Below are 57,671 nucleotides of genomic sequence, written 5' to 3' on the forward strand. Positions count from 1 at the left end.
GACGATGATGTTTTTGATTATAAAATATACAACCATGTTTTTGATCCGCCTGTGAGCAAGGATACCTACACCAAGATTCGCACCCGTGCTTTTTACAAATTGGCGCTGGCTTTGTCCGACCGTGGGCTGATGAATATGGAACCACTGTCATGCACAAGAAAAGAACGGAAGAAGCTTGGCTGAGTATTAGGCAAAAAGTTGAAGCTTTCATATCCACGAAGGATTGGTTACAATGGTTTGGACAAAATCACTGACGGAGCATCTGAGGGGGAGTGTCCATGCCGGAAGAGGCTGGAATGCAGGAAATGGTGACGCTTAAAACCATTGCGGAAACGTTAAATACCTCCAATGACCTTAGTCTGATGCTGGATACGGTTGTTGGCAAATTACTTGAGCTAACCGGACTCACGGCGGGATGGCTTTTTCTTATCGATGAACGCGGAGAGTATGCCTGTGTATCAGACTATAACTTGCCGCCAGCTTTAATTCGAAACGATAAAGAGCCCATGCGGATGGGAACGTGCTGGTGTATCAACCGTTTTAGGGATGGAGGGCTGCAACATGCGATCAATATCATTAACTGCAAACGTCTTGAAGATGCTGTGGAGTTTAAGTGGGGAGATACGCAGGATATTACACACCACGCGACAGTTCCACTGCGTTCGGGTGATCGAATGTTGGGACTGCTCAATGTAGCAGCGCCAGGCAAAGAGGTTTTCAGCGATAGTGAACTCGCACTTTTGCAGGCGGTAGCCTATCAGATTGGCAGTGCAATGGAGCGAATGCGATTTTATCGTGCAGAGCAGCGACGGGCAGAACTCTATGCCCGGCTCGGGGACTTCGGCACAGCATTAAGTCTTGCTGTCAATGAATGCAGTGAGCCGAATGCATTGCCGGATACTGTTGCAAGGCTGCTTGGCAAGCATTTTGATTGGTCGTTCGCTGCGCTTGTACAACAAACGAATAGCACATTTCATATACAGGCAATGTATGCACATGGTGAGGTATGGACGGACTCGGCAGATCCCCTTTCCTTGGAAGGGACACGCCTCATGGATCGGATCGTGGATCACTATCGTGCAGCCATCCTATCCGCGGATGAACTTGCTGAAATATTCGGCCAATTCAGCCTTGAATTTCAATGGGGTGAATTTGCTTCGGGGGTGGGTGTACCTCTCCCATATCATGCGCCAGAGGAACCGGGAGTGTTGATCATCGGTACTGAATCACGATCCCTGGATCTGATTCGGGCAGACAGGGAAGTCCTTGAGGCTCTGGCAGAGCATATCATTGCTTCACGGGAGAGCCTGAAGCTGGCAGATCATCGGCGCGAACTGGCGAGGCTTGAAGAGCGGAATCGGCTTGCTCGGGATTTGCATGATTCGGTGAATCAAATTTTGTTCTCCCTATCGTTGACGGCGAAAGGTGCAGAGAGTATGCTCTCCGGTACGGAGCCGATGCATCCGGCAGCAGAAGTGATGAGAGATATACGAGCCTTGTCTCAGGAAGCACTCAAGGAGATGCGAGCATTGATTATGCAGCTTCGTCCATCAGGTTTGGAGGCCGGATTAGTCAGCGCGCTTCAGGAGTATGGGGCAAAACAGGGGCTTCAAGTTATCGCTGATCGTAAGGGGATGCGCTCCATACCGCGTAATATCGAAGAAGGTTTGTGGCGTATTGGTCAGGAGGCTTTGAACAATATTCGGAAGCACGCAGGGGTGTCTTCGGCATGCGTACAGCTTGAATTCAGTGAACGTGAAGCGAAACTCACCATCTCGGATCAGGGGAAGGGCGGTGCCAAGCGGCGGAAGCCATCATCGGAAAATTCACTCGGATTGTCGATTATGAGAGAGCGCGCACAATCACTCGGAGGCAAACTAAATATAAGGAGTTCTTCGCGTAAAGGGACAACCGTGACAGCAGTTATACCACTTCCGTATGAAGCGGAATAGAGTCAGGAGGCAGGCAATGATGCCGATTACAATTCTACTTGCCGACGATCATGTCATGGTCAGACGGGGACTACATGTTTTTCTGAAAACGCAGGAAGATATGAAGGTTATCGGTGAAGCATCGAACGGGCAGGAAGCCTTGGAGCAAGCACAGGAGCTGGAGCCGGATGTTATTCTGATGGATCTTCATATGCCTGTCATGGACGGCATCGAAACAGCCAGGCGTTTGCGTAGTCTGCTGCCACATACGCGGATTATCGTGCTAACTTCGTTCTCGGATCAGGATCATGTCGTTCCTGCGGTTCGTGCAGGTGTGAAGGGGTATCTGCTTAAAGATATCGAGCCTGAGGATTTAGCCGCTGCGATCCGTAATGTGCATTCCGGTCAGGTCGAATTACATCCAGCGGCTGCAAGTCAATTGATGCATGTCATGGCGTCGATGGATATGCTGTCAGATGCACCGCAAGAGGAAGGGAATACCTCAGGAAAAAAATATTTACAACGTTCGAATCAGACGGATCAACAAACGAGCGAACCAAGCCAATCGAGTAAAACGAGTCAGTTAAATGAACCAAGTCCTTCAAGTCGTTCATGGAGTTCTAGTCAATCGCGTTCTCCGTCCGATGAAGGTCTAAATATACTTACTCGCCGTGAACGCGAAGTGCTGGGGCTGATCGCTCAAGGGCTGAGCAACAAAGAGATTGCCGTACGGCTCGTGATTTCGGAGAAAACAGTCAAAACACATGTCAGTCATCTACTGGATAAACTAGGGGTTGCAGACCGTACTCAGGCAGCACTGCATGCTGTTCGAAATGGCTGGGAACTGTGATGAATTACAGGCTACCACTGGAGTCGCCAAATTCAGACAAAATTCAGACTAAAGTCGTATGAACTCAACCCAAAGGTTGAGTTTTTTTGTGCTGAAGTTAAGTCCATTAGCTGACGAATGCCGAGCTACATCAAGGTAAAATAAGGATAACCAAAGCCGAGAGACAAGAGCAGGTAAGAAGATACTAACAGCGATCAGGAGAGTGAATGTAATGAATATTGTGATATTGGCAGGCAGCAACCGGAGAAATGCAACAAGCACACGTCTGGGTGAATATGCCGCAGAGATCATTCAAAGACAAGGACACGAAGCGAGCTTATTTAATCTGTATGAAAAACCACTTCCGTTCTATGCCCCAGATGAAAAGCAAGATACCGACGAGAACCTGGTAACATTGAATACCGCGATGCTTGCAGCGGATGCCATCATTCTTTCTACACCGGAGTATCACGGTAGCATAAGCGGTGTGCTTAAAAATGCGCTTGATCATCTGAGTCAGGCCCATTTCAGTGGTAAATCGGTTTTATCGATCAGCTCTGCTGGAGGAGCAGTTGGGGTAAGCTCGCTTACCCAAATGCAAACCATGGTACGTAATCTGCATGGTATTAATGCTCCGGAATGGATTTCCATTGGTGGTGCACAGCGCAGACGATTTGAAGCGACGTTTGATGGCTACGAGGAATACGAAGGAAGTCAGGATATTGAGGAACGGGTGCAGCGTGTACTGGGCTCTTTTCTGAATCTGGCTCAGACGTTAACGGCGGCAAGGAGTGCACTGTAGAGTAATCCAAGGCTGACAAGTGGGGCATCATTTCAGTCTAATAAATTCATCATCTTAACGAAATAGAAGGAGGGGACACAGCGTGATTAAAGGTTTATATGAAACACATCTGAATGTTGCAGATCTTCAAAGATCACATCATTTTTACGAGAAGGTACTGGGCTTACCTCTTGCTAATGCACAGCCGGAACACGGATACTTATTTTACTGGATTGGCGGCGAGCGCCATGCCATGCTGGGGCTGTGGGAGAAGGAACCTGCACAGGTGCAACGTCAGCACTTTGCTTTTCACGTATCTTTGGAAGATATGAAACATGCCGTTGAATACCTGGAAAACAAGGGCATCCCCACCCGTAATTTTCAGGATGATGATATTGGGGAATTATATGTCTTTGCCTGGATGCCTGCGGTTGCGGTCTATTTTGCTGACCCGGATGGTCACTCGTTAGAATTCATCGCTGTGCTGCCAGACGAAGCGAAGCCTGAGCTTGGCTTGGTGCCGTGGAGTGAATGGGAGAGGCTGCATGGGAGAAGTATATGATCATTGAACAAGTATTGTTTCATACCGTAAAGCTGGAGGAACTGCACCATTTCTATGGAGTTAGGCTGGGCATGAAGGTATCCGAGATTAATCCTGTAGAGGAGGCCTTCACTGTGAAGGCTGGAAGCACCAAAATGATATTCAAGCAGTGGAACTCTGCAACCGAAACAGAGAAAAAGGGCATTGAACCGTTTTATCATTTTGCCTGGATGATTCCGAGGAATCAGTTTCAGCAAGCGAAGCAGTGGGCAGCGTCACGGGTAACGCTAAGCACAGATGGAGAGCGGGATCAGACTTACTCAACCAATTGGGATTCACATTCGTTATATTTTGAAGACCCGGCCGGAAATATCGTGGAGTTGATCGCTCATCATAAGGAAAATAACGAGCAAGAGGGTGCATTTTCGGTGGAAAATATTTTGAAGGTGTGTGAGATCGGGCTGGTTTCGGAGGATGTGCCAGCCACAGTGCACGAATTGGAGAAAGTGGGATTACCCCGCTGGGGCGAAGGCAGTGATACGTTTTCTCCTGTAGGTGATCGAAACGGTTTGTTTATTGTGGTGAGGAAAGAACGAGTATGGTTTTTCTCTAATCAAAAGGCTCAGATTTTCCCGCTAGAAGCAACGATACATCAAGTGGGTACGCTTCGATTCGAGGGGGATTATAGCCATTCATCAGGATATTTTGCTACTGGACTGACAGGTTGAAAGTTCTTAGATCAGATATAGGGGAAAAGGGGAATAAGTATCTGAACTCCATCATGTTATAGAAGTAAACGCTTTATTTTATGGAGATCAGGAGTAGTCCGGCTTGTAGCGAGGCTTCCGTAACTTGAAGGGGGATGACACACTTGGATCGACGTTTGTTGGAAGAGGGACTAGCGACTATTGCGTCCAGTCGGGAACGCACAGGTGACCTATGGCATGCCCATTATGGGGCAGGGGCTATTGCGGCTTACTTTTGGGTGAGGGAAAATCGCCTCACAGCCCTCGCCGCTGGCAGTGTTACCGCCGAAGCGAAAGCGATGCTTCGCCAGCATGGGACACATATCAGTCATACTGCTTCACCAAGTGAGCGCATGCCGTTAGAAGAAGCCGAAGCGCGTATTGCAGACGCGCTGGAGCACACGATTGGCGAGTTGCACTGGGTAGGACACCAAGTGATCTATGGTGCGATTAGCCTCAAAGCCCTTCGTGAACTGGAAGGATGGGGCACCGTAGAAGAGATTGAGCAGATTGCTCAATTAATCGAGTCGTTTGAACGTACGATTCCAGGGAGATCCTGGGTGAATACAACAGTAAAAGAGATTCGCCATATGCAGCTGGACGATAATGACGATTTCCCTGAGATACTGCATCCGATTCAGTTGTCTCAGTTCATTCTGGAGGAACTTGGTGCGTTTCGTACAATTTATCAAGCGGAAGCCCATCATGATCTGATTGGACATATGCTTACCTACGGTCATGCGCTGAACATGCTTTATGAGCTGGGATATCAGGCTCTATTCTATAAAGGCGTTCCGCCTTTTCTCAAAATGGTCAAGGCCTTGCGCCTGAGCCGTGATATCGATCTGACGCCGGAGGCAGCCACGCTGCAATCTCCTGTGGACGTGCTACCACTAGCACAAGCTGAGCGTTCACGCGCTCTGCCACATGAATTGGAATACTGGTTGAAGGATCGGCGCTGCCGTGACTGGTATGGCGGGCATATATTTAAATTTCCGTTCAGCTTCTATCACCATGCCAAACATGAGGAGCCTGAGCCTGGAATTTGGGAAAATTTCCGTTATATTATCGCGTGAACATGGATCAGTGTGAATATGCCATAATTGGAATCGATATATATGGATTAAACCGGAATCCTTGAATAACGAACAACTTAAAAAGATTAGCTTAGAAAAGCACTTGCCCAAGCGGCAGGTGCTTTTTCGGTAGAGCCGCACTATTTCTCATAAAACCGACGACAGATCGGCGTAATTCATCCGCAATACCGTCTACGTGAGGGAGAAAAGAAGGTAAGATGATAGTATCGGATCAGAAGCAAGGGAAGCAATGTGCCGTGCAGTTTGTAGCGTGTAGCGCACAAAGTCTAAACGATGTGCAAGAGACGGAAAAGTAGCTCACGCAGAAAAAGATCAGGCCAGCAAAATGCTGGTTTTTTTCATTTCGGTGATTGCGCCCTTGCCCTGATCGGGTATTGAAGAATATCAAAAAACAGGAGGATACATGATATGAAAACAGTATTGTATGTACCACTCGATGATCGTCCGGCGAATCTGGATGACGTCATTGTCCAAGGGAAAGCAGCCGGTCTTCACATCGTTACACCCAGCCTGAAAGATATCAAGAACCGTTTGGATACGAAGAAGACGACCGACGGCACAACGCTGCTGGGCACTTCGACGCCCGTTTACGGGAATCCGTCCAACATTTATGATTTCATTGTCAAACATGCAGCGAAGGCAGATGGTTTCATTATTTCAACGGATATGCTTGCTTATGGCGGATTAATCGGCAGTCGTCAGCTTCGCGAAAACGGCGGGGGAACGTATCCGTCATATGACGAGCAAACCACTCATTTGCTGGATGTCATTCGAATAATTAAAACGAAGTACCCTCGCAAACCGCTGTTTGTGATGGATACGATTATGCGGCTTGCAACCACTTCATTTGCAGATGGTTTGGCACTGGATGCCTATAATGAATCTCGCTCTCTGATGCAGCAACCACGCCAGACCTTCACGGAGTTTGAAGATATTATTCAAGGATATAACGTTTCTCCAGATGGAGTAGAGTATGGGGAGACCACTTATTTTGATAAACCGAAATACTATAATACAAGACAGCACAAGTTCAAAACCAATCGTTACATTCTGGATCAACTGGCTCGTACGGGTTATATTGATTTCCTTGCCGTTGGTGTGGATGATGCGAATACCCAAGGGGTTCAGATCAACGAGATCAAGTATGTCGAAGCACGGATTAACGAATGGCTTGGCGGCACGGATGGACAGAACCCGGATCGTGCGATTATTTTGCCGGATGCCGACGGTCTGGGACATGCTCTAGTCGCTCGAATGGCGAACCAGTTATTCAGGGGCGGAGCGAAAACGAAATATGGTGTGAAGTATTACGGGCCACACGGCTCGACGATCATCAATACCTACGAATATATGGATGTGCATCAAAATGTGGTGCATCACGTCGATATTGTCGGTGGTGTTATGATTGAGGATGGGGCAGATTCTACGTTGGATATGGAGATCATTGCTATTACGGCGCTTGACCAGGCACAGGCGGCAGTGGAGCGTTTGGCAACGAATGGGGAACAGGGGTTGCCTTCGATCCTGATTGATTTTGTGGGTAAAGGGCCTGCGAATGTCGATGTGGCTGAAGCGTTGCTGAATAGTCCATATACCGGACGCGTACTTGGATACAGTGCCTGGAATACACCGGGGAACAAAATTGGTCTTGCGGTTGGCATGGCACAATCGAGATTTGCACTGATCACGACTGAAAAGCATGAATATAAGCTGCGGGATGCCATGAATGCACACGGCTCGCTGTTGTTCAAACGTTTCCTGAAGGACTACAGCTACAAAGCGGTAGCCATTGCCGATGTTCGTACCTATTCGCGTGCGCATGCACTGTATACCAATGTAGCAACACTGGCGGATCAGAATATGCTGCTGTTTAACTCGGAAGAGGATTACGCTCATCTGCAAAGCTTGCTGCGTGACCTTATGCAGACACACACCGCTGAACTGGCAAGCAAACCGGCTTTCGGGCAAGGCAACCCGGCCATTCGCCGAATCTGTGACGGGCAACTGACGTATGCAACTTATCATGGTGAATTGTTGGAATACAACAATCCGGATTTCATTTGGGGACGTGCGTTTGAAATTACGCTGAGCCCGCAAGCAAGGCTGAACTAAAATCATGTTTTAGAATGACAGAAGAAATGGACTGCAATTCAAGTTGAGAACAAATAGAGCGAGCTACTCATAAACGGTAGCTCGCTTTCTGATTCTCAATGCCAAGCAGCTATAATGACGAACATCATAGCTACAACAAAAGAAAGTATGAGAAATGATTTATAACTGTGACGCTTATGTGCGATCCATACCCCATAAGAAGACATGAGAGACGAGATAAAGAAAAATAGGTAGAATAACCTTCCTTCTGGAGAAAATAGAAAAGCAATGCTTGTAAAGTTCCAAAATCCAGAAAGAACAGGGATCGAATATACGGGGACAATGGCTGCAAGTGCGAATAACAGCGTTTGTGTCCAAAGAAAGTACTTATTTATCCATTTCAATAGAAGAATGGATAAGAGAAATAATAGCAAAGTTACTGTGAAAAAAGAGGGGGCGGTCCACATGAGAAGTTGTCCCCAACCACTCATTTTTTCATCATAAAGTAGAAATAAACCCAAGGTATACGCAACTACGCCTGCCAAATAACTTGAGATGAACACCCAGATGTAAAATAGATCAGATTTTTTCATTTAATCGCCTCCACTCTAATAGAACACGATCACTTTATTAATGGTATATTTTTAACATTTAATTGTCTATCTTTAGAGAAAAAAGTCACATAAGAAGTGTCGTCTTTTTACCGCCCAACTTCCTCCCTTATTCGCGCACAAGTCAACCCAATCACCATCCGCGGTAGGGTAAAAAGGCTGTAAGATAGTATTATCGGATCCATTGCCGAGGGACACACCGAAAGCACATACGCTAATGTACAGACCAGTCAATAGGGCTGGTCTTTTTGATGCGGTGAAGTTGTCCCTGCATTTTGATCCGGTTTCTACACGGAGTGTGGGAAAAAGGGGGAATCCCGAACTGCCACATGGTTGCTGTAACATGCGGGCAGCATTCACTTTTACGGCGGAAGGGGGCGAAATGAATGTGTCTATTCGACATGAAATGAACAGTGAAACGAGCAATAAAATGAACAATGAGCAAAGCCACGAAATTAGCAATGGTGTATCAGAGATCAGGATATCAGAGATCAGACTAAGTACACGTATCAAAAAGACGTTAAAGCAGAAGCTTGCAACTCTCATACCTGCTTGGGAAGGCCGCGTGCAGGATATTCCTGCTTCGGGTGAAGTGCTGTCTGGCCCATGTGCAGTGATTGCTTTTGCTGAAGAAGTGCCCAAGTCAACCTGGGCAGGATACAGGAGAATCATCAAGATTTCACCGTATGCCCGATCGGAAGACGGGGGTGCAGAGCAGGTGGAGGCTTGGTCAGCAGAGTTAATCGCAGGCTTGCATCAGGTTCGGCTGGAAGATGAGCAAGGTGAAGCTTTTACCTGCCTCTATCTGGGTTCAACGGACAGTGACCGTGTTGATAGTGGATCGGGTATGGTTACGCGTAGTTTACGTTTTGGTGTATACGTTCCTGAACCGCAAGGCGCCGCCGGGAATAACCCTGTCACGGGTGATCCTTGGCTTGTTGCTTTGCAGCTATGGACAGCGAACAAGCTGGGATCGAATTGGTCTGTGTATGCCAATAGTTGGCCAGGTGGGTATAGGATGCCGTCTGTACTGTGGCGTTTAAGCGGGTACAGTACCGCAGTGGCCGGAACATCGGCGCTTGAAGTACGCAAACAGTGGATCGGGCATGTTCTCACCGATGATACAGGTCTGACAGATCAGGCGGCAAGCCACCTGGTCCAGCAATTGGCACTTCAATCGCGGATTCCAATGACTCCATTGGATAACGAGGAAGCTGGAGCTAACGCGATGGGCGAGAGTCATACACGGTATGTGACAGTAGATGAGGTAACAGCAGATTTGCAAGCCGATGCGTATCTGAATGGACAGATTCGTCTGACATTAACACAGCGTATCCGTCGTCCGGTTACAAGTGCACCGCTTATGCGTGAGATCCACCATAACAAAGGAATAGAGTAAAAGTAAGTCCCAGAGAAGCTATCACTAACGGGTAGTTTCAGATCGTTTTATATCGTAGCTTTTGTAGACTGATTAGTATCAGAAAGACTGCTTCAAAAGTAGATATTTCATCGATTATAGGATTAAAAATTAATAGGTGAGACGAGATCATTTGAACTTTGTTAAACCAACGAGGTGAGAAATACATGGCAAGCTTTATGAAAAAAAAGTCACCAGTTTCCCCGCAGTATACGCGGGCTGAACTGATGAATCATTCGGAAGCCCTCTTTGCCGTGAAGGCAGAGGTGCTGGCTGGTGCGCTGCACGAAGCGGCGCAACAGACGTTTTCCATTGAAGAAGCACAGGCAAGAATCAACCAATTTTTGAAAGCGAAGGTGAATGAATAATGGCAGGTGGAACTTGGGAACAAACAAATCGTCCGGTCCTTCCGGGTTTGTATATGAATTTTCAGGCGGCAGCGTCTTCAGCAATTCAGGCAGGCAGTCGTGGAACGGTCGTTGTGCCGGTCAAGGCTAACTGGGGTCCGGTGGGCACGTTTGTGGAAGTAAGCAGTGAAACGGCAATTGAACGTACATTTGCGGCCGATGCAATGGATAACGGTACGGCTTATACATCTTTGAAACTGGCTTTGCTCGGCGGACCGAAGAAACTGCTCGCTTATCGGGTGGCAAGTTCTGCAGCGAAAGCAGCCACGCTGACGTTGAAGGACGGCGGTGGTGCTGATGTGCTCCAGATTGATGCAAAATATCCGGGCGACCGTGCGAATGGCTTCTATGTAACGATTCAGCCGGGTGTGATCGACAATACGAAGTTTGAAGTGCGCCTGTTTGAAGGCAACCGCATGCTGTATGCTCTCTTGACGGCAGATGTTACAGCGGCAGCCCTTGCCAAAGAGATCAATGCCGATGAGCAAAATCTATGGATCACGGCTCAGGCGATTGGAGAAGGGACTGGGGAGGTTGCGAACGTATCGGGTGCGGCTTTCAAAGGTGGTGTAAGCGGCAATGATGCACTGACGAATGCAGAGTACATTGCTTTGCAGGGCGCGCTGGAAGGAGAGCAGTTTGATGTGCTTGCCCTGGATCATGCGGCGGATGCAGCGTTGCTTGCGAGCTTTGCGGCATGGGTCAAACGGGTACGCAGTGAAGGCAAGCCAGTCATGGCCGTATTCGGTGGCTCTACGGCAGATGATACGTCTGCTTCGGCAGCTCAGAAGGCTGCAGCACGCTCTCTTACGCTGAACCATGAAGGTGTGATTAATGTGGGCACGGGCGTGCGTTTGGGCGATGCTTTCTATAGCTCCGCACAGACCTCTGCTTATGTTGCGGGTCTTATCGCCGGACAACGTCTGAACGAATCCACGACATATGCGGCAGCACCGTTCGATGATGTTACACGCCGCTGGACACGCGCCGAACAGGAGCAGGCTGTACAGAATGGCGTATTTATTTTCTTCCACGATGGACGACGGGTTAAAGCTCTTCGTGGCGTGAATACTCTGGTTACCCCTGCTGCCGGACAAAATAATGCGTGGAAAAAAATCCGGTCGATCCGGGTCATGGATGTGATTAATACAGATTTGCAGCGCTCCGCAGAAGATACGTATATCGGCAAAGTGAACAATACCGAAGAAGGTCGTCAGGCACTGATTGGTGCGATGAAGGCCTATTTGGCGTTGCTTGCACAGAGTAATGTTATCGAAGCCGAAGGGTATGATGTTGTTCTCGACCCGGCGTATTACGGTGATGTTCCTGTGCTGAAACCGGAGGCAGATCAGGTATTCCTGCAATGGAATGTGAAGCTGACGGATGTGATGGAGCAGTTGTTTGGTACGTTTTACGTGCAATAAGGTAAAAGGCTTGATAACAGGCTAACAGGCTAGTAGATAGTTTTGTGAAAAAGTAGAAGGACATGTTGAGTGGTTGGTTTACACGAATAACGGAGAGGACAGCGAAATTCTAGGGATACAGTGATTCGGAGGATTTCTGATGGCGTCGTTATGATATGTGAACAATAACCACTCAACCATAATAAGGAGGAAATATACATGTTGGATGCATCAAGAGTGATTCTCGGTACCCACGGTCAATTGCATATGGATGGTGTGTGGCAGACCAATATTAACAAGCTGGAGGCCAGCGTAGAGATTGAGAAACGTGAGCTGAATCTGGTCGGCAACGAGTGGAAGGTTCACAAAAACGGTGCTAAAAAAGGTACAGGTACGATGACAGGTTACAAGGTTACGTCCGATATGATCAAGCGCGGCTTTACCAAATTTCAAATTATCTCCAAGCTGGATGATCCCGAGTCGTACGGACATGAAAGTGTACTGTTGAAAGGTTGCATGGTAGATAAAATTCAGCTGGCGAACTGGACGGCAGGTGAGGAAGTGCCGGAAGAAACGGGCTTTACCTTTGAAGGGTTCGAATTGCTGAATCCGATTGTAGCGAACTGATTTTTATGAAAGGTTATTGAACTTGTTCACAATAAGCAAGGACACTGAAGCAGACCGAGAACCCCTCGGTCTTTTTGTGTCTTGAGATGATTATGAAATACACACGGAAGCACATCGAATTCAGAGAATACATGAGAAAAAGGAGATTTTAACCGATGAGTATGAATGAAAATTTGTCCGAAGAGCAGATTTTAGATCAGTTGTTTGAAGCGGCAGAACGTCTGCCAGAAGAAAATGTGCGTATCCAGCGTCTGGATCTGCTGCTCACCTTGCGCGGATTGACGTCTTCCAAAGTAGACCAGATTCGCGAGCGCTGTACGATCCGCAAAACGACAAAAGGCCGCACCGAGGAAAAGGTGGATACCGAAACGTTTAACGCCCTGCTGATCTCCGAGGCCACGGTGAAAATGAGTGTCCGCGGACTGGAGCTGTCCGGCTGGGGAGACAATCGCATCACAGGACGGATGAAGCTGTCGGGTGGAGAGCAGGCGGTGCGCCGTATGTTGCTGGCTGGTGAACTGGATGCGGTTGGGGATAAAGTGCTTGAACTGTCCGGCTTCGGCGTGGAGATTGAAGACCTAAAAAACTGATTCACTCCGGCGGGATGACCACGTTCCTATATCACATGTGGGTGCGTCATCATCTCCGTCCCGGAGAGTTCTGGTCTTTGCCGCGCGGGGAGCGCTCGTTGTTGCTCGCGTTCTCGGAAGAAGAGATGGCGGCAATATCTGCTCAAATGAATCGTTAATTGAAAAGGCAGGAGGTGAAACAAATGGCAGAAATGATTATCGGGTTATCCCAGTCGAACACACAAATGAAAACGACGCTTCGTTACCTCGATCAGATTCAACGTTCTACAGATCGCTTGAACCGGGTTCGGTATCAAGGGCTGATCAAAGTGAATGATGAGCTGAGAACCACCGGACGCAGACTGGAAAGCATCTATAGTACAGCTGTCCGTTTGAGCCGCTTGCGGATCACACCGAGAATTGGATTGGACGATCAGCTAAGTCCGGCTTTGGATCGTGCGCTGATCAAACTGAATAGCTTCCGCAATCAGTTAGTAAAGGCTTCTGGAACGGTGTCGGTCGAGGTGAAGCAAAAGGTTGAAGTGGCGATGGGGAAAATGATCCCGGCTAGCGGGCCATCGTTGGCGTTGAATATTGGGAACAACAACAATACAGTGAAAAATGTGGCGAAGGAAGAAGATAAGAGTTGGTTGGAGAAAGCCAATGAATACGTAGAAATGGCTAATAATTTTAATGATCTCATTGATAACTTCGTGGATAAATTCGAAAAAATTAAAGGCTTATTTACTAAAAAGAAAGGGAGTAATACAACTGATCCAACCACAAGTCCTGCAGCTAAATGTTGCTGTTGCTCTGGCGGTGGTCGAGTAGGAAGTGTTCGAAGAACAGCAACTAAAGGTAACCGTCAAACACGCACTAATAGTAGAAATGGCGGAGACGTTTCTCGAAATGCGCCCACTCGGAGAGTGGCTGGTGGAAGAGGAAGAAGATCTGCTTCGAGAGCATCGAGCCCTGCAGCTGTGCCAAGGCCAAATGTCCCCAGAATCCTTACAGACACTTCGGATCGTGCTGTAAATGAAGCAAGAAATATGAACCGAAACCGGGGAATTGGTGGTGGTAGAAGATCAAATCTAGTTTCTGGACTCATGTCCTCTTCACCAATGGGAATGTCTGATCTCCTTTTGGGAGATGGCATGTTAGGCAAGTTGGGTGGTGGCTTTGCCAAAGGTGCAAAGAAATTGCTTGGTCCAATCAGCATGTTGGCGGATGTCGCTAATATCGCCAATGCACCTGCCGAGGAAAGAGGCCGTGCTGTGGGGAACATGATTGGCGGAACGGCGGGTACGGCGATTGGTAGCGCCATTGGTAGTTTTATTTTGCCGGGGATCGGTACTTATATTGGTGGTGCAGTTGGTGGTTGGGCTGGTGGTGAAGTGGGAGGCTGGATTGGAGATAAGGCAAAGGATATCGGTAACTTTGTTTCCAATGCATCGGAAGGGTTAGGGAACGCATTATCGGGTGCCGCTGACTTCGTCTCTGAGAAAACAAAGAGTCTTACTGAGGGATTTTCTAATTTCTTCGGTTTTGGATCGAAAAAAGAAGAACAGGGCACTCCCGCTGTAACAGTCGCTTCAACACCTTCCGTACCTCCAACACCGCAGATGCCGCCATCATACAGGCCAGAATTTCTATCGATCACCGGACCCGAAGCCTATATGAACAATCGATTTGGTTCATCAACATCGGTAGGTTTGATGGGAACAAGCGTTATGCAATCCCAAGCGATGGCGACAAATCAAACGGGGCAGCCGAGCGGTAAAGCTTCGCCGCTCACCGTGCGTATTTCCGAAGAACAGATGAGCAGTTTGGCAGGTTACCTTAAGGATTTCAAAACGGAAACGACCAACCAGATTTCGGTGAATGTTGCACCAGGCACAGTACAAGTGACCGTTCGGGAGAACGCGATTGATTACGACGCTGTGACTCAACAAGTGGGGCAACGGATCTCGAACGAGCTCCGCCGGGCGATGCAAAATCGCAAAACGATTATGGCCTAAGCAGAAAGGAGGCCGCAGATATGTCTGTACTTGAAGATAAAGTTGGTCCTAATGAAATGTCGTTCACGTTGAAGGACGGCAGTACTTCGTTTGTATTCCCGGTGAACCCGGAAGAAGTCAACATTTCCAGATCCAAGGGGTACGAAACGATTAATATGCTGGAGCATGGCGAGTTTGATTTTGCACAAGGGGAGAAGGTGAAGGAGATCACCTTCTCTTCTTTTTTTCCAAAAGTATATGATCCGTCCTATTGCATGGACGAGAAGTATTTTCTAGATCCACGCGTGGCGCTGAATGTGCTGAACAACTTTCTCATCTCCAAACAACCGATGCGTTTTATCATCTCGGGAACCGGAGTGAACGTACCTGTGTTTCTGATTTCACTCAATTCGAGTTTTCGCGGCGGGGAGCCGGGAGATATATATTTCGACGTGACCCTGCGAACGTGGCGAGATTCCAAAGTGGAGAAGATGGGTTCAGGCGCTACTGGGAGTAAGGCTAGTTCACGTACTGATCTGAAAAAAAGTAGCAAGACATACACCGTCAAAGCCGGGGATTCCCTCTCCAAAATAGCCAAGTTTGAGCTTGGAAATAGTTCCAAGTGGAACGAGATTTACAAGCTCAACACGAAAATCATCGGCAGTGATCCGAACCGGATCAAGCCGGGGCAAAAGCTGGTGATGCCATGACTTACAAGGTCATTGTCGATGACAAATATGATATCACCAAGCTTGTCGAAACGATTACGCTGAAGGACTCGCTTGATCAGATTGCCTATCAAGCGAACATCCGGCTGGCCGTGTCTGCTTCTTCAGGTCTGCCTTCGATTTCACCAGGCATGGCGGTGCGGATCAGTGGGGTTCCTTTTGGCGAAAAATCAGTGGTCTACCTGCTCCATCCAGCGGTCATCTGGGAAGCGGAAAGCTCGAACAGCGGCACCAAGCGTTTGTCCCTCACGGTCTACGACCGGATGATTTATCTTGAGAAATCGGAGGACGAATTCCTGTTTCCCAAGGATCAGACGGCAGTGCAACGGCTTAAAGCGTACGCTAAGGAATGGAAAATTCCCTTGGCTACGTTGCCAGAGATCAAGACGAAGCTGGGTAAGGCGGTGTATCGGTCACAGACGATTTTTTCGATGATATTTGCCGATCTGAAAGAAACGGCCAAGTCCGGGGGAGACATGTATCATCCGCGGATGACGCCTGGCGGGTTGCAGTTGTTCAAGGTAGGTAGCAACACGAAGGTACACGCGCTGGATCGGATAATCGATCTGACGCAGATGCGTACACTCGAAGGCGCGGTCACGAAAGTAAAGGTGATGGCAGCGTCTGAGTCCGGCGGTAGCGGTAAAGAGGTGCCTTCCAAAGTGTTAGCGATTGAGCAGAGTGATACAGAGCAACTGGGTACACTGCAAAAACTGATCGAGGACGATCAGGTAAAAACAACCGCCGCCGCAAAAAAACTGGCAAAAAGCAAACTGACAGGTATTCAAGAGACGTTTACGATCTCGGCTCCGGATATCAATACGATTCGCGCAGGAGATGCGGTCACGTTGAAAGGTCTAAAGCTGATCGTCATGTCGGTGAGCCGGGATCTGTCAGCCGGGCCGGGCACGATGACGCTGGAGCTGGGCACGGCGGAGCTGGTGAAAAGGAGGTTTTACCTTGAATAAAGAAGATCCGTACGGGCAGTTTGCCAATGTGATGCGGGGAGCGATGAGCACACATTCCCGTCAGGCCGTGAGCGGTTTGGGCGCGGTGCTTGGTACGATCACGGCGTCCGGTGTGAAGCTGGACGATTTCAAGCACGAAGTGCAGGACTATCTCGTGGCCGAGTTACCGGGCACGCTGGGGTTGCCGGAGCGCGAGATAACTGGCGCGATTTCCGGGATATCTGATGTGGCGGGCGGCGGTACGACGGGCACGGGACGGTTTCTTTTGCAAAAAGAGGAAGTGGAAGAGGCAGTCTGGTCTTTGGGCAAAGGTTTGAAAGCCGGGGATCGCGTGCTGGCGATGCGGGTGAATGGCGGGAACGATATTGTGGTGCTGTGTAAGGTGGTGAGTGCGAATGCCTAGTTTGTTTCCGGACACGGGTATTGTCTGGGGAGATGAAGAGGATCTGTCCGGGGTGGCCTCGGAAGAGGTGCGTTTTGGACGAAGCTGGCGCTATGACTATGAGGCTGGTGATTTTGTGCTGACCCCCAGCGGCAAGGTGGCCACGGCAGATACGCATGAAGCTTGGGTACAGTGGTGTATCAAGGCGGTGAAAACTCCGCGGTACAGATATGTGATCTATTCTCGGGACTACGGTTCGGAACTGGAGGATCTGGTCGGTCAGGGGGATAGCCGCGGTGTGATGGAAAGTGAGATTGCCCGGATGGTGACGGAAACGCTGCTCGCCGATCCACGTACCGATACGGTCGATCAGTTTACATTTGATTGGGACCGGGAGCAGTGCGGGTTTACGTGCCGGGTGATGAGTGTGCAGGATGAGATGTTTATTCTGGAAAGTGAGGTGATCTGACGGGATGGCTGAGATTCCGCGTTATTTGGAAGACCAGACGGAGGAACAGATTATGCAGCGTATGCTGGATCGTCTGCCCGCGGATCTGGATAAGTCGGAAGGGTCGTTTTTGTGGGATGCGGAAGCTCCGGTAGCCTTTATGCTGTCCGAGGCGGCGCTTTGGGCGCAGGAGCTGCTGCGGCGCGGATTTGCCAGTACGGCGGCGAGTAGTGATCCGAATTTTCGTTCGGAGGAGCTGGATTTGCGAGCAGGGGAACATGGCATTACGCGCCGGGCGGCGGTGGCGGCACAGGGCACCGTGAAATTTACGGGTGAGCCGGGGAAAGTCGTGCCAGCAGGTACGGTTGTAGCTACGCTCGCAGATGAGGTATCCGGTGAAGCGTCGCTGGAATATGAAACGGTGGGCCGTGTGGAGCTGGATGAGGATGGTCTGGGAAGTATAGGGGTACGTGCTCTTGTTGCCGGAAAAGAGAGCAATGTACCCGCAGGCACGTTAACCGTGCTGTCTACACCGGTAAGCGGCGTGACGTCTGTGGTGAACACGGACGTCATCAAGGGCGGTGCGGACTTAGAGGCAGATACCGCGCTATTGGAGCGATTTTATGCCAAAGTCCGCAACCAGGGAACCAGCGGCAACAAGGCACAGTATGTGCAATGGGCGAGCGAAGTGCCAGGCGTTGGGGCAACGCGAGTAATCCCGCTGTGGCAGGGGCCGGGCACAGTTGGGCTGTATCTGCTGGATACGGACAAGCGCGCTGCGGGCACCGATCTGGTGGATGCGGTGCAAAAGTACGTTGACCCCACGCAGGATGGACAAGGTGAGGGCGTTGCTCCGGCTGGCCCTGTTGTGACGGTGATGCCGGCAGAGGAAGTGCCGATGAACATTCAGGTGAAGCTGACACTGGCAAGTGATGCCACGCTGGCGGATGTCCGGGCATTAATCGAACGCGGAGTGACGGCGTATTTGAAGCAGCTTGCTTTTGCCGATCCACTCGTACGTTACACTCGCATTGCTGCGATTCTGCTGGACATCCCGCCGATTATCGACTATTCGGAGCTGACCGTGAACGGTTTAAGCGACCAGAATATCGAGATGAACGCCAGCCAGGTGGCCGTGCTGGGGACGGTGGATGTGCATGAGTAGTGTGGGACTGATGAGTGAGAAAGGCCGGGAGATGTTCTCTTATTTGCCCCAATATTATGAGACTTCGCGTGTGATGCAGGCCGATATGCAGGCCAAGGGCAGTGAGATGGATTTGCTGTACCAGGCTCTGGACGAGACGCTGGAGCAGTTTTTTGTCCGCACAGCGACGTGGGGGCTAGACTTCTGGGAGCAGGAGCTTGGCATTGAAACAGATCGTCTCAAACCTGTGGAGCAGCGGCGTGCTGTGGTGGAGTCGAAGCTGCTCGGGGCAGGTAAGTTTTCTGGAAGACAAGTTGCAAACGTTGCAGAAGCCTATGCCGGGGGCAAGGTAGACGTAACGTTCCAGCCGGAAGCGTGGAGTTTTACGGTGAGTTTTGTTGATACAATGGGTATTCCGCCTAACATCGATGATCTCAAACGAGCCATTGACGAACTAAAACCGGCCCACATGGCCGTGGAATATAAATACCGTTATCTGGTCTGGGATGACCTGGACAAGAAGCAGAAATCTTGGGATGAACTTGATGCCGCGTCCCTGACGTGGAATGAACTGGAGGTGTGGGCGTAATGCCACAGGAAACCGATCGTTTGAAATTACCTCTTCCGCTAGGAAATGAAACTGTGAGTCGGGAGAGCATTAATGCAGTTTTTGAAAAGATTGACGCAGGCGTTGCGACGCAAGCCGATTTGGATGCACTTCGTGAAGCGGTGAGCAAGATGGACATTCCTGATGCGTCTTTGACGCAAAAAGGGAAGGTGCAGCTAAGCAACGCTACGGAGAGCACAAGTCAAACTCTCGCGGCGACATCCAAGGCGGTTAATGATGCAAGGCAGGCAGCGGAGAATAACGCCAAAGGCGCAAGTCTACCGCGTTCAGGTGGGGCGTTGACGGGCAGAGTTGACTTCCAAACGTGGGGGTCATTTTCCGCTGATGCTGGAGGTAGTGTCTTGTATGGTAGCAATTGTTACTTAGACCCTAGTGGATCGCCAAGGACATTCAGGTATACGAACACTCACGCCAACTTAGGGGCGAGAGGCATATATATGCTGTACACTGGCAGTCCGACGAGTGCAGTCGAAATCTATGAGTTCGATACTGGGACAGTTGCCTCTACTGCTGGAGCAGCTTTCACTCCAGTACTTAAACGGTTAGCCAATACAGACGATTTTATGCAACCTAATGACAATCCGACTACCAACCTGATCTGGAATTCTACCGGACTGTTTGGGCTGGAAGGCTGGGCTAACGCAGGAGCGTATCCGATTTCAACAAGTTCCAGCCCTGATATAACTTCATTTTTTTACACCAACGATGCCGTCCCAAAAAACCAATACGCTGTACTGGATAGTGCTAACATCAGTGTTTACCCGAGCGCTAATTACGACTTACAAGCTATGTTTTTTAGCTTAAATTCGTATCCTGATACCATTGTCCATATCGAGGTAAAAAACGTAGCCAACAGCGAGACTTTGTTTGCCCTAGCCGCTGACCCGCAAAAGTGGTGGCATCGCAAAAAGTTGTCTTTTACAACTCCTGCTGGAGTCAACCAGATTAAATTAAGACTTGTAGTCACCAATGCACCAGCCAACCAAACAAAAGGATTTGCCCGTATTGGGCTGAATCTCCGCAATGTGGCGAACAAAGATGTCCCGTATGACTTTACGGGAGATATGGCTTACATGGCTAGTGCACTGCAATCCGTAAAGCAATCTGGCGTTAATGCTAAACAGGCAGTAGTGGATGCCATTAGCGCCAAGGGCGGCAGTGCATCCACAAATGACACTTGGGCAACGTTGGCAGCTAAGATAAATGCGATACAGCAAGGTAACTACCAGTCCACTCTTTTAACCAGCTATGGTGCTTGGGTTACTACTCCTAATGTAGGCTCAATTACTTGGTATGAGACAGCTATAAGCTTCCCAGCAGGTACTAAACTCATATCATTAGCATCAAATGAAGGCAACGACGCTCGACCTATGAAGGGTTACATTGGTACTGGTAGCGTATCTAATTCCCAAGCGGGGGTGGGTATTCGGGATTCGGCAGGACTTATTTGGAACATAACGGGGGTTACTGCTTTTACCACATATTTAACAAGTTTAACCGTTGACACAGTTACAGGGATGGCTTACGCAAGAGACACATCTGAGTCAGGAAATAGTTCTGCAACTTCATATGGCTCTATGCGGGTAACTGCTTGCCCATCTGGATTTAACCTTGCTGGCCCGTTGCAGCTTGGATGGATTTACCGCGGATGGTCATCCAATACTGATACGGGGTACGTAAATTTTAATTACCGCAATATACGTGTTGTGTCTATGTAAAAGAGATAAAAAGGGGCGTGGCGTTGTGAGCCGTGAAAGCTTTTACCGCATACTCATTTTCGTCATGCTGGCATTGACTTTCTTCGAAAGCATCATGGCGCATGTGAATGGAGGTATCCCCGACAACGCCAATAACATCAACATAAATATAGGACATCAAGCAGATAATGGCGTATTGCAGGGGGGAAATATAAACAACGGCAGTTTCGAGTCTTTAAAGTCGCTGCCGGGCATCGGGGATATCCTCACACAAAGTATCATAGATGGACGACCATACATTGACGTGTATGACCTCATGAGGGTTGAGGGTATTGGCAAAAGCACGGTAGTGTGAACGTTCTCTATTTGAACCACTCAAGGAGGTGAACCATGAGAACATACCAACTAACCCAATCCATCGCAAGCACGCTTACACAACATTTCCCTAACATTCCTATCCAACCTGCAAATGGTGGTACCGTACCTGTTACAGACTCTAAAGCTGGCCTAACCTACCGTCTACTTGCTGCCAAACTCACTCGTGAGCGCAGTGATCGATTCGTGCAATCTCACATCTACGAGATTCGGTGGCTGGATGGGAGCAACATTCCCGAAGACTTGCCAGACAAGCTCTTTGAAGCACTGGAAACAATCGAAGTGGAAGGTACGCCCTATCGGGCAACGGAGCTGCGATGGAAAGCGTGGGGAGAGACGCCCAAACTATGGGTGTATTACACGATGCGAACCACCAAAGTGTCGGAGTCCTCCGGTCCAATGAAGCAGCTGGAACAACGACCAACTGCTTTGAAATCATCATAGCAAAATGAACTTATTTTAGGGGGACTTATTATGAGAGGAATAGGAGGCGCACTTTCGATGTTTACCAAGAAAGAATCAACAAATCGAGAGAACCATGAAGAAAAAGAACAGCAGCATAACGATACCCAATACATGAAAGAACAGTTTGCCGAAGCCCGGCAGTTTAGCCGGTTGGAAAAAGATATTTTGGCAGCCGTTCTATCGGAAGAGAAAACGTACACCGTGCTAGAGGCACAGCAACAGATCCAACAATTTATGAATGAGGAGGCACAATAATGGCTGGAGGAACATGGACAACTCAAAATAAGGTACGCCCCGGCGTATATATGAACTTTGCATCAGATGGCACTTTACCGGGAACGGTTGGAGAGCGAGGAACGGTGGCTTTGGCACTTCCCATGTCATGGGGGCAAGCTAATACGATCCTGACGGTACAGGCAGGTGAAGATGTACAGGCCAAGCTCGGTTATGACTGGACAGCACCACAATTGTTGCTGATTCGTGAAGCGTTGAAACGTGCACAGACCCTACTTTTATATCGTCTTAATGCAGGAACGAAAGCCAAGGCCACATTGGACAACCTTACAGTAACTGCTCAGCATGGCGGTGTACGAGGGAATGATCTGGCGATTGTCATTTCCGCAAATATGAATGAGCCGGAACAATTTGATGTATTTACATTGCTGGCAGGCAAAGAAGTGCACAAACAGACGGTGTCCGACATCGGTCAACTGCAATCCAATGCATTTATCACCTTCACTGGCGAAGGCACACTTACGAATACGGCTGCTCTTCCGCTAACAGGAGGTAATGATGGTACATCTATCAACCAGGAGCATGCCGATTTCCTGAGCAAACTGGAAGTACTTGATTTCAATACGGTTGGCCTGATCTCGGATGATGCAACACTGAAGTCTGTTTACACTGCATATATCAAGCGTCTGCGCGATATTGAGGGCAAGAAGGTACAACTGGTGCTCTCTAACTATCCAGCAGCGGATCATGAAGGTGTCATTAGTGTGAAAAATGGAGTTGTGCTTGCGGACGGTACCGCCCTTACACCGAAACAAACGGTAGCTTGGACTGCCGGTGCAACAGCAGGGGCTAACCTGAACGAATCTCTAACCTTCCGTGCGTATGACGATGCTGTGGATGTAAACGGACGGTTGACACACACCGAGACAGAGGCGGCACTGCGGAGCGGCGAGTTTGTATTTACAGCGAGCAGCAACCGTGCGCTGGTTGAGCAGGATGTGAACACATTCCGTTCCGTAACCCCGGATAAGGCACGTCATTTTGCCAAAAACCGTGTGGTGCGTGTTCTGGATGGTATCGCTAACGACATGAAACGTATTTTCGAATCCTACTATATCGGCAAAGTAAACAACAACGAGGACGGACGCAGCCTGTTCCGCTCCCAATGTGTTACCTATCTGAAGCAGCTTCAGGATATTGGAGCGATTCAGAATTTTGACTCCAAAACGGATATTACCGTGCTACCGGGCAGTGAAACCGACAGTATTTTGATTGAAGTGCAGGTACAACCTGTGGATTCCGTTGAAAAAGTATACATGAAAGTGAAGGTGGTTTAAGATGGCATTTTTGAAAGCAAGCGACACGATTTCCGGCCAAGAGGGCCGTGCATATGCAACCATTAACGGACAGACGGAAGAAATGTTCTACGTGAAGACACTGGAAGCAACGGTGGAGAAGCAAAAAGCAGAGGTTAAAACATTGGGTCGCCGCGGCGTGCAGCACAAAGCAACAGGCTGGTCCGGTTCAGGTTCCATGACGATTTTCTATACAACTTCCCGTTTCCGCGAGCTGATGCTTCAGTACATGCAAAATGGCGTGGATACCTACTTCGACATTGAAGTGACCAACGAAGACCCATCGTCCACCATTGGTAAACAGACTGTGACCCTCAAAGGTGTTAACCTGGACAGTGTAATCATGGCATCCCTGGATACCGAAGCCGAGGCGCTGGAGGAAGAAGTGAGCTTTACGTTTGAAGATGTGGATATGCCTGTATCCTTTAATCTTCCGAAATAAGTGATACATGTGTTTAGCGCGTAAACCAAGATAAACAATAAATAGTCGAGCATCGGTTTTGTAAAAGAAACCAGTTCAACTTGCCTGTGTTACGGGCTATTTGATGTGTCCAAGTTTTTCAGGCAGTCGCTCTGAACATACCGAGCTTTGCTTGTAAATAACCCAGTATAAATGCTCTTCGCCGCTCTATGCGGCGGGGAGCCCTAACTTAAGAGGAGGAACTAAACATGAGTGGATTGAGTATGTTTTTTGCACAAAACGCGGTAGCAGATACAACGGAGGAATTTATCGTCTCATCTCGCTTCAAAGATGACAAAGGTGCACCGGTAGCATGGAAATTGCGCAGCATGACCGAGGACGAGAACCAGGAATGCCGCAAGGCAGCTACCCGCAAAATCAAGGGCAAGAATGGTGTCTACACTCCTGACATTGATGCCAATGATTACATGGCTCGTCTGATGACGGCAAGCGTGGTATACCCGGATTTGAAAAACACCGAATTGCAGCGCTCCTACGGCGTAATGGGTGCAGAGTCACTTTTGCGAAAAATGCTGTTGCCTGGGGAATTTGCTTCACTCGGTGAACAGGTACAGAAGCTGAATGGCTTTAATCAGGACATGAACGAACTGGTGGATGACGTAAAAAACTAATCAAAGAGGGCGATTCCGAAGCCAATCTGGCTTATTACGCTCTCCATGAATTAAAGATTTTGCCGCATGAGCTAATGGCCTTCTCCATGCGAGAACGGGCAGCGATCTATGCGATGATCCAGGTTAGGGTGGAGGAAGAGAAGAAAGAGCGGGCGAGAAGCCGCACGCGGAAGAAATAATGAAGGAAGGAGGGGAATGAATGTCGGGCACAAGCATAACGGTAATCAATCCTCCGACGATTAATAATCTGATCAATAATTTGAATCTGGTCCAATTGAAAACGACAGAAATTATCAATAATTTCAACCAGATGAATCAAATTAACTTGAATCAGTTTAATCAAACCAATATTGCCAATCACTTTAATCAAGTGAATCAGCAGATGAATGTTACCATTAACTTGATGGAAAAGTTGGAGGATACAGCTGATGATACAACGGATAAACTCGGAGATAACTTAAGTAAGCTCTCCAAGTGGCTGCAAATGATAAAGTCGGCTGGAACCATCGTGTTAAAAGCGGCGGCTGAAGAAGAAGACTTTAAATATCGTTATATGGTTGCTGCTCAAGATCCGGTAGTTGGTGAAGGGATTTATCATAAATTCCGAGATCAGGCTTCTAAAAAAGGCCAAGATGTGAATGATTCGCTTAAGGCTTCCCTTGGTTATTTGCCAATGGCACAGAATGCAGGACAAGTAGAGCAGTTAAATGACCTTGCCGAACGTTTAAGTATGTTGTCACCAGATGGCAAAAGTCTGTCTGATGCTTCTGGAGCAATCCTTAGTGCAATGAATGGAGAAAACAAGGACTTGTCTAGTCAGTTCGGTATCTCCGAGAGTGCATTGAGTGGTGCAGGTTTGGAAGGATTTATTCAAACGAAAGATTTGGATGGCTTTATCCAGGGCCTGCAATTGGTTCTTGAAATGCAAGGGTATACTCAAGAAGCATTTGATACGATGCTGGATTCTCCATTGCAAAAATGGACCGCTCTTGTGAACCAGTTCAATAGCATCCTGGCTGAGGTCGGTACAAAAGCGTTGGAGGTACTTTCTCCAGTACTTGATCGACTGAACGAAGCGATGAGCTCAGGACAGTTCAGCGGTTTTATTGAATGGATTAGTGGAGCATTTGCGATCATCGCTCAGGTCATCGCCTTTATTGTGGATGGATTCATAAATTTCGCCACAGCTGTGCAAGAAAACTGGGATATTATTGCGCCTATTTTGACAGCTATTGCTGTAGTTCTGCTAGGTAAACTTATTATTACACTCGGTGTTGTTATAGCTCAGTTTTTTATGTTGGCAGCAGCTAATTGGCCTATATTACTTGTAATCGGCGCTATTGCAGTACTTATCTATATTTTGCAAGCGTGTGGATTCACCGCTGGAGATATGGTCGGCACAATAATTGGTTACTTTTATATGGTCTATGAGCATATGAAATCAATTTTCGCATCTATTCTGAATTATTTTATATCTTGGGCCGAGTTCGTCATTAATGTTTTCAAAGATCCGACTTATGCTTTCAAAAAGTTGTTTGCTGACATGGGGCTTATTGTTTTACAAATCTTATACAACATAACAAAAGGGGTAGAAGATTTCGCAATAGGATTCAAGGATCAAATCAATTGGATAATTGAGGGCATTAATAAGATTATACCTTACCTGAATAAAATTTTTGGTACAGACTGGGGGGGAATTGAACTTGTATCAGATGCTAATATTCACTCGATGAGTGAGAAGATCAAAGGACTAATGAATGATCTTGAAGCGAGTGTTCCTGAGAGTAAAGAAGATGTTGTTAAATTATGGAGAATGGATGCGTCAGCAGATTTTAAGACCTCATTTGACCAAGGGTTTAAGAAAGGCCATGACTTGGTGGCTAACACTAAAAATCCATTTTCCCAAACTTCTGATGAATTGCCCGGGGGCTTTGGCAAGGACTTTAAACCAAAAATACCTCCCATGCCATCGATGCCAACGACACCTGCTCCCGCCAACATGAACAATATGAGTAATCTCAACAAGATTAACAATATCGGACAGGTGGACAAAATCGGTGATGTGGATGGCACGGTGGATGTAACGAGTGAGGATCTGAAACTGATGCGTGAGCTTGCCGAGATGCAGGCCATTCAGCGCTTCGTCAGTCTGACGCCAACGGTGCAGGTGACGACAGGCGATATCAATAGCGGACATGATGTGGACAGTATCATTAGCAAAATTACCGAAGAAATGAACAGTCAGATCGTCTCCAATGCCCAGGGGGTGTATGGATAAGTGAGCTATTCGATACAGCTTAGCTTCAACAATCGCGCGGAATATATTTATTTCCCGGTTATACCGGAGAGTATTGAGTTTTCAGATGCAGGGGACGGAAGCACGTTTAACGTTAGTCGTCTAGGGGAGATCAATGTGATTAAGTCCCCCAAACTACGCGAAGTCAGCTTCAGTGGCATTTTTCCGGCAGATTACAGTCCATACCATTACAAATATGACGCAACAGACCTGAATGCAAAGAATGAGTTTTACCGTGACCCGTATGAGTACGTGAGAGTTATTATCCGCTGGATGCAGACAGGGCGTCCCGTCAGGCTAATCTTTTCCAGTGCAAGATACACGGTCAACATGGCCGTCTCCATTGAGAGCTTCGATTGGAAGGAGACAGCGGGTACGGTGGGCGACGTGCAATATGATATCAAGCTGAAGCAGTATGTTTTTTATGCTGCCCAAAAAGTAGTACCACTGAAGAACAGTCAGAACAAGGCTGATGCTTCAAAAACGAAAACCAAAGCTTCCCGGCCGGATGAAAAAGTAAAACCCAAGACCGTCACGCTGAAAGCCGGAGACTCCTTATGGTCTGTTGCCAAAGCTCATCTGGGTGATGGAGCACGCTGGAAAGAGTTGCAGAAGCTGAATGGCATCAAAGACGCACAGCTCAAGAAGCTGCCCGTTGGACTTGTCATCAAGCTTCCGTGAAAGGAGAGACGATATGCAGCAGGAGATCCATCTGGACAACAGACAGATCATTGAGAAGGAGCAACTATTGCTGGATGACAAACAGGGGAACATCTGGGACATCAGCGACATTGCTGGCGAGATTACGTACAAAACTTCACGTATCGGCAAGCCATCCTCTCTCGAATTCACGTTGATTAAGGGCAGCTTGTTTCAGCATCGAAAGTTTAGCTATGAGAATGGTTATGTAGTGAGGTACACTCATGGAAAACAGGGAATATTTTACGGATATATCTTTTCTGTCGACAGCGGCAAGGACGAAAAAGTAAAGATCAAAGCCTATGACCAGACACGATATCTAACCGCAAATCAGACGTATCAGTTTGTTAACGCAACAGTAGCGGATGTCATCAAGCGGATTGCGACGGATTTCCAGTTGAAAACGGGGGATTTGAAGCAGCCAAGTTATGCCATTCCACGAATGCTTTTCGATAATAAAAAGCTGATTGACATGATCTGTGAAGCGTTGGATCGGACGCTGATTTATGGCGGCACAAATTATATCTTTTATGATGATTTCGGCAAACTTGTCCTTCGTGATGTCGAAGAGATGCCCTATGGCTTTGTTATCGGGGATCATAGTCTGCTGACGGACTACAGCTATACACGGTCGATCGACGACCAGACTTATAACAAGATCAAGTTATACCGGGATAACAAGGATACAGGCAAACGGGAGACGTTTGTGCATCAGAATTCAAGCAGCATCCGTCAATGGGGGCTGCTTTTTTTGTACCAAAAAGCGGACGATGGTCTGAATAAAGGTCAAATTGATAACATGCTGAAAACGCTGATGACCTTGCGTAACCGGGAGACACAGAAGTTAAAGGTGGATGCCCTTGGCGATTTCAAGGTGAGAGCCGGGAGTTTTGTCAATATTCAGATCGATGAATTGAAGATCAATCAATATTTTCTGGTGGACGAGTGCACGCACAAGATACAGGGGGGTGTGCACACCATGTCCCTGGATTTGAAGGTGGTGTAGCCATTTATGATGCTTGATGTGATTAAAAAGGCGGCAATAGCCGCCGTAGATGCCAAATCTCCCGTACAGATTATGTACGGAACTGTAACGAACACACAGCCTTTGGAGATTACCGTGGAACAGCGGCTTGCACTGAGTGATCCTTTTCTTGTACTCACAGAATCGGTGGCACAAAAAAACTGGACGATCGGTGAGTCGGCTTTATTACTTCGTGTGCAGGGCGGAGACAGTTATGTTGTACTGGATCGGCTGGTGAAGCCATGATTCCACAAGGTTCTCAAATTGGAGAAGAAAATCAGGAAGAAGTTTCGGTGCTTCCTAGCCTGACCTATGTGTTGCAAGCATCTGGACAACGGATTGGCAGGCTTCAGTTGGAGGGAAAAGAAGCGGTTAAGCAAGCGGTATACAAAGCTTTATCGACACGTCGTTATGAACATTTGATCTATTCGCCTGATTATGGAATGGAATGGTCTTGGGAAGGCATTTCCGGGAGATCCATGGTTGAATCCGAACTGGAGCGCTGGATTCAGGAAGCATTGCTTCCAGACGACCGTATTTCGGAAGTAACCCAATTTGAGTACGCCCATGAGCCGGATGGCGTTAAGGTTTCTTTTACCGTGATAACGGATTTTGGTAACTTCAGGCAAGAGACGGAGGTGAATATGAATGTATGAACAGGAGACATTTGAGGTCATTTTGAACCGGATGCTGGATAAAGTGCCCGATGGTGTCGATAAGCGGGAGGGCAGCATCATCTATGATGCCCTCGCGCCAGCAGCCGTGGAGATGGCCCAGATGTATATTGAGCTAGATACTAACGCCAATCTGAAGTTTGCTGATACCGCTTCAGGTGAATATCTGGATCAGGCAGTAGCGTGGTCAGGTATTACTCGCAAGCCGCCTACGAAGGCGCGTTGGTCTGCAAGTTTTCAAGATCAAGAGGGCAAACCTGTGGAAATTCCATCAGAGAGTCGTTTTTCGACAGGAGAACGAGTTTATAGAGCGGTGGAGCGAATTACCGCAGGGAAATATGTGCTCGAATGTGAGATTGCTGGTGCGGAAGGTAACGAGTATACCGGGACACTGTTACCCATTGATTATATTGCAGGCCTGACCACCGCGGGATTAACCAAACTGCTTGTTCCAGGTGAAGACGAGGAGACGGATCAAGCTCTGTATGATCGTTATCAGGACAAAGTTTCCCGTCCGATCACAAGTGCCAACAAGTATCAGTATGAGCTGTGGGCGCGGGAGAATTCGGGAGTTGGCAAAGCGAAGGCCTTTCCGCTCTGGAATGGCCCCGGTACAGTCAAGGTGGCATTGTTGAACAATGAGATGCATGCTCCTGCGGAGGGAGTCATCGAGGCTGTGCAGCAATATATCGATCCTTCGCAGGATGGCATGGGGGAAGGGGCAGCGCCGATTGGCCCTATTGTCACCGTCGTAGGGGCAGAAGAAGTTCCGATTCATATTGAGGTGCAGGTTACACTTGCTTCAGGATCAACATACGAGGGTGTGAAATCTTTGATTGAGACAGGGGTGACAGCGTATCTGAAAGAGTTGGCGTTTGCTGATCCGCTCGTTCGCTGGACACGGATTGCCAATGTCATTCTGGATATTCCGCCCGTAATCGATTACAGCAATTTGCTGGTCAACGGCGGCATGTCCAATCTGGAGATTACACCGGGAGCTGTTGCTGTGCTTGGGACGGTGAAGGTGACGTGAGTAAAGCAGATGTACTGATGAACCTTTTGCCCCCGCTCTACGAAAATGTGCTGGAGATGCAGTTGCTGACACAGACGGAAGGGGCTGAACTAGATCAGCTTGCAGCCGATGTGGAAGATGTATTGCAGCAGTTTTACCCGGAATCCGCAACGTGGGCATTGGAGCGATATGAACAGGATTTGCAGATTCCGACCAATCGTGCCAAACCGGATGATCAACGAAGGTCTGTCATCATCTCCAAAATGCGTGGTAGCGGTAAAGTTTCAGGCTCCATGCTCAAAAATGTAGCTCAGGCGTACGAAAACGGGGGCATTGATGTATCCGTTAATCCAGGCGAGTATCGCATCTTGATCCGTTTTATCGATACATTGGGACTGCCACCTAATCTGAACGATCTAAAAGCAGCGATCGAAGATATTAAACCGGCTCACATGACCGTCGAGTACCGTTTGCGGTATCTGACCATTGCCGAGGTTGAAAGAATGACTCTGAGTGAGATGGAACAAACCCGGCAGGATAAATTAGCAGGAGGTGGAGCGTAATGAGTGAACCAAAAACACCCAATTTAGGGTTGTATAAAATCGATCGTTCCTCGCCATCAACAACCTATTTTGATCTGGACAAGTATCTGGATCAGAACTGGGAGAAGATTGATGATTTTGCAGAGCAGATGGGGGAAAAGGCTGAAGAAACAGCAACGAAGGTAAGTAGTTTGCAAGAGAGGTTGGATACAGATAAACGAGGAGCTGCTACATTACAGCCTGGCGTAAATGTAGTAAGTGCTAATCAGGAGGCAACGTTTAATCTTTCGAGCATTAAGGGGAGAACATTGGTTAATTTGCTGGGGCGTGCTGGAGGTTGTGAACAAGCAAGCTTAGTAAACTCTTATCAATCTACAATAACGGCTGATACATCTAACAAAGTACAAGGAAATCAATCTTTGAAAATTACGACAACGGCAATGCCAGCAGGAGCATTATCGATATCCCCTATTAATTTAAAATCAGGGAAGTATTATATTGTTCTCTCCTCAGCAAAGCTGATATCTGGAGAATTGGTAGGTATGTACTTAAATGAACTTAACCCGAACAAAGGGAAAGTTACTTCAAGTAATAGCAAAAGATTCAGTACGTTATGGGGAGCATATAGCATTTCTACCGATATTAGCACTTTTTTTGTTAGTCAAGTTGTTGGAGCATCTGGAAGTTCCGGGTATATTGATGCAATTAGACTTTACGAAATTAGTGCCTCAGAGTATGTTGCACTCGAAAATATGACAACGGAGCAGATTGCATGTAATTACCCTTACGTCGATAGTGTTCAACCAGTTTTGAATCCGTATGCCATTCGATATGGACAAAACTTATTACCCCCATTTTATGAGTGGAGTGAAACAGCAATAGCAGGTCCAAGTGAGATCGAGGCACCCTACCAACTTAAAATGACAAAGGCAAGCAGTGCGATAGGTTTTAGCAATTTCATTAGTACTGTAAACGTAGCTCCCTCTACGGAATATACGTTTTCAATTACTGTAGACGTGACTAACTTTGGCGGTAATGGAGTAGCTGGAGTTTATTGGAATGGATGGTGCTACGATGAAGATAATAATGCCATAACGTCGTTTAATATGCCTCCCTATGCAAAGGCAAACGGGAAGTTCACATTAGGGAATAGCTTTAAAACCCCTGATAACGCGAAGAGTGTACGTATTGTTATCGGTTTTGATAGCGAGACAACAGGAACTGCAACTTTTAAGAATCCGTGTTTAAACTTAGGTACGTCAGCAATGATGTTTAAACCACGCGAAGACTCTTTTCTCGCACTACAAACTGAGCTACACGCCAATCCAGATACGGGAGAAAACCCTGATAGCGTTTTTGAACGTGATGGTCGGTATTATAAATTGGCGAAGTGGCGTAAGGTTGTACTAGATAGTGCAATAAATTTTGTCTTGTGGGGGAGTGGTTCTGGTTATAAGGTTGTTAATGCAATGCTTCCGGAGCCACTCGCTGTTGACGGTTCAGGTGTTTTGATAAAGTATCAGGGGAAGGTTATAAAAGAAACTGATTATGCTACCGTAAACAGCGCACCGGATAATTTAAATATTGGATCGTCTGGAGCTAACGGGGTGTTCGATAATTTCCAAATCTCCATTTCAAACGTGGATAGTGGGTGGGGAGACAGCTATACTAACCTGACCTCTGATGAAATTAAGGCTTATTTCATGGGATACAGAATGGCCGAGAATGTAACAGGCTTTCCCGCTTACAATGGATCGGGTGTAAAGTGCTGGTATGGGATTAAAAGCTTATCAACTCCAACGACTACATTACCAACAATGCCCGACGTTGGATATACTCCTTACCAACTCCTATACCAGCTCGCTACGCCAGTCGTCGAACCGATCACGTCAGAGGGGCAATTGACGTTTATTGACGGGGATAATCAAGTAGAGGCAGGCACAGGCATTGTACTGCGAGAACATGCACCTATTAACAATAATTTGCCTACGGCTGTCGCTATAGGTGATATCGGCAATCCAAATAAATATAAAATTAAAAAGATTTTGGCGGTGTACAAGGATAGTATCCGTGATCCAAGATGGTACTCGAATACTGTAAATGCAAATGGTAATGAAAAGGCTCGAATTGATGGGATTAATTACGATCCATCAGCCAGTTACAGTGTCACATACCTGATGTTGGACAAGTATCCAACGGTAGACATTACCGGAACGTATGCAGAGAACGAAAAGTCTCTGTTACTGGATGCAGTCAAAACGTTGCAGGAGAACACGACACGGATATCAGTCCTTGAAAGCAAGAAGGCCGAGAAGGACGCTCCTGCATGGATTACGCCTACATTGCTTAATGGGTGGGTGATTTACAACGATACACTGCCAGTCGGGTATTACAAAGACAGTAACGGGATTGTGCGCTTCAAAGGTATGATCAAAAGCGGAGCGCTTAACTCTATACTTCTGAAATTGCCACCGGGTTACCGACCGAAAAATATGAGTATGCAGTTTGTAGCTCACTCCACCGATGGTAGCGGTCAGGTCTTAGGACGGATTATCGTTAATGCTAATGGTGATGTGCAGCCGTATGGGGGGAGTACGACCTTATACTCACTTGATTCAATTTCGTTTCAAGCTGAACAATAAAGGAGGTATCACATGAAAGCCGTACCTAAAGTAAATACAGACGGACTCTATTTAGAGGACGAATTGGTGGACGATGCCTTTAGTGGTGTCATCCCTTTTTATGCCGAGCAGGAACCTGTGATATTTGATCCAGATCAGGCAGAGCAACCGGAAGCGCTGGAGGAAGAAATAGAGCCGGAGATTGCCGGGTATCTGGTCGGCGTGCCTGTTCCTGCTGGTCTGTTTCACCCGCGCTTTGACTTAGCAGCTTGGGAAGCATATCAGGATGCTGTGCAGGTGGAACCGCAGAAAATTTTTCCTGACCTGTGGGTGGAAGGACTAAGCCAGGAAGAGATCGACGAGTTGACTAAGCCGCAACCGGAGGAACTGTCTGAACTGGATCTTTTAAAACAGCGCCTTGCAGAATCGGAAGCGGAAAACAAACGTTTAGCTGAGGAAAGTAACGCCAATCAACTGGCTTTAATGGAATTACACATGCTTGTACTTAGTGTGGTGCCGCCAAATGAGGGATAAGTATGAAGGTTTGCGATCCACTAGCCTGTGATGTTTATAAGGAGAGGTGAGACTATGTTAGCTGTATACGTAATGATGATTAATAAAAAATTGATTGAGCTGCACCAAGTTCCAGAGAGTAGTCGAGGTCAAGTTGCTGTGTTACTGGAAGCAGCCAATATAGATAATTAAGGACAAAATAAGTGTTTTTAATGAATTCAATCAAAAGGAGGTGAAGCCATGGAACGATGGGACACCCTATGGAAATGGGGAATCGCACTGATGAGCAGCTCGGCATCCTACTTCTTTGGAGGCTGGTCAGGAGTGCTCGGCGTGTTGCTAGTCTTTGTCATTCTCGATTACCTAACAGGTATTGCGGCGGCGGGCATGACGGGCAAACTTGAAAGTAATGTTGGGCTGTTTGGCATCGCCCGAAAGGTGTTTATATTTGCAATGGTATCGGTGGCTCATCTGGTGGACGGTGTTCTGGGAGACGGACATTTGTTCAGGGATGCGGTCGCCTTTTTTTATATCGCGAATGAGTTGCTGTCCATTATTGAAAATGGGGGCAAGCTGGGAGCTCCGATCCCGCCAGTCATCCGGCAGGCGATTCAAGTGCTTAAAGGAAAGGCGGGGGAAGATGCATTATCTACTCCATTGCCACATACGCCTCCTTCATTAGATCATTCCCAAGGCGAGAATGATCATCCTCCTGGAAATGAACAATCCAAAGAAATGGCGACGGATCAAGAGAATTCCGATGTTAAGATAAGCAGTTAGAATGGATGATTTAGAACCGTCTGAATCAGAACGATTTAATATAGAGTGGGCTTGATTTGCTACTAAACGCTATGCTAAGAACAAATAAGAGACAGAATTGCTAAGTAGCAGCAAAAATAAGAAAAGCACCCGTGATGGGTGCTTTCTTTACTTCCAGTCATCACTTTATGCATCTTATAAATCCTCGTTACTCTATGATCCCATAGCATCATAAAACAAGGGACACGCACACAAGCAATCTTTAACCCGTCCGCATTAACTATATACAAACGGCAACTAGCCGAATAAAGGGTGTGAGAAATTTGCAAAATAGAACCCCAGGCAACACGCAGGGCATTGATGTCTCCAGGTACCAAGGCAATATCGACTGGGCCAAGGTGAAGGCAAGCGGCATGACGTTTGTGTTTATCAAAGCAACCGAAGGGCGAACATATGTCGATCCGAATTTTCAGAGAAATGTAAACGGTGCGTTGGCGGCGGGCATGATGGTGGGAACCTATCATTTCTTCCGCGGAACGTCTGTCGAGATTGCGAAAGCTGAAGCAGCACATTATGCCAATACGCTGAACCAGATCGGAGGAGCCAGAGCCCTACAGTTGCCACCGGTTATGGATTACGAGAATAACCCCGGCAATCTGAGCAAAGCCCAGATGAATACGGTAGCCAAAGCCTTTTTAACAGAAATCCAACGTCTCACAGGTGTAAAACCGATCATATACACAGGCAACGCATTTGCCGGCAATTTCGATACTTCACTGAGTTCCTACGATCTGTGGATTGCGCGATACAGCACGTCACGGGTGCCTGATGCTCAGCTCGCATGGAAGCGCTGGACGTTCTGGCAATATACGGATTCGGGCAAGGTAAACGGCATTAGCGGCAACGTGGATATGAATGAATTCGAGGGAACAGCGGCACAGCTTAGAGCGAGATATACAGTAGCTACGCCAAACCCAAATCCTACGAATCCAACGAACCCGACCACGCCTTCGAATCCATCCAATCCAAATCCGCCAACTGTACCACCGAAAGGGGGCGAACCGATGACAGCCGAAGAGAAAGCCGCGTTTGATGCGCTCAAAGCACAGGTTGACCGTTTGCAGGCACGTCAGTTGATGGAAGTACCTGTCTGGGCGAAAGCTGCTGTAGATGCCGCACTGGCCTATGACCCCAAAAACCCGCTTTTCAGTATTGATAATGGAGCGAGCTACGATTTTTATCGTTTTATCACCGTGATGCATCGAAGAGGTTTGTTTAAAAAGTAAATGATATGAGTGAGACTTAACCCATAAGTTTGCCTTTTGGCAAACTTATGCTTCCAATTTAACCATCTACAAACTCACATTCCTATTTCGTTTTGAAAATGTATCGTTTCCCGTTAGCGAAATAAAAGAAAGTTAACACTAATTTATTTTACAGAGATTACTTGCCCTTTTGTCATTTGCACTAATTCTTCGGGTGTTAATTGAAACACTGCTCTTGGATGTCCGGCAGCTGCCCATATCTCTTTAAATTGTAACAAGTCTTCATCAATAAGAGTGATAATTGACTCTATATGTCCTAAAGGAGGCACGCCTCCAATAACAAATCCTGTGTGTGTACGTACAAAATCAGCGTCAGCTTTTCCTATACTGTCATTCAGATAGGTGTTAATTTGTTTTTCATTAATTCGATTTACTCCACTGGCTATAACCAATAAGGGTTTATCGTTATTTTTGAGTCGAAAGATAATTGATTTAGCTATATGTGCAACCTCGCAACCTATCGTATCGGCAGCTTCCTGTGCAGTTCGTGTACTGTCAGGTAGTTCTATAACTTTATTTGCATATCCGAACTCCATTAGTTTGTTTTGAACCTGTTGTGCACTATCTTTAAGTTGACTTGTCAACGTGTATCCCTCCTTAATGATTACATGCAATTAAGGTTCCGCATAATACATAACAACCTGTATCGTTACATCTTCGTCCGATTTATTTATATAACGGTGTTCAACATTGCCTGCAAATCTTATAGCCTGTCCTTCTGGTAAGGCGTATATTTCATCCTTAATCTGTAGATTAAACACTCCTGAGATAACTGTGATGTACTCTTGAACCCCATCATTGTGTGGGAGTGAGACATAGTTACAAGTAGGACTTAGAATAATCGTAAACATTTCAATACGTGTTTGGGGGTCAAACGGAAACATTAAGTATACTCTACAATTTCCATTGTCTTCTGTTAAATCTGGAATTTCTTTTCGAGCTGCAATGGATACTACTGCCTCATCCTCTTTAAGTAGAGATGAAAACGAAATATTGAGTCCCGTAGCAATTTTCCATACGGTTGTTACTGTGGGCTGCGTTTCTCCTCGCTCAATTTGATGAAGCATACCTTTACTAACCTTTGTTAAATCAGCAAGCTTATCTAAGCTTAACTGCCTATGTTTTCTAATACGTTGCAGGTTGTTTCCTATCCTGATGTGTATAGCATTCAAGAAGTAACCCCCTCTATTTTGTTCGTTATACTATACAAATATATCATTATATAGAACGTTTCGCAAACATTGTATTGTGCTAAATTGCCCGTTATTTTAAACATTTGATGACATACTTATAAGTAAACATTTGATCCGTCTATGGTTAAGTCTCAATGAGTCAGCTGTACAAATAGAACAGATCTGAACCTGGAGGAAAGCAGGGAACATGGGCGATTAATGTCGATCTGTGTTCCTTTTTTATACATAATGTCACTAATTCTGACGCGTGTAATATTGTTAAAAACGTATGTCTGTAAAGTTCTTGTCTAATTGGTAAATGTGATGTAAAGTAAGTTACACGAAAATGTTTTTCACCACGATTTAATACACAAACCTCCTCATCATGACAAAACCATAACATGAAAAGTTATTGTAGTGTCGATCTGTTCTATTCTTTTTCTACCCGTAAATCTAGCGAGTTTTACACCTCATGAAGACAAACTCACGGAACAAAATGCCTATGGCGAATGTTTTGGATCTTTGCGTCTACCCATTTAAGGACAAATTCGCTGATTCGAATTGACCTTGGTTCAAATAGATGAACTGCACTAGCTTGCAAAGTTGAAGATGAATTCCCTAATACACTAAATAACCGACCCAAGCTCCCTAGAATAACTTGATGAAGGCTGTTACGCCATCCTGTTTATTTTTGTGGTCTATTATTGTTTGAAATTCCATGCTGTTTGCTTAAACGCCGGCAATCCGTTGATCCAGATTTTTTTCAATGGTTCTACATCTACGTACTCTCTCACACTACTAACTTACTCGTTTCCAAATTCTCAACACTCCAACACAGGTATCAGAGGCATATAAAGCCTTTAATAGATGATACAAGAATCTAAAGAATTACAACCAGGGATTATCTGATGACTAGCTAGCATCGCCACTACATCATCGCACACACGGCCAGAGGTACCGTTTTTCGGTCGCAAGCATCACACACATTATGAGATAGGGAAGGGTGTTGTATCGTATGCGAATGAGAAAAAAATGGATGTCCGGTTTTCTGACTTTGGCACTGAGTACCGTACTTGTGTTATCTGGCTGCTCCAGTAGCAAGGAAGGTGGGGAAGGTACGCCAGCACCTGCCGAAGGTAATGATCCTCCTACAGAAGCGGCCGCCCAGGATACGATGATTATGGGACGAGGCGGGGACTCGGTTGCGCTCGATCCTTCGATCGTAACGGATGGAGAATCCCTCAAGATCGGGCATCAGGTGTTTGATTCGCTCCTCGATTACAAAGAGGGTGGAACCGAAGTAGTTCCGGCGCTGGCTGAGAGCTGGGAAATTTCCGCGGACGGGCTGAAGTATGTGTTTAAGCTGAAATCCGGGGTGAAGTTCCACGATGGCACTGATTTTAACGCGGATGCCGTAGTGTTTAATTTTAATCGCTGGAGCGATCCGGCAAGTGAATATAAATTCGAAGGGGATTCCTTCGACTATTATGATTCCATGTTTGGGCCAGATGGCGCGCGTGTGATCAAGGAAGTGAAGGCACTCGATGAATCGACAGTGGAGTTTACCCTGAACCAGCCACAAGCTCCTTTCCTGCAAAATATTGCGATGACTCCGTTTGGCATTGGCAGTCCAGCCGCCATTCAGGAGAAGAAAGAAAACTTCAAGAGCGAGCCTGTCGGCACCGGCCCGTTTGTCTTCAAAGAGTGGAAGCGGAATGACTCGATCACGCTGGAGAAAAATACAAACTACTGGAAGGAAGGTTTTCCGAAGCTGAACAAGGTGATCGTGCGCTCCATCCCAGATAACACGGCTCGGTTCAATGCACTGCAAAATGGCGAGATCGATATTATGGAAGACCTGAATCCGGATGATCTGAGTATTCTGGAGGGCAATAGCGAGCTGCAGAAGATTGAACGTCCACCGTTCAACGTGGCATATATCGGATTTAATTTTAAGAAAAAACCGTTTGATAACGTCAAAGTCAGACAAGCGCTTAACCATGCTGTGAACAAACAAGCCATCATCGATGCGTTCTTTGCTGGACAGGCAGAGCCCGCGGTGAACCCGATGCCACCTACGCTGTGGGGGTATAACGATGAGATCGAAGATTACGCGTATGATCTGGAAAAAGCAAAAGCTTTGCTGGCCGAAGCCGGCTTCCCTGACGGATTGCCTGATCCGGTCACATTTTATGCCATGCCGGTATCCCGTCCGTACATGCCTGACGGCAAGAAGGTAGCCGAAGCGATTCAGGCTGATTTTGAGAAAATTGGTGTGAAAACAACCATCGAATCTCCGGAGTGGGCGACCTATCTGGAAGATTCCAAAGCCGGGGAGAAGGACGATCTCTACATGCTCGGCTGGACAGGGGACAACGGTGACCCGGACAACTTCCTGTATACCCTTTTGGACAAAGACGCCATTCCAGGCAACAACCGCAGCTACTATGTAAATGAAGAGTTGCATACGTTGCTCACGAAAGCACAAATAGAGACGGATCAGGATAAACGTGCCGAACTGTACAAACAGGCTCAGGTCATCATCAAAGAAGACGCGCCTTGGATTCCACTTGTGCATACCACACCGATTCTCGCCGGGAAAGCAAGCCTGAAGGGTTTTGTAACCTCTCCGCTGGGAACAGAATCGTATGTGGGGGCTTATTTTGAATAAGTGTGTTTACTGAAACTTGAGAGTGTTGTAGTGAAGTTCCAAAAGTAATAAAAAAACGCAAATGTGGCCTGCAGACGACCACGTAAATGTAAAACTAAACGCAAGTGTTAAACCAAGTTATGCGCTGGCGGACATGCAATGCTTATTAGATTTTACATCCGGGTAGTGACGAGCCAAAGCATACGTGTTCGTCAGCGTTATTTCTATTATTTTGCCAAAGTTGAAATCATGCAGATGAACCCTTTAGGGCAGGTGATCTGGAAGTGAACAGCTATATTGTCAAACGTGTGCTGGTACTGCTGCCCGTTTTGCTGGGCATGACATTGATCGTTTTTTCTATCATTCATGCCATACCTGGTGATCCGGCCGAGACAATTCTGGGGCAAAAGGCAACGGAACAATCCAAACAGGCTCTAAGGGATCAGCTCGGACTGGACAAACCCTGGTTCCAGCAATATTTCGCCTATCTAGGCGACTTGCTGAAAGGGGATCTGGGCACATCCATTCGCACCAAGGTGCCTATTGCCCAGGAAATCGTGCCTTATCTGACAGCGACACTCGAACTTACGATGGCAAGTATGTTGTTTGCTGTCATTATTGGTGTGAATGCAGGGATTGTTAGCGCATGGAAGCACAACTCCTGGTTTGATTACTGCTGCATGGTGATTGCGCTTGTAGGTGTATCGATGCCGATTTTTTGGCTCGGGTTAATGGAGCAATGGCTGTTTGCCAACAAACTGCAATGGCTGCCGTCTATTGGACGAATGAACGCACGTGATCCGGTAGAGGCGATTACGGGTTTGTATGTGCTGGATACGATGTTTGCCGGACGCTGGGATCAGCTGTGGACGGTGACCAAACATCTGATTCTGCCAAGTGTAGCACTGGGCACCATCCCGATGGCTGTGATCGCGCGCATGACACGTTCCAGCATGCTGGAAGTGATGAGTTCCGATTATATTCGTACCGCCAAGGCGAAAGGATTGGGGCCGTTTTTTGTCGTATACGGGCATGCGCTGAAAAATGCATTTATCCCTGTGTTGACTGTCATCGGCATTCAAACTGGCTCCCTGCTGGGTGGCGCGGTGCTGACGGAAACGATTTTTGCCTGGCCGGGTGTAGGGCGTTATATATATGAAGCGATTAGTTCACGGGATTATCCTGTGATTCAGAGTGGAATCTTGATCGTAGCTTTCTTTTTTGTGTTGATCAATCTGATTGTCGATTTGCTCTATGCAGTGTTTGATCCGAGAATCAGCTACAAATAGGAAACCGGATTCACAGGCATACCCATGCAAGGAAGCAAGCAACCTTGTACCTTGTGAAAGAAGTTGCTTCGGAAGCTTAGGCTGTGCATGTGTCACCGAATTTTCCCGTTCAACATATCTAAGTTCAGCAAAGGAGAACCTGTATGGCCAAATTGTCGACCAATACCGGACAAACCGTTGACGCAGCCAGTGCGAGTAGATCGGGTCCTTGGCGTGAGGCGTGGAGGACGTTTCGGCGAAATCAACTTGCGTTGGCAGGCTTGATCATTATTGTTTTTTTCATCGTATTAGCCTTCCTTGCTCCCTATATTGCGCCTTATGATTACAAAGAGCAGGTGTTACAGGACAGGCTTCAAGCTCCGTCGGCAGAGCACTGGTTCGGGACAGATGACCTGGGACGGGATGTGTTTTCGCGTGTGATTCACGGCGCACGAATATCGTTGTGGGTTGGATTTTTTTCCGTCATTGGTTCGATTATTGCTGGAGCATTGCTCGGACTGGTTGCGGGGTTCTATGGGAAATGGGCGGATATGCTGATCTCACGTCTGTTTGATATTTTACTGGCGTTTCCAGGCATCTTGCTGGCGATCGCGATTGTCGCAATTCTGGGCCCTTCTTTGCAGAATGCATTGCTCGCCATTGCCATCGTGAATATTCCAACGTATGGACGGTTGGTGCGGTCGCGTGTACTTAGCTTGCGGCAGGAGGAGTTTATTACATCAGCACGAACATTGGGAGCGGGCAACGGACGAATCTTGTTTCGGCACATTTTACCAAACAGTCTTACTCCACTTATTGTGCAGGGTACACTCGGAATCGGTACAGCGATTATCGAGGCAGCGGCGCTTGGATTTCTAGGTATGGGCGCACAACCGCCAGATCCGGAATGGGGCAAGATGCTTTCGGATTCACGCCAGTATATCCAAAAGGCACCATGGACGCTCATTTTTCCCGGTCTCTCCATTATGTTGACGGTACTTGGTTTCAATCTCATGGGTGATGGCCTGCGTGACACTCTTGATCCAAAGATGGCGAAGAAATAGCCGATTTCACCCAACCGTCCCGAATATCCATTCGTGGCGGTTTTTGTATTGCTGGAGCAAGTGCGTTACACTTTGAAGGGTGGTTGTCCGTATAGAAGTTTAATCGTTTTTTACAGAGTGAAATCAATCATTTTGTTAAAATAAGCCTTTCTGTATTGACACCCAATTTTCCCATATGTTATATAAAAAGAAGGGTTTAGCACTCTTTCTATATGAGTGCTAACAGAGTGACGAATACACACCACTACATATGGAATGGTTTTATCGAAAATATGGCTCAGTACGCCCATACTTTCAACTGGATCATTCAATACCCAAATTCGAAAGGAGCACTTCATTCATGGCGATTAAAAAAGAATTTCAGGCAGAATCCAAACGTTTGCTGGATATGATGATCAACTCCATTTACACTCAGAAAGAAATTTTTCTCAGAGAGTTGATCTCGAACTCCAGTGATGCCATCGACAAAATTTATTACAAAGCACTGACAGACGACACACTCGTCTTCAACAAAGAGGATTACTTCATTAAGCTGACAGTAGATAAAGATAACCGTACGCTTACGATCACGGATACCGGGATTGGTATGACACAGGAAGAGCTGGAGAATAACCTGGGTGTCATTGCGAAGAGTGGTTCCCTGGCCTTCAAAAAAGAGAACGAAGCTAAAGACGGCCATAACATTATCGGTCAATTCGGGGTAGGTTTCTACTCGGCGTTCATGGTGGCGGACAAGCTGACGGTAACGAGTAAAACGCTGGGCAGCAACGAAGCGTGGAAATGGGAATCCGAAGGTGCCGACGGCTACACGATTACACCTGCGGAGAAAGACACCGTGGGTACAGAAATCGTTCTAACAATTAAACAAAACACCGAAGAAGACTCGTATGATGAGTTTTTGGAAGAGTATCGCTTGAGATCCATCATCAAGAAATACTCTGACTTCATTCGTTATCCGATCAAAATGGATGTGACCAATCACCGTCCGAAGGAAGGTACGGAGAACGAGTTCGAGGATTACAAGGAAGAACAAACGGTCAATAGCATGGTGCCGATCTGGCGTAAAAATAAAAGCGAACTGACTGAAGAAGACTATACCAACTTCTATATGGAGAAACGGTACGGTTTTGACAAACCGCTGAAACATCTGCACATTAGCGCAGACGGCGCTGTAGTGTACAATGCGATTCTGTTTATCCCGGAGAATACACCGTTTGACTACTATACCAAAGAGTATGAAAAAGGGCTCGAACTTTACTCCAACGGTGTATTGATCATGGATAAGTGCGGCGACTTGTTGCCAGATTACTTTGGTTTTGTCAAAGGTATGGTGGATTCCGAGGATCTGTCTCTGAACATCTCCCGTGAGATGCTTCAGCATGACCGTCAGCTGAGCCTGATTGCGAAGAACATCAAAAACAAAATTAAAGGCCAATTGCAAAGCCTGCTCAAAGACGAGCGCGAGAACTACGAGAAGTTCTATCAAGCGTTTGGTCGTCAGCTGAAATACGGCGTATACAGCGATTATGGCGCAAACAAAGACACATTGCAGGATCTATTGCTGTTCACGTCTTCTAAAGAGAACAAGCTGGTGAGCTTGGATGAATATGTTTCCAGAATGCCGGAAGATCAGAAGTATATCTATTATGCTGCGGGTGAGTCCATCAGCCGGATCGAAAAACTGCCACAGATCGAAGGGGTGTTGGAAAAAGGGTACGAAGTGCTCTACTTCACCGACGATATCGATGAATTCGCGATCAAGATGATCATGAACTACAAGGAAAAAGAGTTCAAATCGATCTCCAGCGGTGATCTGGGTATCGAAGACAGTGCAGAGAAGGAAGAGAACGAAGCACAGGACAATGACAACAAGGAATTGTTCGAAGCCATGCAGGCTCAATTGGCAGGTAAAGTCAAAGCGGTGAAAGCGTCCAAACGCCTTCGCAGCCATCCCGTATGTTTGTCCACAGAGGGCGAACTGACGATCGAGATGGAAAAGGTGCTCAAAGCTATGCCGAACAGCGGCGATGTTCAAGCGGACAAAGTGTTGGAGATCAACGTGAACCATGATGTATTCAAATCGTTGAAAGACGCTTTTGCGCAGGATAAAGAGAAGCTGAGCTTGTATACGAGCCTCTTGTATCACCAAGCATTGCTGATTGAAGGATTGCCGATTCAAGATCCGGTAGAGTTTACGAATGATATCTGCAAAGTGATGGTGTAAGTCTGTTAGATATAAGATATAAAATTTAGTTTGCAGTTTGACCCGACAGGACGTTATTGGCCTGTCGGGTTTTCATATATATGGAGGTTCTTAATTCTATGCACAGACACTAGTCTCGCAGGGTATAATAAATAGAGAGAGTGTGGTACATCAGTAGTTGATGTAAGAAGAGATGACATGACAGACGGATTTTGCTTTTCGAAACCGCAGATGTTGTGTATAATCACTCAAAATAGAGACAGTCGGCTAGGAGTGATTCACATGCAATGGCATGATCTGAGAGAACATAGACAATACCCTGAACTTACGAAACTGGAAGGCTCTCGTGCGGCGTATGAGCGCGACTATTCGCGATTGATTCATTCCCCAACGTTCCGGAGATTGCAGGGGAAATCACAAGTGTTTGGTGCAGGCACAGGGGATTATTACCGGACACGTCTGACCCATTCCCTTGAGGTGGCACAGATTGCACGAGAAGCGGCGAGAAGTCTGCTACGGCATTACCCGGAGGTAGATTGGGGCCGGGCAGAGAGCCCTGGACTGATCATAGATTCGGAAGTTGTAGAATGTGCAGCGATCGCACATGACTTTGGTCATCCACCTTTTGGACATAAAGGGGAAGAAGTGCTTGATGGTATTTTAGACGATCTGATCAACAGCGAGACGAAGAAGATTATGAAAAAAAGTCGGGCAGCAAAAGCTCCTAAGGCTGAATCCGACGTGCGAGCAGAGTTGAAACGGAAATATGAGCATTTTGAAGGCAACGCACATAACTTCCGCCTGATCATGTATTTGGAGAAACGTGAAGATATCGATGGACTGAATTTGTCGGATGCTGTGCTGCTAGGGATCAACAAGTACCCGTACCCTGGAACAGAAAGCAAAAAAGGCATGTACCACCACGAGTGGCAGTACATTCGTGAGATTCGGGAGCGCTGGAACATCCCGGCAGGCAAGAAAACGCTTGAAGCACAACTGATGGATCTATGCGATGATATTGCGTATTCCGCACATGACCTGGAGGATGGCATTAAGGCAGGCAAAATCGAGGTGCATGAGCATTTTCTGCAAGACCAGCATATCAACAGGCTCATCGTAGACAAAATTACTACACTTGAAGATCTGTTCTGGAAGGGCTGGACAAGGGAAGCAATCGCGGAAAAAGTGGAAGAAGTCCTCGCATCGTTCCTGCGCATCTGGAATGAGAAAATGCCTTTCTGCGAGCATGATTACTCGCGTACTCGTCGTGAGGTAAAGGCCTATTGGGTCAGTCTTTTCGTAGGCAGTCTGGGAGTCATCGATGAAGGGGATTGGAAAAAAGTAACCTTTGTCCGCGAAGGCGTAGAAGACCTCGACATGCTGCGCACCGTGAGTGTACTCAAGAGTTTCGCCTGGGTGACGATGATTCGGGATCTGCGTGTTCAGCGCTTGCAGAAGCGCAGTGAGTGGATGATTAAACGGCTCTGGGATGCATTTCTCGATCCAGAAACGTCAAAATCCATCATTCCTTCCGATTGGTTGCAACGATATGAGAAGGATCAAGCCAAAGCGCAGCCGATCTGGACTTGGGAACATATGGTGATTGATTATATTGCTGGGATGACCGATGCATTTGCTGAGAAAATTTATAATGAACTTTACGGCCTGAAGGTCGGTTCGATCTATGATCTGGACTAATGCAGGAAAGAAGTGGGGTATCGACACCCAAGATCGTTCTGGAGAAAAGTTTAGTCTGGGCGTGTTGGATCTCGTTCCTAGACTGAATGGGGCATCCGCTGAGCACGCTCTTCAGCAAGCAGTACTGTTGGCTCAACAAGCTGAAGCATGGGGATATAGACGATACTGGGCTTCTGAGCATCATGATATGGCTGAACTTGCTTCTGCTTCTCCTGAGGTGCTGCTGTCTCATATTGGTGCAAAGACAGATACCATTCTGCTTGGGTCGGGAGCCGTTCTTCTTCCGCATTATAGTCCGCTCAAGGTTGCGGAGTCGTTCCGCCTGCTGGCCTCGCTCTATCCGGGACGGATCGAGCTTGGATTGGGAAGAGCGCCGGGCGGAGGGCCTCATGCAACGATGGCGCTTAGTGGAAATTATTTGCAGCATGTCTCCGATCTGCCCGCCAAACTGGCTTCGCTTACCGAGTTGCTGGAAGATCGTTTTGCGTATGAGGATGTTATGGTTACAGCGCGTCCGGTCCCGGAAATTCCATTATCTCTATGGATGCTAGGTACCAATGTCAAAAGCGCAGTATATGCTGCACAGTTTGGTATGGGTTATGTTTTTGGACAGTTCATGAGTGATTCGGACGGGGTGGAGGCTGTACGCCGTTATCGAGAGGAATTCGTGCCTAGTGCCGGGCTGAAGGAACCCGAAGTCATGGTGGCAGTCAGTGCAATGTGTGCGGCAACGGAGAACGATGCTATACATTGGAGCATGGAGATAGCGAGCCAGCGCAAAGGAAATCGTGACACAAACGAGCGAGAAAAAAACATGGATACGGTCAAGGGCAGCTCTCAGAGTAATTCTTCCAACAAAGAGGATAAAGAAGTGCAACGGCATGTTGCCGGCACACCCGAACAAATATGGCAATACATTCGGCAAGCAGGGCAACGGCTAAATACCAACCGCATACTCGTGGTAACGGCTGGTCCTGATTATGAACGCAGGCTGGAGTCCTATCGTTTGCTAGCTGGGCTTCGGTGAAATTGTTGAATCGTTTTTGAAAAAGAGATAAATGTAGAATGAGTTAAAGGGCAAATTGAATCTGATTAAACCTAATCAAGTGTTAGGTGATGCTAAGGTGGCTATGAGCTGCAGATCTGAATAATACAGGTCTTGCAGCTCATTTCTCATTCAATAAAGTTCAACAAAATTTCACGGATTACAGCGTCTAACGACAAAAGAATGCTATAATACTTTATCGCTATCATGCAGATATATTATATTAGAGTGTAATTTGCAAGGGGCCAATAGATGGGTTTAATTGCGAGAAAAGCACTAAATTGTAAATGTGGCGAAAGTTGTCATGAGGAGGAAATTATATGTTTAGCCGATTTAAAATCAAGAGTATCGGTCTGCGTATCAGCATCGCGTTTTACTTGTTAATCCTCTGTTTAATCATTTTAAGCGTTACCATTATTGGCCGAATGAATTCAATTGAGACCAATACAAATGATATTACAGGTAACTGGATGCCTTCCATCCAAGAAATTAACCGATTAAATTACACAACGGAGCATATTTTGTCCCTAAGTTATCGTTATTTTGACGCTGAATCAGCTGACAGGCCAAAGATTAACGAAGAGCGTACCAAATTTATTCGTGAAACTGCACAAGCTATAACCATTTATGATAAACAGAAAAAGTCTGCGGAAGAAACGGAACATTGGACAGCGTTTAAGGAGAAGTGGGAAGGATATCTGAAAATTAACTCGCAGGCGATTCGATTGAGTGACGAAGGAGAGACGCAACTTGCTAAAGAAGTAGCTGACAAAGGTGCAGAATCCTTTGATACCATGCAAGTCGATCTGGATTATCTCGTCAACTATAATCAGCAGCAATCGGATATTTCGGCAGCTCAAACGATTCGTTCCGTTCAAGATGGCAGGTTGTCTGTGATCATAGGTGTGCTTGCGATGATTATCATTACTGCCATATTTGTTCCTGTCATCCGTACACAGGTGGTTAAACCTTTGCTTCGTGTCATCAGTGCGGTTAAATTGATCGCGGAGGGTCAATTGAACGTGCAGGATGTACATACCAAACATGAAGATGAAGTGGGTGCCTTGGCGAAAGCAGTCAATGAGATGAAAGGTAACCTGACCTCGATCGTGCTCAATGTAAGGCGTGTAGCTGAATCGGTAAATCGTCAGAGTAGCGAACTGGCCATTGCTTCGGAAGAAGTGAAGATCGGCAGTCAGCAAATTGCAATCACAATGGAGGAATCGGCTAAGGCGGCTGAGAGTCAGGCTCAGACTGCTGTGGAGTCGGCTCGCACAGTGGAAGATTTGAATATTCATATTCAGCAGCATGCGGAACAGGGGAATCAGCTTCGTACGATGTCCAATCAAGTGTTGGAGCAGGGACAGAGCGGTCGCAAATCGATGGAAGAATCCGTGCAACAGATGCAGCAGATTGCCAGCGCAGTGTCTTCCTCAATGAGCAAAATGGAGCAGTTAAACCGTAAAAATGAAGACATTTCCAAACTGGTTCTGGTCATTCATGACATCGCTCGTCAAACGAATTTGCTGGCGTTGAATGCTTCGATTGAGGCGGCACGGGCTGGAGAGAGTGGACGCGGTTTTGCTGTTGTAGCATCGGAGGTCAGAAAATTGTCTGAGGCAGTTCAAGCTTCCGTTGAAGAAATTACGACCATCACTCAGGATATTCAGCAAGATTCACAGGGTGTAGTGAACGAGTTACGTGTTGGTGTTCAAGAAACGGAATTAGGGCAGGAGCGTATACTTGCTTCAGGCCAGTTGTTCAGAACCATCAATACATCAGTTGAAGGTATGGTGGAGGTTATTGGTACCATGTCAGAAGGACTTTCAGGTATGGAAGAGAGCAGTGGCCAGATGAATGATTTCAGTCAGCAGATTTCTGCAGTGTCTGAACAATCGGCGGCTAGTGTGGAGGAAGTCTCTGCTTCGGCTGAGGAACAAGTCGGTTCTATGGAGACCATCAGCAGTAATATTCAAACGTTAAAAGAGTTGTCTGACGATCTTCTCACATCCATTGAAAAGTTAAAAGTATAAGCCGTTCTTTATAATAGAAGAAACAGGGTAAAACGATTGTTTGAACAAGGTGGATTTGTCGTCAAAGTTTGAGTTTAAGACCAGGTCCTAAAAATGAAGTTGAAAGGGATATCCAGCAATGGGATCCCTTATTTTTTTGAATTGAAAAGTAGAACCAAGAAATGAGGGGGATTATGATGGCAGCTACATATATATACATCTTTGCCTGTCATGAAAATGAACGTGAGTTATGCCATCTTGAATTAAGTACATTGCTTAAGGCAGATTCAGAAATGCGCATTACCAGCGGTTCTTATATTAGGTCTGAGCGATGGATCCCGCCGGAAAGAAGTCCATTTATTCATGGACGGCTGAATGTATTGGGTGAAGGAGGCTCGATTACTGAGCTGCTACCTATAGCGCGAAACATTCGTTTACAGCAAGATGAGACATTTAAGGTGGTTTGTCTGAAGGCAGGGGATACTCCACCTGACTATGCTCAGGCACGGAAGTTTGAAAAAGACATCGGGATGTGCATCCATGGGAAGGCTCAGATGAAGCGACCTAAAGTGACTTTCGGACTAATCAAAACAGGCCAAAAATGGATCTTGGGTCAGTGGACAGAATCGGACAAATCGTGGCAAATCCATCAGCAGAAGCCGCAAAACTACTCTACAGGTTTCGGTGCCACCTTAGCAAGGGCGCTGGTAAACGTTGCTGTTCCAGTGGTGGAAAACTATCGATTGCTTGATCCATGCTGTGGAATGGGAACGGTGGTCATTGAAGCTTTATCGATGGGGATTGATACAGTAGGCAATGATCTTAATTCACTTGCGGTGCGCGGGGCAAGAGTTAATTTACCTCATTTCGGATATGATGCCAATCGAATTACTTTGGGAGACATGAGGGATTTGGAGGGGATGTATGATTCGGCAATATTCGACATGCCCTATAATCTTTGTTCTATTCTTCCCGATCAAGAGCAGCGAGAGATGCTCCAAAAATTACGCAAGTTATGCAAACGAGCTGTCGTTGTTTCCACAGAGTGGGTGCAGGCTCACTTGCTGGAAGCGGGATGGACGATAGAAAAGTACATAACGGTGCGTAAAGGCACATTTGTACGCCATGTCTGGGTATGTATGTGATGATCGGGATATGTATGCAAATATACGATAGAGTGCATAATAAACACTCCACGAAGGAAGAAAGTATCCCTTGTGGAGTGTTTTTTGTTCCGATTTGATTCAGCATGATCAGCCATCATGTTGAACAAGTTGCATGGGAACGGATGTTTGTGTTAATATTTATGACTATAATCGACAAGGTTGAGCGGAAGAGTTTTACCAGCAACGTAGGCTTCCAGATTTTTGATGAAAATATCGAGAGCGCGATGGGTATATTGTTCCGTGCTTCCTGCGATGTGAGGTGTAATTAACACATTGTCCATGCCCCATAGCGGGTGGTTTGCTGGAAGAGGTTCCTCTTCGAATACGTCCAGAGCAGCGAAGGCAATTTTACCGCTCTGCAGGGCATCCAGCAACGCCTCCGTGTTTACGCTGGGGCCGCGACCTACATTGACAAAACATGCATCAGTTTTGAAATGGTTAAAGGTTTTCTGATCGTAAATATGCCGGGTTTCGTCGGTCAATGGCAGAATGTTAATTACATAGTCACCTTGGCTGATAGCTTCATGGAGTCCAGACATATCATACATACGGTCTACATGGGGTACGTCTTTTCCAGAGCGTCGTACTCCAATTGTACGCATGCCCAGTGCTTTTAATACACGGGCTGTTTCTGTACCAATCTCGCCGACTCCGACGATCACAGCTGTCTTACCATGCAACTCTGGCAGTGCTTTGCCGGGATTTTTCCATTCAGCTTGCTGCTGATACAGCATAGCTTGTCTCAACCAGCGGCTGTGGGATAACATCATGCCCAGAATGATTTCTGTAATAGGAATGGCATGAACGCCGTTGGCGCTGGTCACCTGAATATTTTTATGTTGTAGCTCCGCGAATGGGAGATTATCTACACCGGCTGACCAGACCTGGATCCATTTCAAAGGGCTGTCCTGATGCAGTGCATGTTCAGTAACAAGGGGGGACCAGCCCAGTATGATTTCGGCCTCTTTTAATTCAGTAGGTTCCAGATCCTTTGCTTTACCCAATTTGATCGTGTATCCTGGCGCCGCCTGCTGGATCTGTTGCTGTTGTTCTTCGGATAAAGATGGAAAACATACGATTTTACCCATAATGTGTGTGCCTCCTGAGATCGATGAATTAGTCTTGTCAAGTGTATCAGATTCAGTGCATCAAGTGCATGGAAATGGAAAATGCAGGAATGAAGTCTGATATGCAAAATCCATATTGTGTGTCACTCTATATTTACCCAGCTTGAAATGATATGCATAGTTATGGAATAATAGAGCGAACTTTAGAGAGGTGTATGCAATGATTGCCCAAAAACTTCAAGAACATGCCTCCAGACGGGAACGTCTGTTTATTGCTGTGCGTCTGCCTGAATCTATTCAGCAGTTTCTTTACATGCAGGCACAGTTAATACGGAACAAGCTTGATTTTCGTAAGTGGACAGACCATAGAGATTATCATATTACCTTGCAATTTCTGGGAGATACATTGATGAGTGATGTCGGTCATCTTCGAGCAGCTCTGCACAAAGTGGCCGCCGATGTTCAGACGTTTGACTTGCAGCTATCGGAATGGGGAACGTTTGGTCTGGAGAAAACGCCGAAAGTTCTCTGGAGGGGTGTTAACGGAGATATAGAGCGATTACATCACTTACATCAACAAATTGTAAAGGCTACAAAAAGTTTAGGTTTTGAAGCCGAGTTAAGACCTTATCGTCCACATGTTACTGTAGCCAGAAAATATCTTGGATCACTTCCTGGTATGGATCATTATGGAGTTTCCGAAATCGTTACAGAACATGTTTCACATGGAAATTCATGGTCAGTAGACGGTTTTGTACTTTATGTGACAAGGCTTGGACAAACGCCAATGTATGAGACGGTGGATACGTTTTCATTTTCCTGAAAAACTTTTAAATGCCATAAACTCACATTGACATTGTGTTTATCCCTATGTAATATTAGCCATCGTTATTCAAATTCTTTTTTTTTGGTTACTAAGATTAGGGAATTGTTTCGATAGGAGGAATCTTCGAATGGAAATTATAAGTAAGAATCGTTGGGTAGCACCGATGTTGTCTGTGCTGCTTGTATGTATAGTGGGGGTAAATGTCGTTCAAGCGACGGGGAAGTGGAATGAAGCGAGTGAAAGTAAACAGATGACGGAGCTTGCGTCTTCGGCGCATAATAGCCCATCATTGCCGCAAGAGCAGAGGCGCATGATGGAAGATGGGACAAGTCTATCTTCTGACACGTCTGGACAATCCGTAACATGGACTAATGCATTGCCGGCAAAAAACTGGCTTTTGACTGCTCAGGAAGAGCGCGAGCAACAGAAAGCTGCGGCTAAACAAAAAGCCCAGGCTATAGCTGAAGCGAAAGCAAAAAAAGAAGCTGCTCTGAAATTGGCTAAAATGGAACATGCCAAAGCGGCGGCTGCGATGTCAACTCCCCCCCAAAAACTTTACTTTACGCGGACCAAACTTTTGAATCAGGAAGATGCAAAACTCGCAACCTGGTCTTACAGTGTGTCCGATAAAGAGCTGCATCTGCTACAAAAAATAGTCATGGCAGAAGCGGAAGGCGAACCGTACAAAGGCAAAGTGGCAGTTGCCAACGTTGTCTTAAACCGGCTACGGTCAGCCAATTTCCCCGATACCATTTACAAGGTCATCTATCAAAAATCACAGTTTAGCCCTGTGGCGAATGGACGACTAAAACGGGTAACCCCGAATGAAGATAGCATCAAAGCTGTGAATGCTGCGCTGAACGGGCAGAAGGAAGTGTCTGATGATACGTATTATTTTTTATCTTTGACACTTGCTGATGATTTGACAGTGGCTCGTACGAAGAAAGAAGTAAAAACGATTGGGCATCATACTTTTTACAAGTAAAAGGCCTCAAAATTCTGCAAACAGGCAGGGTAGTTAACTATGTGAGCGTCACATGAGCCCTGAATTTTGTGAAAATGCAGTTTTATTTCGGCGTTTTTGTGAGCATCTTTAGTTGTAATTTACCCATTTTTTTGGTAGATCATACGATGAAATGCAACAAAAATAAAAAAGGTTCCCCTTCATTTTCAGAAGGGGAACCTTTTTGGCATTTTCGTATAGTTTAAGTACTTGATTGATTGTTTGTTGAATATTACGTCCTCAGACCGATGCTGTGGCCTCTTAGAGGGATTATAAAGGGAGTCTGGTACCAGACAAAGGTCTGGTTGCAATACTCGCTGAGAAACGCTCTAGAGACGTAGTTGTAACTTCTGTCGTTGCAGGGAACAGCAAATCGTGAACAGCTTGAGCACAACAGGTCGGATCATAAGCAGGTGAATGTCCTTTTATATACCTTTTGTTCTTCTTAGGCAGACTACCCTGGTTGGGCTGATTTTCAGACAACTCCCGGAATCGATTCGTTATGACATCCTTAGAGTGAATGATCTCTCCATATCCGGCTTGTACAAAATATTCGCAGTTCTCCTCTTCCTGTCCTGGCAGTGGAGGGATAAAGAGCATTGGAAGGCCTTTAGCCATCGCTTCCGTACATGTCATGCCGCCTGGCTTGGTGATCAGGACGTCTGAGACATCCATGAGTTTGCTGACTTCCTTCGTGTATCCCAGAATACGGATGTTGGGATGCTGGAAGCATGGGATTTCTTTCATTTTGTCAATCATCTTTTGGTTGCTTCCAAGGCAGAATATTAATTGAACCCTGTCTGCCCAAGATGCGAGAGTTTTCATATGTTCCTCGTCAAAAGAAAGCCCCCAACCGCCCCCCATAAGCAGAGCTGTTGGCATATTTTGCAGTCCCATTTCTTCTCTGAGCTGCACCTTATCCCCGGACTCCCAGAAATCAGGATGTACAGGAATGCCTGTAATCTGAATCTGTGAGGAGGGAACCCCCCGAATCTCTAACAAGGCTTTAACTTGAGGAGTGGAGACCAGATATTTGTTTACCTCAGGGTTGATCCACGTTCCATGCACGTCATAATCCGTAATTAAGGTATATAGTGGAATATTTAGTCCTTGGCGCTTAAGTCTGGAAATAACCGCGTTGGGAAACGGATGTGTGCAGATCACGATATCCGGCTTTAATTGGGATACGACCTGCGCCGTCTGGGTATAGAAGATACGGTGCAACGCCAGTTTGGTTAAGCCGTTCAAAGATTTGTTGTACTGTGTGCGGTACAACAGGCTGACAAGTTTGGGTTGAACCGATAGTGTCTTTCGATATGCAGAAAAGATCAGCGGAGCGACGGTCGGATTCAAAAATTTCCCGAGTTCAATAACACGACTATGAACATGAGGACTAACTTTTTTGATGCCATGTGCCAGAGCATGAGCCGCCTGTGTATGACCAGTACCGAATCCTTCTGATAATAAGAGCACTCTTGGTTTTCGCATGAGTTCACCTTTATTCATAAAGTTTGAGTTAAAATTAAAATTTTGAATGAGAACAGTTTCGTACGCTTTAAGTAGGGACAGTTATGCTAGGTTTGTTACTAATGAATATACAGCAAAACACGGAATCATGTTTCATCCAAAAATATTTACACCGTATAACCTGATTTGAGACAGCAAACTTCAGTTATATGCGGATTGTTTGAGTCATCTTACACTATAGACGACGACGCTGACAGTTTCCACTGCATTTCGGTTAAAAAATATTAATACATTTTTTTATTGTTAGGCTTGCAATCTTATTTTTAAGATGATATTGTAGGTTTTGACCAAATGACCATTTTGTATTTTCGGTCATTTCATAGAGAGCGATAGTAAGAATCACTCGTCATATTTATATGAAGCAAGGAGGGGATAAGATGGCTCCGATCGACAGGAGACAGCAGGTGATTCATGCAGCCGCCCAGTCGTTTGCCATGTTTGGATACAAAGCGACTACGATGGATCAAGTGGCCAAGATTGCCAATGTAGGCAAGGGTACGATCTACACCTTTTTCACGAATAAAGAGCAGTTATTTGATCAGATCCTGGTGGAAGTCATTCAGGAGATGAAAAACATTGCGCAGCGTGAAGTGCATCGGGAAAGTGCTTTTTTTGATAATCTGTTTCGTGTGCTCGATGCGCTGTTGGAATTCCGCCGTGATCACGAGTTACTCGTGAAGTTGTCACAGGAGTTGAAGGATTTTGGGACATTGCAGGCCAAGGAAGGTCTGGAAAAAGTGGAGAAAGTCATTTCCGATTTTCTGGCCCGTGAATTGGAGAAGGCAAGAGCTGGGGGAGAAATACGCGATTGTGATCCGCAAGTCGTCGCTTTTATGATGATTCGATTGTATATTGCATTAACCTCAGACTGGAGTAAACATCATGATCCGCTTAGCAAAGAGGAAATCAAGAACTACTTTCGTCTTTTCTTAATGGAAGGCATAGCTGCAATCACCCCGGTTAATTGAAACTTGTCGAAGGACAAGTTTGTTTTTTGCTCTGGATTGACCGTTTGAGAGATTTGGTCATCACGTATTTCGGTAAAAATTCCAGAGATTTTCATTCTGTTTTCATATTGGTTATTCCTGCTGTCTAGCAGAGAGATTAAGGGGAGAAAATGACATGAAATCATTAAACGTGTTTTTCAAGGATTTGGGATCAGCCGTGAGAAACCCGAAGGTGTTGATCCCTGTAATTGCCATATTATTTATACCGATCCTTTACAGCGGCATTTATTTGGCGGCTTACTGGGACCCATACGGTAATGTGGATAAACTGCCTGTAGCCGTAGTTAATCTGGATAAAGGAGCCGAACTGGAGGGGAAATCACTTCATGTCGGTAAGGACCTTATCGATGAGCTGAAGAAAAATGAAGATTTCAAATGGGACTTTGTCAGTGCTACTCAGGCAAAGGACGGCATGCAAAACGACAAGTATTACATGCAGATTACGATTCCAGAGAACTTCTCTTCCCAAGCCACAACATTGCTTGATGATAAGCCTGCACCAGCAGAATTGATCTATGAGCCAAACGGTAATTATAACTTTGTAGGTGCACAGATCGGTAAAACGGCAATTAAAGACCTAAAGGCTAAAGTTTCAGCCAAAGTTACAGAGTCTTATGCAGAAACGTTGTTAGACAAGTTCTCCGAAGTGTCGGACGGCTTGGCTGAAGCAGGCAACGGTGCCGGAGATTTGAAGACTGGTGCTGGAAAACTCGACGACGGGGCTGTGAAACTTAAGGATAATCTGGCTAAGCTAGCATCCGGCACGTTGAAACTTCAGGATGGATTAGCACCGTTAAGTAACGGAGTTACTGCGCTGCATAATGGAGCTTCGAAACTTGAAAACGGAACGACAAGTCTGGTTTCAGGTTTACAGCAACTTCATGAAGCAGCTACGGGTCAGCTGCAAAGTGGTGCTGACCAGTTGAAGAACGGCAGCGACAAGCTGGCCTCTGGCCTTCAATCTTCATTGGATGGCACAAACAAGCTGCAAGCAGGTCTGCAATCATCCGAACAAGGCAGTGCGAAGCTGTCTGACGGTCTTCAATCGGCAGTGCAAGGCAGTGGAACATTGGCAACCGGCTTGCAATCCGCTGTGGATGGCAGCAATAAAGTTGCCGATGGCGCACAGGGAGTGGCAGCCGGATTGAAACAACTGGCCGCAAGTAACCCGGAACTGGCCGCAAGCGCTGATGTTCAAAAGCTGATTGCAGCGAGTCAGGCTGTTGCTGACGGCAGTGCACAGCTGCATGAGAGCGAGCAGAAGCTGGCACAAGGTGCGGATCAACTCCACCAAGGTAATCAGCAACTGGCTACGGGTGCAACTGAACTGCATGGAGGTCAACAACAACTGCTTGCAGGTGCAGCTCAACTGGTTGACGGACAGAAGCAACTGCTTGCTGGTGCTGGACAGCTTAGTCAGGGTGGAGCAAAGCTCTCCGACGGCTTGAAACAATTCAGCAGCAAATTGGGTGAAGCAGCCACTGGCGGTACACAACTGGCAGCTGGTGCGAAACAGCTAGGTACAGGTACGGCTGCATTACAGACAGGTGTTGGTAAACTTAGCGGCGGTGTTTCATCTCTGGCTGACGGTTCCAAACAGCTGGGTGATGGAGCCGGTAAACTGGCTAATGGTCTTACAGAACTGAAAGACGGTTCTGGTGAACTGGCCACGAAGCTGAAAGATGCAGCTCAGAAAACATCCGAAGTGAAGAAAACAGATGAAGTTGTGAATATGTTTGCAGAACCGGTGAGTTCTTCCGAGAACAAGGCAGAGAACGTAAGTAATTATGGAACAGGCATGACACCATTTTTCCTGTCCATCGGTCTGTTCGTAGGATCACTGATCTCTACTATTGTCTTGAAAATGCGTGAAACGTCTGTACCTGGAGCAACAGGCTGGAATCGTTTCGTAAGCCGCACACTGATATTTGGTTC

General features: G+C 46.7%; 56 protein-coding genes (2 of these 56 only partly in view). 51 read left to right on the forward strand and 5 right to left on the reverse strand.

Translation table 11 applies throughout. The annotated features are described in order from the left end of the window. The 8 genes from EC604_RS05510 to EC604_RS05545 all read left to right on the forward strand — a co-directional run. Window positions 1-183, forward strand: the end of a protein-coding gene (locus EC604_RS05510; RefSeq protein ID WP_123063418.1) for an ArpU family phage packaging/lysis transcriptional regulator. The gene continues 300 nt to the left of window position 1, outside the view; the window shows 183 of its 483 coding nt (coding positions 301-483); its start codon lies off the left edge, out of view; the stop codon is at window positions 181-183. A gap of 95 nt (window positions 184-278) precedes the next feature. Next, the gene (locus EC604_RS05515) at window positions 279-1,952 is read left to right on the forward strand and encodes a GAF domain-containing sensor histidine kinase (protein ID WP_123063171.1); all 1,674 of its coding nucleotides are present in this window, start codon (window positions 279-281) and stop codon (window positions 1,950-1,952) included. A 19-nt stretch (window positions 1,953-1,971) separates the two neighbouring features. Then, window positions 1,972-2,781: a response regulator gene (locus tag EC604_RS30800; RefSeq protein ID WP_123063172.1), complete on the forward strand. Its 810-nt coding sequence runs from the start codon at window positions 1,972-1,974 to the stop codon at window positions 2,779-2,781. A 211-nt stretch (window positions 2,782-2,992) separates the two neighbouring features. After that, window positions 2,993-3,562 carry an NADPH-dependent FMN reductase gene (locus EC604_RS05525; protein WP_123063173.1) on the forward strand — a complete coding sequence of 190 codons (570 nt, stop codon included), beginning with the start codon at window positions 2,993-2,995 and terminating at the stop codon, window positions 3,560-3,562. Window positions 3,563-3,644: 82 nt separating this feature from the next. Continuing rightward, on the forward strand, window positions 3,645-4,103 hold the full coding sequence (locus EC604_RS05530; RefSeq protein WP_123063174.1) for a VOC family protein: 459 nt from the start codon (window positions 3,645-3,647) through the stop codon (window positions 4,101-4,103). Beyond that, window positions 4,100-4,810: a VOC family protein gene (locus EC604_RS05535; protein WP_123063175.1), complete on the forward strand. Its 711-nt coding sequence runs from the start codon at window positions 4,100-4,102 to the stop codon at window positions 4,808-4,810. Before EC604_RS05530 ends, EC604_RS05535 begins: the two co-directional genes overlap by 4 nt. Before the next feature lie 143 nt (window positions 4,811-4,953). Beyond that, the gene (locus EC604_RS05540) at window positions 4,954-5,904 is read left to right on the forward strand and encodes a hypothetical protein (protein ID WP_240036670.1); all 951 of its coding nucleotides are present in this window, start codon (window positions 4,954-4,956) and stop codon (window positions 5,902-5,904) included. Window positions 5,905-6,333: 429 nt separating this feature from the next. Further along, complete coding sequence (locus EC604_RS05545) at window positions 6,334-8,037, forward strand: DUF4127 family protein (protein WP_123063177.1); 1,704 nt, start codon at window positions 6,334-6,336, stop codon at window positions 8,035-8,037. Window positions 8,038-8,132: 95 nt separating this feature from the next. Here the strand turns inward: EC604_RS05545 and EC604_RS05550 are convergent, their stop codons facing one another. Beyond that, a complete protein-coding gene (locus EC604_RS05550) occupies window positions 8,133-8,609 on the reverse strand; it encodes a hypothetical protein (RefSeq protein ID WP_123063178.1) in 477 nt (158 codons plus the stop codon). 235 nt (window positions 8,610-8,844) lie between these two features. Here EC604_RS05550 and EC604_RS05555 point away from each other — a divergent pair, with 235 nt between their 5' ends. The 30 genes from EC604_RS05555 (at window position 8,845) to EC604_RS05705 (ending at window position 35,989) form a co-directional block, all read left to right on the forward strand. Then, window positions 8,845-10,026, forward strand: a complete 1,182-nt coding sequence (locus EC604_RS05555) for a hypothetical protein (RefSeq protein WP_151458051.1) — start codon at window positions 8,845-8,847, stop codon at window positions 10,024-10,026. Between the two features lie 185 nt (window positions 10,027-10,211). Continuing rightward, complete coding sequence (locus tag EC604_RS05560) at window positions 10,212-10,412, forward strand: hypothetical protein (RefSeq protein WP_123063180.1); 201 nt, start codon at window positions 10,212-10,214, stop codon at window positions 10,410-10,412. Continuing rightward, a complete protein-coding gene (locus EC604_RS05565; RefSeq protein ID WP_123063181.1) occupies window positions 10,412-11,875 on the forward strand; it encodes a phage tail sheath subtilisin-like domain-containing protein in 1,464 nt (487 codons plus the stop codon). Before EC604_RS05560 ends, EC604_RS05565 begins: the two co-directional genes overlap by 1 nt. A 198-nt stretch (window positions 11,876-12,073) precedes the next feature. Beyond that, window positions 12,074-12,481 carry a phage tail tube protein gene (locus EC604_RS05570; protein ID WP_123063182.1) on the forward strand — a complete coding sequence of 136 codons (408 nt, stop codon included), beginning with the start codon at window positions 12,074-12,076 and terminating at the stop codon, window positions 12,479-12,481. 155 nt (window positions 12,482-12,636) lie between these two features. Continuing rightward, complete coding sequence (locus EC604_RS05575; RefSeq protein ID WP_090918338.1) at window positions 12,637-13,071, forward strand: phage tail assembly chaperone; 435 nt, start codon at window positions 12,637-12,639, stop codon at window positions 13,069-13,071. A 182-nt stretch (window positions 13,072-13,253) separates the two neighbouring features. Then, complete coding sequence (locus tag EC604_RS05580; RefSeq protein ID WP_123063183.1) at window positions 13,254-15,068, forward strand: hypothetical protein; 1,815 nt, start codon at window positions 13,254-13,256, stop codon at window positions 15,066-15,068. Window positions 15,069-15,124: 56 nt separating this feature from the next. Next, window positions 15,125-15,757, forward strand: a complete 633-nt coding sequence (locus tag EC604_RS05585; RefSeq protein WP_123063419.1) for a LysM peptidoglycan-binding domain-containing protein — start codon at window positions 15,125-15,127, stop codon at window positions 15,755-15,757. Next, window positions 15,754-16,743: an XkdQ/YqbQ family protein gene (locus tag EC604_RS05590; protein ID WP_123063184.1), complete on the forward strand. Its 990-nt coding sequence runs from the start codon at window positions 15,754-15,756 to the stop codon at window positions 16,741-16,743. The genes EC604_RS05585 and EC604_RS05590 overlap by 4 nt, the downstream gene beginning before the upstream one ends. Beyond that, on the forward strand, window positions 16,736-17,146 hold the full coding sequence (locus EC604_RS05595) for a hypothetical protein (protein ID WP_123063185.1): 411 nt from the start codon (window positions 16,736-16,738) through the stop codon (window positions 17,144-17,146). Before EC604_RS05590 ends, EC604_RS05595 begins: the two co-directional genes overlap by 8 nt. Beyond that, the gene (locus tag EC604_RS05600) at window positions 17,139-17,594 is read left to right on the forward strand and encodes a DUF2634 domain-containing protein (protein ID WP_123063186.1); all 456 of its coding nucleotides are present in this window, start codon (window positions 17,139-17,141) and stop codon (window positions 17,592-17,594) included. The genes EC604_RS05595 and EC604_RS05600 overlap by 8 nt, the downstream gene beginning before the upstream one ends. 4 nt (window positions 17,595-17,598) lie before the next feature. Next, on the forward strand, window positions 17,599-18,738 hold the full coding sequence (locus tag EC604_RS05605; RefSeq protein WP_123063187.1) for a baseplate J/gp47 family protein: 1,140 nt from the start codon (window positions 17,599-17,601) through the stop codon (window positions 18,736-18,738). Further along, entirely contained in the window at window positions 18,731-19,306 is a 576-nt protein-coding gene (locus EC604_RS05610; protein ID WP_123063188.1) for a YmfQ family protein, read from the forward strand. The genes EC604_RS05605 and EC604_RS05610 overlap by 8 nt, the downstream gene beginning before the upstream one ends. After that, window positions 19,306-21,063 (forward strand): tail fiber protein, encoded by a 1,758-nt coding sequence (locus EC604_RS30245; RefSeq protein WP_240036671.1) that lies wholly within the window; start codon window positions 19,306-19,308, stop codon window positions 21,061-21,063. The genes EC604_RS05610 and EC604_RS30245 overlap by 1 nt, the downstream gene beginning before the upstream one ends. A gap of 25 nt (window positions 21,064-21,088) precedes the next feature. After that, a complete protein-coding gene (locus EC604_RS05620; RefSeq protein WP_123063189.1) occupies window positions 21,089-21,397 on the forward strand; it encodes a ComEA family DNA-binding protein in 309 nt (102 codons plus the stop codon). 35 nt (window positions 21,398-21,432) lie between these two features. Continuing rightward, window positions 21,433-21,861, forward strand: a complete 429-nt coding sequence (locus EC604_RS05625; protein WP_123063190.1) for a phage tail terminator family protein — start codon at window positions 21,433-21,435, stop codon at window positions 21,859-21,861. A 30-nt stretch (window positions 21,862-21,891) separates the two neighbouring features. Beyond that, window positions 21,892-22,137: a hypothetical protein gene (locus EC604_RS05630; protein ID WP_151458052.1), complete on the forward strand. Its 246-nt coding sequence runs from the start codon at window positions 21,892-21,894 to the stop codon at window positions 22,135-22,137. Continuing rightward, window positions 22,137-23,453 carry a phage tail sheath family protein gene (locus EC604_RS05635; RefSeq protein ID WP_123063192.1) on the forward strand — a complete coding sequence of 439 codons (1,317 nt, stop codon included), beginning with the start codon at window positions 22,137-22,139 and terminating at the stop codon, window positions 23,451-23,453. The genes EC604_RS05630 and EC604_RS05635 overlap by 1 nt, the downstream gene beginning before the upstream one ends. Before the next feature lies 1 nt (window position 23,454). Continuing rightward, window positions 23,455-23,913: a phage tail tube protein gene (locus EC604_RS05640; RefSeq protein WP_017690162.1), complete on the forward strand. Its 459-nt coding sequence runs from the start codon at window positions 23,455-23,457 to the stop codon at window positions 23,911-23,913. Between the two features lie 227 nt (window positions 23,914-24,140). Next, window positions 24,141-24,563: a phage tail assembly chaperone gene (locus EC604_RS05645; RefSeq protein ID WP_123063193.1), complete on the forward strand. Its 423-nt coding sequence runs from the start codon at window positions 24,141-24,143 to the stop codon at window positions 24,561-24,563. Between the two features lie 199 nt (window positions 24,564-24,762). After that, window positions 24,763-26,841, forward strand: coding sequence for a hypothetical protein (locus EC604_RS05655; RefSeq protein WP_123063195.1), 2,079 nt, complete (start codon window positions 24,763-24,765; stop codon window positions 26,839-26,841). Continuing rightward, a complete protein-coding gene (locus EC604_RS05660; RefSeq protein WP_123063196.1) occupies window positions 26,842-27,540 on the forward strand; it encodes a LysM peptidoglycan-binding domain-containing protein in 699 nt (232 codons plus the stop codon). A gap of 13 nt (window positions 27,541-27,553) precedes the next feature. Further along, window positions 27,554-28,564 carry an XkdQ/YqbQ family protein gene (locus tag EC604_RS05665; protein ID WP_123063197.1) on the forward strand — a complete coding sequence of 337 codons (1,011 nt, stop codon included), beginning with the start codon at window positions 27,554-27,556 and terminating at the stop codon, window positions 28,562-28,564. Window positions 28,565-28,570: 6 nt separating this feature from the next. Beyond that, complete coding sequence (locus tag EC604_RS05670; RefSeq protein WP_192895062.1) at window positions 28,571-28,828, forward strand: DUF2577 family protein; 258 nt, start codon at window positions 28,571-28,573, stop codon at window positions 28,826-28,828. Then, on the forward strand, window positions 28,825-29,238 hold the full coding sequence (locus EC604_RS05675; protein ID WP_123063198.1) for a DUF2634 domain-containing protein: 414 nt from the start codon (window positions 28,825-28,827) through the stop codon (window positions 29,236-29,238). The genes EC604_RS05670 and EC604_RS05675 overlap by 4 nt, the downstream gene beginning before the upstream one ends. After that, entirely contained in the window at window positions 29,231-30,289 is a 1,059-nt protein-coding gene (locus EC604_RS05680) for a baseplate J/gp47 family protein (RefSeq protein WP_123063199.1), read from the forward strand. Before EC604_RS05675 ends, EC604_RS05680 begins: the two co-directional genes overlap by 8 nt. Next, on the forward strand, window positions 30,286-30,831 hold the full coding sequence (locus tag EC604_RS05685; protein ID WP_123063200.1) for a putative phage tail protein: 546 nt from the start codon (window positions 30,286-30,288) through the stop codon (window positions 30,829-30,831). Before EC604_RS05680 ends, EC604_RS05685 begins: the two co-directional genes overlap by 4 nt. Next, window positions 30,831-33,452, forward strand: a complete 2,622-nt coding sequence (locus EC604_RS05690; RefSeq protein ID WP_123063201.1) for a hypothetical protein — start codon at window positions 30,831-30,833, stop codon at window positions 33,450-33,452. Before EC604_RS05685 ends, EC604_RS05690 begins: the two co-directional genes overlap by 1 nt. 12 nt (window positions 33,453-33,464) lie before the next feature. Next, entirely contained in the window at window positions 33,465-33,965 is a 501-nt protein-coding gene (locus EC604_RS05695) for a hypothetical protein (protein ID WP_123063202.1), read from the forward strand. A 219-nt stretch (window positions 33,966-34,184) separates the two neighbouring features. Then, entirely contained in the window at window positions 34,185-34,724 is a 540-nt protein-coding gene (locus tag EC604_RS05700; RefSeq protein ID WP_240036672.1) for a phage holin family protein, read from the forward strand. A gap of 302 nt (window positions 34,725-35,026) precedes the next feature. Further along, complete coding sequence (locus EC604_RS05705) at window positions 35,027-35,989, forward strand: glycoside hydrolase family 25 protein (protein WP_123063203.1); 963 nt, start codon at window positions 35,027-35,029, stop codon at window positions 35,987-35,989. A gap of 143 nt (window positions 35,990-36,132) precedes the next feature. Here the strand turns inward: EC604_RS05705 and EC604_RS05710 are convergent, their stop codons facing one another. After that, entirely contained in the window at window positions 36,133-36,612 is a 480-nt protein-coding gene (locus EC604_RS05710) for a YbaK/EbsC family protein (protein WP_123063204.1), read from the reverse strand. 30 nt (window positions 36,613-36,642) lie between these two features. Further along, window positions 36,643-37,200 (reverse strand): helix-turn-helix domain-containing protein, encoded by a 558-nt coding sequence (locus EC604_RS05715; protein WP_123063205.1) that lies wholly within the window; start codon window positions 37,198-37,200, stop codon window positions 36,643-36,645. 1,021 nt (window positions 37,201-38,221) lie between these two features. Between EC604_RS05715 and EC604_RS05720 the strand changes: the two genes are divergently transcribed. The 9 genes from EC604_RS05720 (at window position 38,222) to EC604_RS05755 (ending at window position 50,285) form a co-directional block, all read left to right on the forward strand. Then, the gene (locus EC604_RS05720; RefSeq protein ID WP_430538741.1) at window positions 38,222-39,871 is read left to right on the forward strand and encodes an ABC transporter substrate-binding protein; all 1,650 of its coding nucleotides are present in this window, start codon (window positions 38,222-38,224) and stop codon (window positions 39,869-39,871) included. A gap of 138 nt (window positions 39,872-40,009) precedes the next feature. Continuing rightward, complete coding sequence (locus EC604_RS30805; RefSeq protein ID WP_275670030.1) at window positions 40,010-40,138, forward strand: hypothetical protein; 129 nt, start codon at window positions 40,010-40,012, stop codon at window positions 40,136-40,138. Then, a complete protein-coding gene (locus tag EC604_RS05725) occupies window positions 40,135-41,139 on the forward strand; it encodes an ABC transporter permease (protein ID WP_123063207.1) in 1,005 nt (334 codons plus the stop codon). Before EC604_RS30805 ends, EC604_RS05725 begins: the two co-directional genes overlap by 4 nt. A gap of 143 nt (window positions 41,140-41,282) precedes the next feature. Further along, entirely contained in the window at window positions 41,283-42,182 is a 900-nt protein-coding gene (gene nikC / locus EC604_RS05730) for a nickel transporter permease (RefSeq protein WP_123063208.1), read from the forward strand. A gap of 340 nt (window positions 42,183-42,522) precedes the next feature. Further along, window positions 42,523-44,406 carry a molecular chaperone HtpG gene (gene htpG, locus EC604_RS05735; protein ID WP_123063209.1) on the forward strand — a complete coding sequence of 628 codons (1,884 nt, stop codon included), beginning with the start codon at window positions 42,523-42,525 and terminating at the stop codon, window positions 44,404-44,406. A gap of 261 nt (window positions 44,407-44,667) precedes the next feature. Then, on the forward strand, window positions 44,668-46,083 hold the full coding sequence (locus EC604_RS05740) for a deoxyguanosinetriphosphate triphosphohydrolase family protein (protein WP_123063210.1): 1,416 nt from the start codon (window positions 44,668-44,670) through the stop codon (window positions 46,081-46,083). Continuing rightward, the gene (locus tag EC604_RS05745; protein WP_123063211.1) at window positions 46,070-47,110 is read left to right on the forward strand and encodes an MsnO8 family LLM class oxidoreductase; all 1,041 of its coding nucleotides are present in this window, start codon (window positions 46,070-46,072) and stop codon (window positions 47,108-47,110) included. Before EC604_RS05740 ends, EC604_RS05745 begins: the two co-directional genes overlap by 14 nt. A gap of 338 nt (window positions 47,111-47,448) precedes the next feature. Continuing rightward, window positions 47,449-49,161, forward strand: a complete 1,713-nt coding sequence (locus EC604_RS05750) for a HAMP domain-containing methyl-accepting chemotaxis protein (protein ID WP_123063212.1) — start codon at window positions 47,449-47,451, stop codon at window positions 49,159-49,161. A 176-nt stretch (window positions 49,162-49,337) separates the two neighbouring features. Next, entirely contained in the window at window positions 49,338-50,285 is a 948-nt protein-coding gene (locus tag EC604_RS05755; protein WP_240036673.1) for a TRM11 family SAM-dependent methyltransferase, read from the forward strand. A gap of 152 nt (window positions 50,286-50,437) precedes the next feature. Here the strand turns inward: EC604_RS05755 and EC604_RS05760 are convergent, their stop codons facing one another. Next, window positions 50,438-51,394 (reverse strand): D-2-hydroxyacid dehydrogenase, encoded by a 957-nt coding sequence (locus EC604_RS05760; RefSeq protein ID WP_123063214.1) that lies wholly within the window; start codon window positions 51,392-51,394, stop codon window positions 50,438-50,440. A 199-nt stretch (window positions 51,395-51,593) separates the two neighbouring features. Between EC604_RS05760 and thpR the strand changes: the two genes are divergently transcribed. Both thpR and EC604_RS05770 read left to right on the forward strand, forming a co-directional pair. Continuing rightward, entirely contained in the window at window positions 51,594-52,196 is a 603-nt protein-coding gene (thpR, locus tag EC604_RS05765) for an RNA 2',3'-cyclic phosphodiesterase (RefSeq protein ID WP_123063215.1), read from the forward strand. 130 nt (window positions 52,197-52,326) lie between these two features. Continuing rightward, window positions 52,327-53,184, forward strand: coding sequence for a cell wall hydrolase (locus tag EC604_RS05770; RefSeq protein WP_123063216.1), 858 nt, complete (start codon window positions 52,327-52,329; stop codon window positions 53,182-53,184). A gap of 288 nt (window positions 53,185-53,472) precedes the next feature. Here EC604_RS05770 and EC604_RS05775 read toward each other — a convergent pair whose 3' ends face one another. After that, window positions 53,473-54,690, reverse strand: a complete 1,218-nt coding sequence (locus tag EC604_RS05775; RefSeq protein WP_123063217.1) for an MGDG synthase family glycosyltransferase — start codon at window positions 54,688-54,690, stop codon at window positions 53,473-53,475. Between the two features lie 416 nt (window positions 54,691-55,106). On the opposite strand from EC604_RS05775, the gene EC604_RS05780 reads away from it, so the two are divergent. Beyond that, a complete protein-coding gene (locus tag EC604_RS05780) occupies window positions 55,107-55,697 on the forward strand; it encodes a TetR/AcrR family transcriptional regulator (protein WP_123063218.1) in 591 nt (196 codons plus the stop codon). A 154-nt stretch (window positions 55,698-55,851) separates the two neighbouring features. Next, window positions 55,852-57,671, forward strand: the 5' portion of a protein-coding gene (locus EC604_RS05785; RefSeq protein ID WP_123063219.1) for a YhgE/Pip domain-containing protein. 463 nt of this gene lie beyond the right edge of the window; 1,820 of the gene's 2,283 nt are visible here — the first part of the coding sequence; the start codon lies at window positions 55,852-55,854; the stop codon falls past the right edge of the window.

It is taken from the genome of Paenibacillus amylolyticus (genome assembly GCF_003719335.1).
In the GTDB taxonomy this organism is placed as follows: domain Bacteria; phylum Bacillota; class Bacilli; order Paenibacillales; family Paenibacillaceae; genus Paenibacillus; species Paenibacillus amylolyticus_D.

Excerpts from the sequence above, each read along its gene's own strand:
- EC604_RS05515 (WP_123063171.1), top strand. The coding sequence starts at position 279 with ATGCCGGAAGAGGCTGGAATGCAGGAAATGGTGACGCTTAAAACCATT.
- EC604_RS30800 (WP_123063172.1), top strand. The coding sequence starts at position 1,972 with ATGCCGATTACAATTCTACTTGCCGACGATCATGTCATGGTCAGACGG.
- EC604_RS05525 (WP_123063173.1), top strand. The coding sequence starts at position 2,993 with ATGAATATTGTGATATTGGCAGGCAGCAACCGGAGAAATGCAACAAGC.
- EC604_RS05535 (WP_123063175.1), top strand. The coding sequence starts at position 4,100 with ATGATCATTGAACAAGTATTGTTTCATACCGTAAAGCTGGAGGAACTG.
- EC604_RS05545 (WP_123063177.1), top strand. The coding sequence starts at position 6,334 with ATGAAAACAGTATTGTATGTACCACTCGATGATCGTCCGGCGAATCTG.
- EC604_RS05550 (WP_123063178.1), bottom strand. The coding sequence starts at position 8,609 with ATGAAAAAATCTGATCTATTTTACATCTGGGTGTTCATCTCAAGTTAT.
- EC604_RS05555 (WP_151458051.1), top strand. The coding sequence starts at position 8,845 with ATGTACAGACCAGTCAATAGGGCTGGTCTTTTTGATGCGGTGAAGTTG.
- EC604_RS05560 (WP_123063180.1), top strand. The coding sequence starts at position 10,212 with ATGGCAAGCTTTATGAAAAAAAAGTCACCAGTTTCCCCGCAGTATACG.
- EC604_RS05565 (WP_123063181.1), top strand. The coding sequence starts at position 10,412 with ATGGCAGGTGGAACTTGGGAACAAACAAATCGTCCGGTCCTTCCGGGT.
- EC604_RS05570 (WP_123063182.1), top strand. The coding sequence starts at position 12,074 with ATGTTGGATGCATCAAGAGTGATTCTCGGTACCCACGGTCAATTGCAT.
- EC604_RS05575 (WP_090918338.1), top strand. The coding sequence starts at position 12,637 with ATGAGTATGAATGAAAATTTGTCCGAAGAGCAGATTTTAGATCAGTTG.
- EC604_RS05580 (WP_123063183.1), top strand. The coding sequence starts at position 13,254 with ATGGCAGAAATGATTATCGGGTTATCCCAGTCGAACACACAAATGAAA.
- EC604_RS05585 (WP_123063419.1), top strand. The coding sequence starts at position 15,125 with ATGTCGTTCACGTTGAAGGACGGCAGTACTTCGTTTGTATTCCCGGTG.
- EC604_RS05590 (WP_123063184.1), top strand. The coding sequence starts at position 15,754 with ATGACTTACAAGGTCATTGTCGATGACAAATATGATATCACCAAGCTT.
- EC604_RS05600 (WP_123063186.1), top strand. The coding sequence starts at position 17,139 with ATGCCTAGTTTGTTTCCGGACACGGGTATTGTCTGGGGAGATGAAGAG.
- EC604_RS05605 (WP_123063187.1), top strand. The coding sequence starts at position 17,599 with ATGGCTGAGATTCCGCGTTATTTGGAAGACCAGACGGAGGAACAGATT.
- EC604_RS05610 (WP_123063188.1), top strand. The coding sequence starts at position 18,731 with ATGAGTAGTGTGGGACTGATGAGTGAGAAAGGCCGGGAGATGTTCTCT.
- EC604_RS30245 (WP_240036671.1), top strand. The coding sequence starts at position 19,306 with ATGCCACAGGAAACCGATCGTTTGAAATTACCTCTTCCGCTAGGAAAT.
- EC604_RS05625 (WP_123063190.1), top strand. The coding sequence starts at position 21,433 with ATGAGAACATACCAACTAACCCAATCCATCGCAAGCACGCTTACACAA.
- EC604_RS05630 (WP_151458052.1), top strand. The coding sequence starts at position 21,892 with ATGAGAGGAATAGGAGGCGCACTTTCGATGTTTACCAAGAAAGAATCA.
- EC604_RS05635 (WP_123063192.1), top strand. The coding sequence starts at position 22,137 with ATGGCTGGAGGAACATGGACAACTCAAAATAAGGTACGCCCCGGCGTA.
- EC604_RS05640 (WP_017690162.1), top strand. The coding sequence starts at position 23,455 with ATGGCATTTTTGAAAGCAAGCGACACGATTTCCGGCCAAGAGGGCCGT.
- EC604_RS05645 (WP_123063193.1), top strand. The coding sequence starts at position 24,141 with ATGAGTGGATTGAGTATGTTTTTTGCACAAAACGCGGTAGCAGATACA.
- EC604_RS05655 (WP_123063195.1), top strand. The coding sequence starts at position 24,763 with ATGTCGGGCACAAGCATAACGGTAATCAATCCTCCGACGATTAATAAT.
- EC604_RS05665 (WP_123063197.1), top strand. The coding sequence starts at position 27,554 with ATGCAGCAGGAGATCCATCTGGACAACAGACAGATCATTGAGAAGGAG.
- EC604_RS05670 (WP_192895062.1), top strand. The coding sequence starts at position 28,571 with ATGATGCTTGATGTGATTAAAAAGGCGGCAATAGCCGCCGTAGATGCC.
- EC604_RS05675 (WP_123063198.1), top strand. The coding sequence starts at position 28,825 with ATGATTCCACAAGGTTCTCAAATTGGAGAAGAAAATCAGGAAGAAGTT.
- EC604_RS05680 (WP_123063199.1), top strand. The coding sequence starts at position 29,231 with ATGTATGAACAGGAGACATTTGAGGTCATTTTGAACCGGATGCTGGAT.
- EC604_RS05690 (WP_123063201.1), top strand. The coding sequence starts at position 30,831 with ATGAGTGAACCAAAAACACCCAATTTAGGGTTGTATAAAATCGATCGT.
- EC604_RS05695 (WP_123063202.1), top strand. The coding sequence starts at position 33,465 with ATGAAAGCCGTACCTAAAGTAAATACAGACGGACTCTATTTAGAGGAC.
- EC604_RS05700 (WP_240036672.1), top strand. The coding sequence starts at position 34,185 with ATGGAACGATGGGACACCCTATGGAAATGGGGAATCGCACTGATGAGC.
- EC604_RS05720 (WP_430538741.1), top strand. The coding sequence starts at position 38,222 with ATGAGAAAAAAATGGATGTCCGGTTTTCTGACTTTGGCACTGAGTACC.
- EC604_RS30805 (WP_275670030.1), top strand. The coding sequence starts at position 40,010 with ATGCTTATTAGATTTTACATCCGGGTAGTGACGAGCCAAAGCATACGT.
- nikC (WP_123063208.1), top strand. The coding sequence starts at position 41,283 with ATGGCCAAATTGTCGACCAATACCGGACAAACCGTTGACGCAGCCAGT.
- htpG (WP_123063209.1), top strand. The coding sequence starts at position 42,523 with ATGGCGATTAAAAAAGAATTTCAGGCAGAATCCAAACGTTTGCTGGAT.
- EC604_RS05740 (WP_123063210.1), top strand. The coding sequence starts at position 44,668 with ATGCAATGGCATGATCTGAGAGAACATAGACAATACCCTGAACTTACG.
- EC604_RS05745 (WP_123063211.1), top strand. The coding sequence starts at position 46,070 with ATGATCTGGACTAATGCAGGAAAGAAGTGGGGTATCGACACCCAAGAT.
- EC604_RS05750 (WP_123063212.1), top strand. The coding sequence starts at position 47,449 with ATGTTTAGCCGATTTAAAATCAAGAGTATCGGTCTGCGTATCAGCATC.
- EC604_RS05755 (WP_240036673.1), top strand. The coding sequence starts at position 49,338 with ATGGCAGCTACATATATATACATCTTTGCCTGTCATGAAAATGAACGT.
- EC604_RS05760 (WP_123063214.1), bottom strand. The coding sequence starts at position 51,394 with ATGGGTAAAATCGTATGTTTTCCATCTTTATCCGAAGAACAACAGCAA.
- thpR (WP_123063215.1), top strand. The coding sequence starts at position 51,594 with ATGATTGCCCAAAAACTTCAAGAACATGCCTCCAGACGGGAACGTCTG.
- EC604_RS05770 (WP_123063216.1), top strand. The coding sequence starts at position 52,327 with ATGGAAATTATAAGTAAGAATCGTTGGGTAGCACCGATGTTGTCTGTG.
- EC604_RS05775 (WP_123063217.1), bottom strand. The coding sequence starts at position 54,690 with ATGCGAAAACCAAGAGTGCTCTTATTATCAGAAGGATTCGGTACTGGT.
- EC604_RS05780 (WP_123063218.1), top strand. The coding sequence starts at position 55,107 with ATGGCTCCGATCGACAGGAGACAGCAGGTGATTCATGCAGCCGCCCAG.